The sequence below is a fragment of the Bifidobacterium mongoliense DSM 21395 genome (assembly GCF_000741285.1).
GTDB classification, from domain to species: Bacteria; Actinomycetota; Actinomycetes; order Actinomycetales; family Bifidobacteriaceae; genus Bifidobacterium; species Bifidobacterium mongoliense.
The window spans coordinates 1-44,276 of the sequence record NZ_JGZE01000028.1; the positions used below are offsets into that span (position 1 = coordinate 1).

The 44,276-nt window shown below is 64.5% G+C and carries 35 protein-coding genes, 1 tRNA gene and 1 pseudogene; 4 read left to right on the forward strand and 33 right to left on the reverse strand.

The genetic code is table 11. From position 1 onward, the window contains the following. The 5 genes from BMON_RS08260 to BMON_RS10545 all read right to left on the reverse strand — a co-directional run. Positions 1–982, reverse strand: a 982-nt coding sequence (locus tag BMON_RS08260) for a coiled-coil domain-containing protein (RefSeq protein WP_420307897.1), incomplete at its 3' end; no start/stop codon positions are given. Between the two features lie 226 nt (positions 983–1,208). Beyond that, the gene (gene ftsX, locus BMON_RS08265; RefSeq protein WP_033511725.1) at positions 1,209–2,132 is read right to left on the reverse strand and encodes a permease-like cell division protein FtsX; all 924 of its coding nucleotides are present in this window, start codon (positions 2,130–2,132) and stop codon (positions 1,209–1,211) included. Beyond that, positions 2,132–3,568 (reverse strand): cell division ATP-binding protein FtsE, encoded by a 1,437-nt coding sequence (ftsE, locus tag BMON_RS08270; RefSeq protein ID WP_081883015.1) that lies wholly within the window; start codon positions 3,566–3,568, stop codon positions 2,132–2,134. Before ftsE ends, ftsX begins: the two co-directional genes overlap by 1 nt. 39 nt (positions 3,569–3,607) lie before the next feature. After that, positions 3,608–4,747: a peptide chain release factor 2 gene (prfB, locus tag BMON_RS08275; RefSeq protein ID WP_033511723.1), complete on the reverse strand. Its 1,140-nt coding sequence runs from the start codon at positions 4,745–4,747 to the stop codon at positions 3,608–3,610. A 124-nt stretch (positions 4,748–4,871) separates the two neighbouring features. Further along, positions 4,872–5,003, reverse strand: coding sequence for a hypothetical protein (locus BMON_RS10545; RefSeq protein WP_272944913.1), 132 nt, complete (start codon positions 5,001–5,003; stop codon positions 4,872–4,874). A 128-nt stretch (positions 5,004–5,131) separates the two neighbouring features. On the opposite strand from BMON_RS10545, the gene dapD reads away from it, so the two are divergent. Further along, a complete protein-coding gene (gene dapD, locus BMON_RS08285; protein ID WP_033511719.1) occupies positions 5,132–6,118 on the forward strand; it encodes a 2,3,4,5-tetrahydropyridine-2,6-dicarboxylate N-succinyltransferase in 987 nt (328 codons plus the stop codon). Between the two features lie 114 nt (positions 6,119–6,232). On the opposite strand, the gene BMON_RS08290 is transcribed toward dapD, so the two are convergent. Together BMON_RS08290 and map are read right to left on the reverse strand one after the other, a co-directional pair. Next, the gene (locus tag BMON_RS08290; RefSeq protein WP_033511717.1) at positions 6,233–7,528 is read right to left on the reverse strand and encodes a citrate synthase; all 1,296 of its coding nucleotides are present in this window, start codon (positions 7,526–7,528) and stop codon (positions 6,233–6,235) included. 280 nt (positions 7,529–7,808) lie between these two features. Further along, positions 7,809–8,585, reverse strand: coding sequence for a type I methionyl aminopeptidase (gene map / locus BMON_RS08295; RefSeq protein WP_033511715.1), 777 nt, complete (start codon positions 8,583–8,585; stop codon positions 7,809–7,811). Positions 8,586–8,679: 94 nt separating this feature from the next. Here map and BMON_RS08300 point away from each other — a divergent pair, with 94 nt between their 5' ends. Then, on the forward strand, positions 8,680–10,767 hold the full coding sequence (locus BMON_RS08300) for a M13 family metallopeptidase (RefSeq protein WP_033511713.1): 2,088 nt from the start codon (positions 8,680–8,682) through the stop codon (positions 10,765–10,767). Between the two features lie 16 nt (positions 10,768–10,783). Here BMON_RS08300 and BMON_RS09345 read toward each other — a convergent pair whose 3' ends face one another. From BMON_RS09345 to BMON_RS08410, 22 genes and pseudogenes are all read right to left on the reverse strand, one after another. Next, positions 10,784–11,356: a single-stranded DNA-binding protein gene (locus BMON_RS09345; protein ID WP_051918034.1), complete on the reverse strand. Its 573-nt coding sequence runs from the start codon at positions 11,354–11,356 to the stop codon at positions 10,784–10,786. 284 nt (positions 11,357–11,640) lie between these two features. Further along, a complete protein-coding gene (locus BMON_RS08310) occupies positions 11,641–12,492 on the reverse strand; it encodes a 3-hydroxyacyl-CoA dehydrogenase (protein ID WP_033511711.1) in 852 nt (283 codons plus the stop codon). 142 nt (positions 12,493–12,634) lie between these two features. Further along, positions 12,635–14,488: a proline--tRNA ligase gene (locus tag BMON_RS08315; protein WP_033511898.1), complete on the reverse strand. Its 1,854-nt coding sequence runs from the start codon at positions 14,486–14,488 to the stop codon at positions 12,635–12,637. 111 nt (positions 14,489–14,599) lie between these two features. After that, the gene (locus BMON_RS08320; RefSeq protein WP_033511709.1) at positions 14,600–16,006 is read right to left on the reverse strand and encodes an ATP-dependent DNA helicase; all 1,407 of its coding nucleotides are present in this window, start codon (positions 16,004–16,006) and stop codon (positions 14,600–14,602) included. 63 nt (positions 16,007–16,069) lie between these two features. Beyond that, positions 16,070–16,777, reverse strand: coding sequence for an oligoribonuclease (orn, locus tag BMON_RS08325; protein WP_033511707.1), 708 nt, complete (start codon positions 16,775–16,777; stop codon positions 16,070–16,072). 339 nt (positions 16,778–17,116) lie between these two features. Further along, the gene (gene guaB, locus BMON_RS08330) at positions 17,117–18,664 is read right to left on the reverse strand and encodes an IMP dehydrogenase (RefSeq protein WP_033511897.1); all 1,548 of its coding nucleotides are present in this window, start codon (positions 18,662–18,664) and stop codon (positions 17,117–17,119) included. A 41-nt stretch (positions 18,665–18,705) separates the two neighbouring features. Continuing rightward, positions 18,706–19,998 carry an MraY family glycosyltransferase gene (locus BMON_RS08335; RefSeq protein ID WP_081883016.1) on the reverse strand — a complete coding sequence of 431 codons (1,293 nt, stop codon included), beginning with the start codon at positions 19,996–19,998 and terminating at the stop codon, positions 18,706–18,708. Further along, a complete protein-coding gene (locus BMON_RS08340) occupies positions 19,995–20,654 on the reverse strand; it encodes an L-threonylcarbamoyladenylate synthase (RefSeq protein WP_033511705.1) in 660 nt (219 codons plus the stop codon). Before BMON_RS08340 ends, BMON_RS08335 begins: the two co-directional genes overlap by 4 nt. A gap of 143 nt (positions 20,655–20,797) precedes the next feature. Beyond that, positions 20,798–21,502, reverse strand: a complete 705-nt coding sequence (locus BMON_RS08345) for an ABC transporter ATP-binding protein (RefSeq protein WP_033511704.1) — start codon at positions 21,500–21,502, stop codon at positions 20,798–20,800. Then, entirely contained in the window at positions 21,502–22,374 is an 873-nt protein-coding gene (locus tag BMON_RS08350) for an ABC transporter ATP-binding protein (RefSeq protein ID WP_033511702.1), read from the reverse strand. The genes BMON_RS08345 and BMON_RS08350 overlap by 1 nt, the downstream gene beginning before the upstream one ends. Positions 22,375–22,645: 271 nt before the next feature. Further along, positions 22,646–23,621: pseudogene (locus BMON_RS08355) on the reverse strand (branched-chain amino acid ABC transporter permease); the annotation flags it as partial. 4 nt (positions 23,622–23,625) lie between these two features. After that, positions 23,626–24,552 (reverse strand): branched-chain amino acid ABC transporter permease, encoded by a 927-nt coding sequence (locus BMON_RS08360; RefSeq protein WP_033511700.1) that lies wholly within the window; start codon positions 24,550–24,552, stop codon positions 23,626–23,628. A 147-nt stretch (positions 24,553–24,699) separates the two neighbouring features. Beyond that, complete coding sequence (locus tag BMON_RS08365) at positions 24,700–25,887, reverse strand: ABC transporter substrate-binding protein (RefSeq protein WP_033511698.1); 1,188 nt, start codon at positions 25,885–25,887, stop codon at positions 24,700–24,702. Between the two features lie 372 nt (positions 25,888–26,259). Further along, positions 26,260–27,159 carry a peptide chain release factor N(5)-glutamine methyltransferase gene (gene prmC / locus BMON_RS08370; RefSeq protein WP_033511696.1) on the reverse strand — a complete coding sequence of 300 codons (900 nt, stop codon included), beginning with the start codon at positions 27,157–27,159 and terminating at the stop codon, positions 26,260–26,262. Between the two features lie 13 nt (positions 27,160–27,172). Continuing rightward, positions 27,173–28,261, reverse strand: a complete 1,089-nt coding sequence (prfA, locus tag BMON_RS08375) for a peptide chain release factor 1 (RefSeq protein ID WP_033511694.1) — start codon at positions 28,259–28,261, stop codon at positions 27,173–27,175. A 106-nt stretch (positions 28,262–28,367) separates the two neighbouring features. Beyond that, positions 28,368–28,580, reverse strand: coding sequence for a 50S ribosomal protein L31 (gene rpmE, locus BMON_RS08380; RefSeq protein ID WP_033511693.1), 213 nt, complete (start codon positions 28,578–28,580; stop codon positions 28,368–28,370). A 126-nt stretch (positions 28,581–28,706) separates the two neighbouring features. After that, positions 28,707–28,781 (reverse strand) — tRNA-Ile (locus tag BMON_RS08385). A gap of 71 nt (positions 28,782–28,852) precedes the next feature. After that, positions 28,853–29,578: an ECF transporter S component gene (locus BMON_RS08390; protein WP_081883019.1), complete on the reverse strand. Its 726-nt coding sequence runs from the start codon at positions 29,576–29,578 to the stop codon at positions 28,853–28,855. A gap of 225 nt (positions 29,579–29,803) precedes the next feature. After that, positions 29,804–30,220 (reverse strand): hypothetical protein, encoded by a 417-nt coding sequence (locus tag BMON_RS08395; protein ID WP_152595713.1) that lies wholly within the window; start codon positions 30,218–30,220, stop codon positions 29,804–29,806. Positions 30,221–30,498: 278 nt separating this feature from the next. After that, positions 30,499–31,911 (reverse strand): NAD-dependent succinate-semialdehyde dehydrogenase, encoded by a 1,413-nt coding sequence (locus BMON_RS08400; protein ID WP_033511689.1) that lies wholly within the window; start codon positions 31,909–31,911, stop codon positions 30,499–30,501. Positions 31,912–32,036: 125 nt separating this feature from the next. Continuing rightward, positions 32,037–32,708 carry a CE1759 family FMN reductase gene (locus BMON_RS08405; protein WP_081883018.1) on the reverse strand — a complete coding sequence of 224 codons (672 nt, stop codon included), beginning with the start codon at positions 32,706–32,708 and terminating at the stop codon, positions 32,037–32,039. A gap of 161 nt (positions 32,709–32,869) precedes the next feature. Beyond that, positions 32,870–33,415, reverse strand: a complete 546-nt coding sequence (locus tag BMON_RS08410) for an NADPH-dependent FMN reductase (RefSeq protein ID WP_033511887.1) — start codon at positions 33,413–33,415, stop codon at positions 32,870–32,872. 245 nt (positions 33,416–33,660) lie between these two features. Here BMON_RS08410 and BMON_RS08415 point away from each other — a divergent pair, with 245 nt between their 5' ends. Continuing rightward, positions 33,661–34,890: a hypothetical protein gene (locus tag BMON_RS08415; RefSeq protein ID WP_152595712.1), complete on the forward strand. Its 1,230-nt coding sequence runs from the start codon at positions 33,661–33,663 to the stop codon at positions 34,888–34,890. Positions 34,891–34,935: 45 nt separating this feature from the next. Here the strand turns inward: BMON_RS08415 and BMON_RS08420 are convergent, their stop codons facing one another. The 3 genes from BMON_RS08420 to BMON_RS08430 all read right to left on the reverse strand — a co-directional run bounded on the left by BMON_RS08420 (position 34,936) and on the right by BMON_RS08430 (position 40,263). Beyond that, the gene (locus BMON_RS08420) at positions 34,936–35,574 is read right to left on the reverse strand and encodes an NAD(P)H-dependent oxidoreductase (RefSeq protein ID WP_033511687.1); all 639 of its coding nucleotides are present in this window, start codon (positions 35,572–35,574) and stop codon (positions 34,936–34,938) included. 29 nt (positions 35,575–35,603) lie between these two features. Further along, a complete protein-coding gene (locus BMON_RS08425; protein ID WP_237745392.1) occupies positions 35,604–39,491 on the reverse strand; it encodes a DEAD/DEAH box helicase in 3,888 nt (1,295 codons plus the stop codon). 121 nt (positions 39,492–39,612) lie between these two features. After that, positions 39,613–40,263, reverse strand: coding sequence for an alpha/beta hydrolase (locus BMON_RS08430; RefSeq protein ID WP_033511685.1), 651 nt, complete (start codon positions 40,261–40,263; stop codon positions 39,613–39,615). 274 nt (positions 40,264–40,537) lie between these two features. Between BMON_RS08430 and msrB the strand changes: the two genes are divergently transcribed. Then, complete coding sequence (gene msrB, locus BMON_RS08435; protein WP_033511683.1) at positions 40,538–41,518, forward strand: peptide-methionine (R)-S-oxide reductase MsrB; 981 nt, start codon at positions 40,538–40,540, stop codon at positions 41,516–41,518. Here msrB and BMON_RS08440 read toward each other — a convergent pair. Then, a complete protein-coding gene (locus tag BMON_RS08440) occupies positions 41,515–44,139 on the reverse strand; it encodes an excinuclease ABC subunit UvrA (RefSeq protein WP_051918036.1) in 2,625 nt (874 codons plus the stop codon). The two genes, msrB and BMON_RS08440, sit on opposite strands and share 4 nt — an antisense overlap. Positions 44,140–44,276: the final 137 nt, after the last annotated feature.

Here is a 44,276-nt window from a genome sequence, read left to right on the forward strand (position 1 = left end):
ACGACTGGACCGACGATCGGAACGCATCTGCATGGCCGTGCTGCTGCAGGAAGGCCGTGAACCACGGCTGGACGWWSGACGKMGGACGCAGCTGCTGCTGCACGCCGGCCTGGGCACTCGCCGCAGCCGCCGCGGCGGCCACCTGCTGGTTGTAGGAATCGATCTGCGACTTCATCTCGACGATCTGCGCCGCCTCACGCGCCGACTGGCTCGTCAAATCGCCCTGCTGTTTGGACAGGCTCTCACGCTGAGCCGTGCCCTGATCGCGCAGATCATTGAGTTGGGCCTGCTTCGCCTGGGCATCCTGCGCGGCCTGCTGGGCCTGCGCGGCCTGCTCGTCGGACTGCTGCTTGAGATGCGTGATCTGCTGCTCGATCGCGGACAGACGATCCTTGCGGCTCTTCGATGTGCTCAGGGTGTTCGCGGCATCATCGGCGGCATTGTTCTCACTGCGCGTCACGGCGGCGTCCGACTGCATCTTGCCGACGAACTCGTCGGTGGTCTTCGCATTGGTCACCACATCCATGACCTCGGATGCATTCGACCCGTGGAAACTATCGCGGGCCAACTGCGCCACGGCCTGTTTCGCGTCATCGTAGTCGGCACCGGTCTGCTTGATCTTCGTTTCGAGATCGACCCGGTCCTTCTTCGCGGCGTCAAGCCGTTCACCCGTCGCCTGGGCCAGATCGGAGGCCTGCTGCGCCTGCTGTTGGGAATCCTGCGCGGCCTTCTGCGCCGCGGGAATCTGGTTTTCGGTCAAATCATTGAGTTTGAGGATCTGATCGGCAAGCTGGGCGTTCACGCCCGACAGCTGGCCCTTGAGGTCCTCGTGGTCCTGCACCTTCTGTTGATAGCTCCCCCAGCTGGGGACGGCCTGCGCCTGCTGCGCGCCATAGGTGACCCCGAGAACACCGGCCGATAGGGTCGTGGCTGCGGCCAGCATCATCCCGGCAACGGCGCTGATTCGTTTCGTATGCGTCATATGTACAGCTTCCTGCCTTTCGTATGCCCGATTTCACATTGTAGCGAACAACTCACGAATCGGCCACGCCGCGCGTATGGGCCAATCGCGAAACGAGCCCGCTCCCATCGAACGTGTGCTACCCCACGCTTGCCGGCCAACGCCGAACGACCGCGGTCCGATACGTCTTCCCGCCATCGTCCGGGCCATGCGGGAGCGCATGGCGGTCGACCATCGGTGAGGCCGGTCAGGCTTTGAGGTATCGCCGGAGCGAGACGCCCGAGGCGAGGCCCGAGAGCAGCATCGCACCCAGAATGAGGGCGGGTGCGGTGAGCCACACCGTCCCCTGATTGATGAAGGGCATCCACTGCACCGTCCGCGCCAGACCATCGGTGATGAACATGGACACGATGGCGCTGAGCGTACCCACGGCGAACAGCGAACCGAAGAACGCGGCGAGCACGCCTTCGAGGATGAAGGGCAGTCGTATGGTCCAGTTCGAGGCGCCCACATAGCGCATGATCTCGGTCTCGTTCTTGCGCGAGGCGGCGCTCATGCGGATGGTGGTGCCGGTCAGGAGGATCGCGACCACGACCATGACGGCGGCGAGCACCACGGTCACCAGCGTCGCCTTGTTGAGCACGTTGAAGACCGGGTCGAAGATCTGCCGCTGATCGATCACGTCCTCGATGCCGGTGCGCCCTTTAAGCACCTCGGACACCACCTGGTATTTCGTGGGGTCGGTGAGCTTGAGCCGCAGCGAGTCCTGCATGTTGGCCGCGGTGAGCGTGCGCCCCTGGTAGACGCCGTCGGGGTACTGCTTGAGGAAGGTGTTCTTGAAGAACTCGGCGCGGCTCACATAGGTCGTCTTGGCGACCACGCCGCCGAGTTCCTGGTGGATGACGTTCTGCAGCTGCACGATCTCGCTTTGCGTCGGCGCCTTCCCCGAAGCGCAGGACGCCGCCTGGCTCGTGCCGTCGGGGCACAGCCACGCCACGACCTCGACCTTGTCGTACCAATCGCCCTTCGCACGGGTCACCTGGGCCTGCATGAGCACGGAGGCGCCGATGAACAGAAACGAGATGAAGGTGACGAGCATCACGGAGAAGATCATCGACAGGTTCTGGCGAAGACTCATCCACGTTTCGGACAGAATAAACCGTGTTCTCATCAGTTGTTCTCCTCAGTGGATCGCGCGGCGGGCGCATCCATCGTGTCATGCGCATCGTCCGTGGTCGGGCGTGCATTCCCCTGGTCGTGCTCCGGCCCGGGCCCGGCATGGTACCGGTTGTCGGTCCGCTCCGCAGCACTCGGCGGAGCGGGAGGCGCCGGAATCGTCGCCTTCTCGGCCGGCTCCGCACCCGACTCCTGCGGCGGTGCCGGCGGCTCATCATCGGTGCCGCCATCAGTGGCACCATCGGTGGCACCATCGGTGCCGCCATCGCTCCGAGCATCGTCGAGGCCCTCGATGCCCTTGCCCCAGGTCATCGTGGTCTCCGCGGACTGGAAGACGTCGCCATAGCGTCCGGTCCTGCCGGAATGCACCGAATTGGCCAGACGCGCGATGCCATCGTCCCCTTCGGCATCGGAACGGATGACCTGCACCACGGCGTCGAGGGCGTGGGTGGTCGATGCATCGGAATGCTCCGAGGCCGGCACCGGCGCATCGGCCACCACCGTGGCGTCCGCGTCATGTCCCGTCACATCGCCCGACGGATCGGCCGCACCGGTCGAATGCGCCGCCGAGACCTCGGGTGCCGCGGCCCGCGTCGGCGAACCATCACTGCCGCCGGCCATCGGGGAACCGACGACGAGAGATGCCGCCTCAGACGGTGCGCGACCTGCAGCGGTGCCGGTATCCGCACCCCCGATGACGCGCTGGGCGTTCGACTCGACCTGGGCGTCGGGGAAGAACAACGCTGAATCGTAGGAGCCGTGCGGCTCATCCCGCACGATCCTGCCGTTGTGCAGCTCGATGACGCGCTTGCGCATCGAGTTGACGATCTCCTCGTTGTGCGTCGCCATCACCACGGTGGTGCCGGTGCGGTTGATCGCGTCGAGCACCTCCATGATCCCCAATGACGTCGTCGGATCGAGGTTGCCGGTGGGTTCGTCGGCGAGCAGGATCTGGGGATGGTTCACATAGGCGCGGGCAATGGCCACGCGCTGCGCCTCACCGCCGGAAAGCTCGTGCGGGAAGTTGCGTTCCTTGCCGACCAGGCCGACCGTCTCGAGGACCTTGGGCACCAGCGATTTGATGGTCGAACGGCTCGTGCCGATGACCTCGAGCGCGAACGCCACGTTCTGCCACACCGTCTTGTTGTTGAGCAGTTTGTAATCCTGGAAGACGAAGCCCATCGAACGCCGGTACTGCGGCACCTGGCGCTGGGTCATGCGCCGCAAATCGTTGCCCGCCACGCGCAGCTCACCCTGCGTCGCCTCCTCCTCACGCAGCAGGAGACTCAGGAGCGTGGTCTTGCCCGAGCCCGAAGCCCCGACCAGAAAGACGAAATCACCCCGATCGATGGAGACGCTGACGCGATCCAACGCCGGGCGCGTGCCCTTCGCGTAGATCTTGGAGACCTGCTCCAATGAGATAAGTGCCATGTTTGCCGTCCTTCGGATGATGGACCCGGATGCACCGGGTCAGTTCCGCGAATCCTCCGACTCCTCGTCGTCGTGGATCCGCTGCTCGTGACGCCAGCGGATGCCCGCATCGATGAAGCCGTCGATGTCGCCGTCGAATACCGCCTGGGTCTGGGAGGTCTCGTACCCGGTGCGCAGATCCTTGACCATCTGGTACGGATGCAGGACATAGGAGCGCATCTGGTCGCCCCAGCTGGCCTTGATGTCGCCCGCCAGCTCCTTCTTCTTCTTGGCCTCCTGCTCGTGGCGCAGCACCAGCAGACGGGACTGCAGCACGGCCATCGCCGCGGCGCGGTTCTGGATCTGACTGCGTTCATCCTGCATGGTCACCACGATGTTGGTGGGCAGGTGGGTGATACGCACGGCGGAATACGTCGTGTTCACGCCCTGGCCTCCGGGACCGGACGAGCAGTAGGTGTCCACGCGGATATCGGTGTCAGGGATATCGATGTGATCGGTCTCCTCGACCAGGGGGACGACCTCGACGGCAGCGAAGCTCGTCTGCCGTCGACCCTGGTTATCGAACGGCGAGATGCGTACGAGACGATGGGTGCCTCCCTCGACCGACAGCCGGCCATACGCGTACGGCGCGTTGACCTGGAACGTCGCCGACTTGATGCCCGCCTCCTCGGCGTAGGACGTGTCCATCACCTTGGCCTTGTAACCGTTGCGCTCGGCCCAGCGCAGATACATGCGCATGAGCATTTCGGCGAAGTCCGCGGCGTCGACGCCGCCGGCGCCGGAGCGGATCGTGACGACGGCGGCGCGCTCGTCATACTCGCCGTCCATGAGCGTCTCGATCTCCATGGCGTCGAGGTCGGTCTGGATGGCGCCGACCTCGGTACGCGCATCGGCGATCGTACCGGCGTCCTGCTCCTCCTGCCCCAATTCGAAGAGCACCTCGACATCGTCGAGCCGAGACTGAAGCGCCTGCAGCTTCTTGACCTGACTCTGCGCAGCCGACAGGTTGCTGGTCACCTGCTGTGCATGCTCGACGTCGTCCCACAGATTCGGCTGCGAAGCCTGCACTTCGAGATCCTTGATCCGGGCTTCGAGCCGCTCGACATTGAGCGCCTTGGCTATGGACTCGTATTTGGTGCGAGCCTCACCCAGCGCCTGGGAAAAATCAAAATCTGCCATTGTTACCACCATACCGTGTGTCGTCTATCATCGAATGCCTGCTGGCCCACCACCGGATCACGCGCCCTGCCGCTCCCCGGACCCGGCCATGCCACGGTTCGAACGGATACGGCGCACGCGCACGTCAAAGACCCGCGTAGATCGCGGGGATGACCAAGGCCAGCAACATGGCCGCGGCGATGACCAGGCATACCACCCTGGCGGTCATGCGCCGGTACCGTCTGCGTCGCTGCGACGCGTTGCCATCATCCTTCACATCGCACGATTGTACGCAATGCGCCCTACCGCGACCCTGAGAGGGCCCGCCGCGTTGTATCGTGTTGACGAGGCGCACCGCGCCCACCTTGATATTGGTGACCATAACGGTGGTGAAGGAGACTGGATATGAACGATGCAAGGACAGCGTGGGGCTGGGGCCTCGCAAGCGTCGACGAACAGGACGTGACGCTGGACGTGACGTACCCCGAGCCGCAACTCGGACCGGTGCCGGACGAGCATGACAGGCCGGCGCATCATTTCGCCGCACTCGCCACGGACACCGCCGACGCCCGGGGCGTGCGGCGCGTGCCGGTATTCGTGGTCTCGCAACTCGATGAACCCATTCGCGACGCCACCGACGCCTATCTGCGCCTGCATCTGCTGAGCATGCGCCTGGCGAAGCCCAACAGCCTCAACCTCGAGGGTATGTTCGACAAGCTCGCCAATGTGGTCTGGACCAACTACGGGCCGTTCGCGGTACCCGGTTTCGCCGAGCACCGACTCGCACTCGAAGCGCAGATCATGCGCGCGAGCGCCATGCCCTGCCCCGGCGTGCACGTGATGTCGATCGACAAGATCCCTCGCATGGTCGATTACGTGGTGCCCACCGGCGTGCGCATCGGCGACGCCAACCGTGTGCGGCTGGGCGCCTACCTGTCCCCCGGCACGACCGTCATGCACGCGGGATTCGTGAACTTCAACGCCGGCACGCTCGGCACCTCCATGGTCGAGGGCCGCATCTCGCAGGGCGTGGTCGTGGGCGACGGCTCGGACATCGGCGGAGGCGCCTCGACGATGGGCACGTTGTCCGGCGGCGGCAAGCTGCGCAACTCCATCGGCGAGCACAGCCTGGTCGGCGCCAACGCGGGCATCGGCATCTCACTGGGCGACCACTGCGTCGTCGAGGCGGGACTGTACGTCACGGCGGGAACCAAGATCACGGTCATCGACAAGGCGAAGCGCGCTGCGGGCATCCCGTTGGACGTCGTCAAGGGCGCGGATCTGTCGGGCAAGGACAACATCCTGTTCATCCGCAACTCCGTGACCGGCGCCATTGAGGCCCGTGGCCGCTCCAAGGGCATCGAGCTCAACGCGCAGCTGCATCGCAACTGACGACGAATGTGGTCGGGGCCTGCATGACGACGCGGTCATCGCAGCCCCCTGCCGCATCGGTCGTCGGCCCGGTTCCGGAAGCCTTGCGCGCCGGGGTGGTCAGGGTTTCATAAGCTAGGAACGTTGCTCGATCGGGACGTAATCGCGAGCGCCCTCACCGGTGTACACCTGGCGGGGCCGGCCGATCTTGGTCTCGGGATCCGTGCGCATCTCCCGGTATTGCGCGATCCATCCGGGGATGCGCCCGAGCGCGAACAACGGCGTGAACATGCCCGGATCGAAGCCGATGGCGCGGTAGATGAGCCCGGTGTAGAAATCGACGTTCGGGTAGAGGTGCCGCGAAACGAAGTAGTCGTCGTGCAAGGCGATGTCCTCCAGTCGGCGCGCGATGTCGAAGAGCACGCGCTCCCCCGTTGTCAGTTGCAACGTGCTCTCGCGCTCGAGGATCTTCTCAAGATACTGCTTGGCGACCACCGCCCGGGGGTCGTAGGACTTGTAGACTCGATGCCCCAGACCGAATATCCTCTCGTGCCGGTCCTTGGCGTCGCGCACGAACTCCTCGACGCTTTTGCCGCTGTCCCTGATGGTCTCCAATTGACGCAGCACGGATTCGTTCGCCCCGCCGTGCAGGGGGCCGGATAGGGCGTTGATGCCCGCCGCCACCGCGGAGTAGAGGTTGGCCTGTGCGCTGCCGGCGATCCTGACGACCGACGTGGAGCAGTTCTGCTCGTGGTCGGCGTGGATGATGAGCAGTCGGCCGAGCGCATGGACGTACAGGGGGTCCGATTCGAACGGCTCGTATGGCACGGCGAAGCACATGCGCAGGAAATCGTCCACATAGCCGCGCGAATAATCGGGATACAGCATCGGCTCATCGCGACGCCGGCGGAATATATAGCTCACGATGGTGCGCACCTTGGCCATGATGATGTCCGCGGCCCGATCGAGGGCGACCGGATCGGTGGGATCCGTGGTGTCGGGGTAGAACGCGGCTAGGGCGTTCACTGCTGAGGCGAGCACGCTCATGGGGTGGGCGTTGCGCGGGAAGGATCCGAGCATGACGCGGAAATCCTCACCGACCATCGTCTGACGATTGATGTTGGCGCAATACGTCGCGTACTGCTCCTGCGTGGGCAGTTCGCCGAAGCGCAGCAACCAGGCGACCTCGAGGAAATCGGATTGCTCGCACAGCTGCTCGATGGGGTATCCGCGGTACCGCAGGATCGAGCGGCCGCCGTCGATATAGGTGATCCCGGACTCGCACTGTGCGGTGGTCAGGAACCCCGGATCGAGCGTCACCCAGCCGTCGTTGCGCAAATCGGCCACCTTGATGCCGTTGGGACCCGAGGTCGCCTCGACGACGGGCAGCATGAACTTCTGCTCATCCACTTCCAGTTTCGCAAGACCCATGAGGCGACCCTTCTGTTGACACACCATCACTCACCCGGGGCGTGGAACGGCAACTCCGTGCACAGACACGGATCCGACGGTTCACCGGCAGGCGATGATGCCCTGCCCGGCGACCGATACGACCCTGCGACCCCGTGGTTACCGACAGCGTAACAGACCGATGTGTACACGAAAGCCGCCGTCTCACACCGCATACGGCATGAGATGACGGCTTTCGTGAACGAAGGTCGGCACTACGACGATGGAGGGTCGGGCCCCGGCCCGTTCATCGACGCGGCGTCTATTCGCGCACGGTGAGGATATGCGGACCGTCCTCGGTGATGGCGAGGGTGTGCTCGGAATGGGCGCCCCGTGAGCCGTCGGAGGACTTCAGGGTCCAACCGTCCTTCGGATCCTGGTAGATCTCATCGGTGGTCTTGAGGAACCAGGGTTCGATGGCGATGACCAGGCCCGGACGGAGGTGATAGCCGTGATGGGCCTTGCCGTCGTTGGCGATATGGGGGTCGGCGTGCATGATGCGCCCGACGCCGTGACCGCCGAAGTCGAGATTGATCGGATAGCCATATTCGCGGGCGACGTCGCCGATGGCATGGGAGATGTCACCGAGACGATTGCCTGGCTGCGCTTGGGCGATACCCGCCTCGAGGGCCTCCTGCGTGCACTTGATGAGCCGCAGATCCTCCGGGTCCTGATGCTTGCCGACCACGAAGCTGATGGCTGAATCGCCGACCCAACCGTCGACGTTGATGGCCAGATCGAGGCTGACCAGATCGCCGTCCTTGAGGTCGTAGTCGAAGGGGATGCCGTGAAGCACGGCGTCGTTGACGGAGGTACAGATGTAATGGGCGAACGGACCGGTGCCGAAGTCCGGCGCATAGTCCACGTAGCAGGATTCGGCGCCCTTGCGGTCGGCGATCTTCTTGGCCACGAACTCGTCGATCTCGAGCAGATTGGTGCCCACCTTGGTCATAGCCCTGAGTTCTTTGAGGATGCTGCCGACGAAGCGGCCGGCGGGTTTCATCGCTTCTATTTCACTGGGTGTTTTTAATTCGATCATGATTCTCACTTTACGTCGCCCGCCCAACAACAAGCCGTGCCCGCCATGCGCGTATGGACATATGGTTGTCATCGAACGCGGATAGGGTGTGCACATGGATAACGCAATGATTTCGGGGCTTGACCCGAGTTCCTTCTCTTCGGTGATCACCCCGGCCAACGACCTCTTCCGGTACGTGAACGGGCCATGGATCGACACCTATCGGCTTCCGGACGACCGTTCGCGATTCGGTTCCTTCGATATGCTGGCGCAGAACGCCGAGGAGCAGATCCGCGACATACTCGAGGACGAGAACTGCACCGCATCTCGTTCCCAGGCCCTCTACCGCTCGTTCTGCGATACCGAGGCCATCGACCAGGCGGGTATGTCCCCCATCGCGCAGGCCTTGGGCCGCATCGACTCAGCGAAGGACAAGGGCGAACTCATCCATGTGCTCGGCGGGCTCAACCCCTCGGGCGGCCCCGATCTCATGGACATCGGCATCTACGGCGATCCCGATGATCCGGATACGAACATCGTGCACATCGAACAAAGCGGACTCGGACTGCCGGACGAGGCCTACTACCGGGAGGACCGGTACGCACCCATCCGTGAACAGTACCGACGGATGCTCGCCAGGCTCCTGCTGCTCGCGCAGTACGGCGACGCCGAGACCTGCGAAGCCATGGCCGACCGTGTGATCGGGTTCGAAACGCGTCTGGCCTCCCATCACTGGGATAATGTGGCCACCCGCAACTCGCAGAAGACACACAACCCCACCGACTTCGCCGCGCTGAAATCGACACTCTTCCACGTGGACATCGAAGCCTGGGCCGCCGCCTGGCAGCAGGCCTATGACGCGGCGCCCTCCACGGAAGCGCAGCCGGTCGACGTGCTCGATGCCCTGCAGCACACGATGGTGCACGAACCGAGCTTCCTGAGCGGGCTGGACGAGGTATGGGACGAATCCGGGCTCGACGACCTGATCCTATGGGCACGCGCCCACATGCTGATCCACTGGTCCAGCATGCTCAGCCACGACTTCGACGAAACGAACTTCGAGTTCTACGGCAAGGCCCTCTCGGGCGCGCTCACCCAACGCGATCGCTGGAAGCGTGGCGTCTCGCTGGTCAATGGGGTCTGCGGCGAGGACGTCGGACGTGTCTACGTGTCCCGTCACTTCCCCGCCAGCTCGAAGCAACGCGTCGAGCATCTGGTCGCGAACCTCATCGAGGCCTACCACGTTTCGATCGCCGGCAGCTCGTGGTTGGGCGAACAGACCAAGGCCAAGGCCCTGGAGAAGCTCTCCAAATTCACACCGAAGATCGGATACACCAATCACTGGCGCGATTACAGTGCGCTAGCCGTACGCGCCGACGCCTCCCTGGTGGAGAACATGCGGGCCTCATCGATCTACGAATCCGGCTACCAACTCGCCAAGGCGGGCAAGCCCGTCGACAAGGACGAGTGGCTCATGAACCCGCAGACGGTGAACGCATATTACGAGCCGTCCATGAACGTGATTGTGTTCCCCGCCGCCATCCTGCAACCGCCCTTCTTCGACCCCCGTGCCGAGGACGCCGCGAACTACGGCGGGATCGGCGCCGTGATCGGCCATGAGATCGGCCATGGATTCGACGACCAAGGCAGTCAATACGACGGCGATGGCCGCCTGTCCGACTGGTGGACCGCCGAGGACAAGGAGAACTTCACCCGTCTCACCTCCGCGCTCATCGAGCAGTACAACGCCTTCGTCCCCTCCCAGCTGTTGGAGAAGTACGGTGACGACAAGGAGAAGGCCCCGCATGTCAACGGCGCTTTGACCATCGGCGAGAACATCGGCGATCTCAGCGGCGTCAACATCGCGCTCAAGGCCTACGCCTTCGCGTTGCGGGCCAAGGGCATCGACACCGCGAACGAGGGCGACGACTCCGAATCGGGCCTGGAGGCCACACTGGAACAGGCTCCGCATATCGACGGCTTCACCGGCCTGCAGCGCTTCTTCCTGAGCTATGCCTCGGTCTGGCGCACCAAGCAGCGCGATGAGCTGGCGGAGCAGTACCTGCAGATCGACCCCCATTCGCCGGCCGAGGCCCGAACCAACGGCATCATGCGCAACGTCGACCTGTTCTACAAGGCCTTCGACGTCAAGCCGGGGGACGCCATGTGGCTGGCCCCGGAACACCGAGTGCATATCTGGTAGGCGCGTCACGCCGGGCCTAGAATCCGGCGTCGGCGAACCCCTCCTCCTTCCCTTCGAGGGAGGAGACCGCATCCCGGGCCCCATCCGCCGTCGCTGCGGACGATGGTGGTGCGGAAGGCTGCTCCCTGTCGTTCTGCACTGCGCCGTCCCGTGCGATGCCGTCCTGCGCCATGCCGCCCTGGTGGGCATCGGCACGTCGCCACCCCGCACCGGAGGCTTCGGCGGGGACACGGCTCCTGTTGAGCACACTCGTGCCGAAACTCATGTCATGCCCCACCGCGCCGGCCTCCAGAACCATGCGGCTGCGTGGATTGCCGTCCTGCTGCCACGATTCCGTGCCCAGCCGACCAGTGACGATGACCGGATCGCCTTTGTGCAACGATCCCAGCACGTGCTCGGCAAGTGATCTGAACGCCTTGATCGTGACCCATGTGGTCGGATGATCCTTCCACTCGTTCGACGCGGCATGGAAGTAGCTCCGTGTCGAACCGACGCGGAAGGAACACGCCGGGGGCGCCCCCTCACGACCGAATCGAACCGGATCGGCTCCCACGAACCCGGTGATGGTGACGGTTGTTTGCTGTGGCATCTCGGCCTCCTCGCACTCTGATTCCCTGCACTCTGGTATGGACCGCGGGACGGCAAGGTCGGCGAGCGCCGTCGCATTGTCGAATCACGTCGTTGCCGGCCGACCCTCCCGCGGTACCCCCAGTGTGCCGGACATCATCCCATCGACGAAGGCTTCATCGTCCAATGTGGTCGAAGGCCTGGGTCCGCCACGCCGCATGGGACACCATGACCCCGACACACCGTCTCATCGGGGCCACAGCAACCCGCATGCGTCAGGAACAGGAACCCCCTCACAGGTCGACTTCAGCGATAGTCGTAGAATCCCCTGCCGCTATCGCGACCCATCCTGCCCTGATCGATGTAATCGTGCTTGAGACGCTCCGCGAACTTCTTACGGACGGGGTCGGTGCTGTCCTTGCTCAGATAGTACGGGGTCATCATGCCGACGATGTCGTAGATCTGGAACGGCCCGAGCGGAGCCCCGGTCGCGATGCGCCACGTGGCGTCGATATCCTCGATGGAGGCGACGCCGCGCACCCACAGATCGGCGGCCGCATTGAGCAACGGCACCAGCAGCGAATTGAGGACATACCCCGGCTGCTCCTTGTGCAACCGAATCGGCACCATGCCTATCTCCTCGGCGAAGGCGGCCACGCGCTCGAACACCTGGGGGTCGGTGCCGGGATGGCCCATGACCTCAGCGGTGTTGTTCTTCCAGATCGTGTTCGCGAAGTGCAGGGCGAGGAACCGGTCGGGCCGACCGGTGAACGGCGCGATGTCGCTCGGCAGGAACGTGGAGGAATTCGTGCAGAAGATGGCCTCCGGAGCGGCCAGGGCACCGACTTTGCCCCATACCTCCTGCTTCATGCTCAGCTGCTCGGGAATCGCCTCGATGATGACTTCAGCCTCACGGACAGCGTCGGCGAGATCGCTGGTCGCCCGGATATGCGCGACGGCCCTATCGAGACGCTCTTGCGTGGCATCGGGCAGATCCTCGCGGTAATGCGCTTCAAGGGTCTGCCACCGGTGAGGCAAGGCCGCGAGAATCTCGTCGCTGACGTCGTAGGCCACGACATCCTTGCCCATATATGCGCTTTGGAAGATGATCTGGGATCCCAGAATGCCCGTGCCTAATACGGTTACCTGCTGCATCATTGCCTTCTTTCGAGGTAACGCCTTCGTTACCCGTGCATCACATGATACGCGCGAAACCGGGGTCTGTGGGCCATAACAGCCGACGAACCCACCTGCAGCATGTGCCTACAGGTGGGTTCGATGAAACACGACACAGAGCACTCTACCGCAGTGCGTCCAACCGCTCCTGCAGGCGTTGCGCGGCCTGATCGACCGGCACGGCCTCCGCCTCGCTCCCGTCGCGCAAGCGGATCTCGATCGTACCGTCATTCACCGTATCGCGGCCGACCACGGCGACCAGCGGCACGCCGATCAGCTCGGCGTCCTTGAACTTGACGCCGGGCGACACCTTGCGGCGGTCATCGTAGAGCACCTCGACACCGCGTTCCTCCAGTTGGGCGACGAGTGTGTCCGCGGCATCGAACGCCTCGGCCTTCTTGCCGGTGGCCAGCACGTGGACCTGGGCGGGGGCGACGGCGGCGGGCCAGGCGAGGCCCTTGTCGTCATGGTGGAACTCGGCGATGCATGCGAGGGCACGCGAGACGCCGATGCCGTAGCAGCCCATCCACACGGGTACGGCCTTGCCGTTATGGTCAAGCACCTTGAGGCCCAACGCCTGTGAATACTTCAAGCCGAGTTGGAAGACCTGGCCGATCTCCACGCCGCGCTGGAAACTCAACGGACCGGAGCCGTCGGGACTCATATCGCCCTGCCGCACCTCGACCGCCTCGACGGTGCCGTCGGCCTCGAAATCACGACCGTAGACGGCATAGAAGAGGTGGCGATCACTCTCGTCGGCCCCGGTGATCCAGGCGCTGCCTTTGGCCACGTGCGCATCGATGAGATAGCGGATGGAACCATCGTCACCGGAACCCGCTTCGGTCTCGTCGGCGTCCGCCCCGAGTCCATGGCCGCGCGCCTGCGGTCCCAAGGCCATCGGGCCGATGAATCCGGGCACGAGTTCGGGGTGAGCCTTCAGGTCCTGCTCATTGGCCTCTTCGATCTCGGCTGGCGCGAACTGCGCCTCCAACCGCTTCATATCGACCGTACGGTCACCGGGCACGCCGACGACGACGACCTCGCGCCACGGGGTGTCATGGAGCTCGTCCTCGGGATGTTTGACCGTGATGACGACGTTCTTCAAGGTGTCCTGCGCCGTCCATGCGCGGCCATCGGAACGCGGATAGTTCGTGTTGGCGCACTCGACCAGCGCCTCGATGGTGTGCGTCCCCTCGGTGGTCCGCGTCTCGACCTGCGGCTCGCCGGAGTAGTCGACGGGCGCGGCCTGCGGGGTGCTCAGCGCCTCGACGTTCCACGCCTTGCCGGAAGGCGACTGGGCGAAGGTGTCCTCGCCGATCGGCAGCGGCGCCAGGAACTCCTCGGACTGCGAACCGCCCATGGGCCCGGAAACGGCATGGACGATGACATAGTCGACGCCGAGACGATGGAAGATGCGCTCGTAGGCACCGCGCTCCTTGAGGTACTCCTGTCCCAACCCCTCCTCGTCGATGGTGAACGAGTAGGCGTCCTTCATGATGAACTCACGGCCGCGAATGAGCCCGGCCCGGGGGCGGAACTCATCACGGTACTTCGTCTGAATCTGATAGAGCGTAACCGGCAGGTCCTTATATGAGGAATACAGGTCCTTCACCAGAAGCGTGAAGACCTCCTCATGCGTGGGGGCCAGCAGGTAATCGGCCTCATGCCGGTCCTTGAGACGGAAGATGTTGTCGCCGTACTCCTCCCAGCGATGCGTCGCCTCGTAGGGTTCGCGTGGCAGCAAGGCCGGGAAGTGCACCTCCTGGGCGCCGATGCCGGCCATCTCCTCGCGCATGATGGCTTCGATCTTGTTCAGTACGCGCAAACCCAGCGGCAGCCAGGTCCAGATACCGGGCGCGGCCTTGCGGATATACCCTGCGCGCTGCAGGAGACGCGCGGAATCGACATCCGCGTCGGCGGGATCCTCGCGCAGGGTGCGCAGGAACAATGTGGACATACGAAGTGCTGTGGAACTCATGCGTCCAAAACTATGCTCGCAAGGGGACAACGAGGCCATGCCGCCCTGAGGCCGGACTCGTGGCGCTCTCCGGGCACTCCGCGGGCGGTCCACCGGGCGCCCACCCGACCGTCAGAACAACTCGTCCTGCGTGAATTCCCCGTCGTCGTCCTGTTGCACTGCAGGGACGAAGGACCCCGGTCCCTCGTCGTGCAACCGGGCCACGGCCATACGGGCGTGGGAGCGCAGCACACCGTCTAAGAGCACGGCCTGCGGGGAGACGTCGAAGGCGTGTTCGTTGATGCCTTCCAGGTAGAGGCCATCGAGACTCTCGACCCGGGAGAGGGCCACATACCCCATGCCGGGGGCGAAGGTCCGGCGCAGGTCCATGACGGCCCTGTCCAGCGTCATGCCCTGCGACTTGTGGATGGTGATGGCCCATGCGCATCGCAGCGGCACCTGGGTGATGGCGGCGAGGACGGTCTCGCCATCCATCATCTCCCAGGAGGCCTGGCGCATGGTGACGGTGTTGCCGTTCTCAAAAGCGACGATCGGCCAGCCGCCTTTGGACTCCGGCGCGAACCCGCGCACCGTGCCGATCGACCCGTTGACGAACTGATGATCGGGGTCGTTGCGCAGGGCCATGACCGCCGCCCCTGTCTTGAGATGCAGCTCCTCGGGCGCCAGCATGCTGCGGCTCAACCGGGTGATCAAATCGACGGGTCCGGTGGCCTGCGCGTGGTAGTCGTGCGGGCTCTCGGCGATCCTGGCCAGCTGGGTGTCGTTGAGGGCGTCCGCCTGGCGGTTGACGGGGAAGAGATGGACCGCGACCTGATCCGCGGCCGGTGCCGTTCCCAGACGACCCGCGAGCACGTCGTGGTCCTCCTGGCTGACCGACCCTTCGCGGATATCGGTCAGGACGGTGAGCAACTGACCGTCATCCTGTCGATGCTGCTCGGTGATGTAGGCGATCACCGGATCAAGCTGTTCCCAGACGAGGGATTCGGTGATGAAACCGTTGGGATCCTTGCCCACCCGGGCGTACCGTTCGCGCATCGCCTCGTATTCGGGTCCGGACGGGGCCATGGGAGCTCCACGACCGGAACGGCTCACGGGCGGCAACTGGAAGAAGTCGCCGGAGAGCACCACCTGCAGGCCCCCGAAGGGTTCGGGCCGGTGTCGCAGCGCCCGGCAGACCTCGTCGACCATATCGAACAACGAGGCGTGCAACATCGAGACCTCGTCGATGACGAGGATGTCGGCGGCCTGGATCTTGCGGCGACGGCGGGAGCGGATCTGACGGAGCAGCGGCTCGGTCAGTACGGTCGAGACGCCGATGCCGCTCCATGAGTGGATCGTGCGGCCGTTGATATGCGTCGAGGCGATGCCGGTCGACGCGGTGACGGCGACCGAAGCCCCGTCGGCCCGCGCCTGTCGGATGAATTCGTTGAGCACATAGGTCTTGCCGGCACCGGGGGCTCCGGTGATGAACACGGAAGCCCCGGCCTTGAGCAATGCCAGCGCCTCGGACTGTTGCAAGGGTCTGCCGCCTTTCCTGTCGGTCCGTGGGCGAGCGACGTCACCAACGGCGGGTATCGGGACTCAGTAATCGATCTTTTCGGCGTGGTTCGGATCCTCGACGGGGTTGCCGTCGGACTCGTAGGAGCGCAGAAGACTGGTCGCCTCGATCCGGGCGGAGCCTGCCTTCGCCTCGGCGTCGTCGGGACCGGGGGCCGGGACGAAGAACATGTCGCGGTAGTAGCGCAGCTCGTCGATCGACTCGATGATGTCGGCGAGGGCGCGATGGCCGCCGTGCTTGGCGGGCTTGTTGGCATAGACCGCGGGATACCAACGGCGCGAGAGCTCCTTCAAGGTGCTCACGTCGATGACGCGGTAGTGCAGCTTGGCCATGAGATCGGGCATGAACCGGTCGAGGAACTTCTTGTCGGACCCCACGGAATTGCCGGCCAGATGGGCCTTGCCGCGTGCGGGCAGGAAACGGCTCACGTACTCGACGACCTGCCGTTGGGCGTCTTCAAGAGTTAGACCCTCCTTGTTCCACTCGTCGACCAGACCCGAGGAGGTGTGCATGTGCCGCACGAAATCGTTCATATGCGCGACCGCGCCGTCGGAAGGACGGATCACCAGGTCGATGCCCTGATCGAGCACCTTGAAGTTGAAATCAGTCGGCACGACCGACACCTCGCACAGTTCGTCGTGGAAGATGTCGAGTCCCGTCATCTCGCAATCGATCCAGATGAGGCGCGACTCCTCCGGGGTGAATATGAGATCGTCCTTGCCTTCGGCCATGACGGCCACCTTTCCTTCGTCCAACACAGAACAGACGATGCTACCTCGCCCGCCCGACCGTCATCGGCCAGGCCTGTCGGACCAAGCCGGCCGGGGACCCGATATTCGCGCCCGGATACGGGGAACCACATAGGAATCGCTGCGTAAAGACCCCTGCACAGAGAAGCATGAGAAGCACTGCGTAGAGCCCCACATACGACGAGACGCCGCGCGGACGATGCCGCTGCGGCGTCTGGTCATGCTCGGGCCCCTCCCCCGCCGGGCGTCGGCGCTATGTCACGCCGCAACCGCACGGTATTACCGCACGCGCGGCACGGATCAGGGCGGGAGCCGGACCGGTCAGTTGTGGAAACCGGTGTAGTTCGGGGCTTCCGTGGTCATGACGATGTCGTGGGGATGCGATTCGCGCAGACCCGCGTCCGTGATGCGGATGAAACGGCCTTTGCGCTGCATCTCGGGGATGTTGTGCGCGCCGACGTAGAACATCGACTGGTGCAGCCCGCCGATCATCTGGTACAGCACGGCGTTCAGCGGCCCGCGGTAGGGCACCTCGCCTTCGACACCTTCCGGCACGACCTTGTCGTTGCTGGTGACGTCGGCCTGGAAGTAGCGGTCCTTCGAATAGGACTTCTTGCCGCGGGGCGCCATGGCACCGAGCGAACCCATGCCGCGGTACAGCTTGTACTGCTTGCCGTGCAGGAGCACCTTCTCGCCCGGGGTCTCCTCGCAGCCCGCCAGGGCACCGCCGAGCATGACGCAGTCGGCGCCGGCGACCAGGGCCTTGGCGATGTCGCCGGAGTAGTGGATGCCACCGTCGGCGATGCAGGGGATGCCGGCGGCCTTGCAGGCCTGTGCGGCGTCATAGACGGCCGTGAGTTGGGGCACGCCGACGCCCGCGACGACGCGGGTGGTGCAGATCGAGCCGGGGCCGACACCGATCTTGACCGCGTCGACGCCCGCATCGATCATGGCCTGGGCACCCTGACGGGTCGCGATGTTGCCGCCGACGATCTGCACGTCCTTGAAGGCGGGATCGGCCTTGAGCCGACGGATCATGTCGAGGGCCAGACGGGCCTCGCCGTTGGCGGTGTCGACGATCAGCGCGTCGACGCCGGCCTCCATCAACGCGGAGGAGCGCTGCCAGGCATCGCCGAGGAACCCGACGCCGGCGGCCACGCGCAGACGCCCTTGGGCGTCCTTCGTCGCATCCGGATACTGCTCGGTCTTCACGAAGTCCTTGACGGTGATCAGCCCAGAGAGCTCGCCCTTCTCGTTGACCAGGGGAAGCTTCTCCACCTTGTGCTGCGCGAGCAGGCGGTGGGCGTCCTCCTTGGTGATGTCGGCGGGCCCCGTGATGAGATGGTCCTTGGTCATCACGTCCTTGACCTTGAGACGATCGTAGTCCTCGGAGGCGATGAACCGCATGTCGCGGTTGGTGATGATGCCGACGAGACGGTTGTCCTTATCCACCACGGGCAGACCGGAGATGTGGAACCGCGCGCACAGCTTGTCGAGATCGGCGAGCGTGGCTTCGGGATTGACGGTGAGGGGGTCGGTGATCATACCGGATTCGCTGCGCTTGACGACGTCGACCTGCGAGGCCTGATCGTCGATGGAGAGGTTGCGGTGCAGCACACCGATGCCGCCGTTCCGGGCCATGGCGATGGCCATTTCGGATTCGGTGACCGTGTCCATGGCGGCCGAAATGGCCGGCACCTTCAAGGTGATGTCACGGGTGAAGTGGGTGGAGGTGTCCACCTCTGAGGGGATGACGTCAGTTTCGTTGGGCAGCAGCAGCACATCGTCGTAGGCTAGACCGAGTTTGGCGAAAATCGGCGGAACCGGGGCATACGAAGACTCTGCGTTCATATCATGATTTGAAGCCATGCCCATACTATATGGGTTCGGGCTGACGAACGCACGGGCCCTCACGCCTGGGGCGAATCCACGTCCCCGCCGCCGTCAGCGCCACCGTCGCCACCCTGCGACGACGCCCGTTCGTGACGTGCATCGTCGGAGCTTGCGGTGGACGCCTCGCGGATCGAGACGGATCCGTCGGGCGCACGCCTGGGCGCATGTTGGGCGTTCGTCTCACGCATCTGGGCGTGCTCGGCGTCACGTTCGGCACGCAGCAGCGGACGCATGCGGTTGAGATACGGCAGCATGGTGAGGATCGTGAGCAGCACGGCGATGACGGCCATGCCGATACCCACGGTCCATGCGGGCAACAGCAGCAGCAGAATGGATCCGAAGGAGATGAGCGCCGCCCAGCCCCACAGAATCAGCACGGCGCCACGGACCGAATGCCCGATGCGCAGCATCCGATGGTGCAGATGCATGCGGTCGGGGTGCATGGGCGACTGGCCTCGGCTCAGGCGCCGTACGATCGCCAGGCACATGTCCAGCACAGGCAGGAACAGCACGAGCACCGGCAGCAATACGGGCATGAAGGCGGGCAGATACACGATGGTGTTCACCGAGGCGGGATCGAGGTGACCGGTGACCATGATCGACGCGCACGTGATGACATAGCCCAGCAGCATCGACCCCGAATCCCCCATGAACAGTTTGGCGGGATGCCAGTTGTGCAGGAGGAACCCCACGCAGATGCCCACGAGGGCCACGTCGATCAGCGTGGCGGTCGAGGCGTAACTGGGCGAGGACCGCGCAAGCATATAGGAGTAGGCGGCGAAGGCGATACCTCCGATGGCGACGATCCCCGAGGCCAGACCGTCAAGACCGTCGACGAAGTTCACCGCATTGATCGAGGCGACGATAAGGAAGGCGGTGATCGCGATCGAAATGGTGGGTGAGGCCGTGATGAGCGAACCCAGCGGCAGCGTGATGATCTGCAAACCGCCCCACGCGACGAACACGGAGATGAGCAGCTGCCCGGCGAGTTTGAGCATCCAGTCCAGGTCCCACAGGTCGTCCGCGACGCCGAGCAGGCAGATCATGGCGGCGCCGGCGAGGATGACCCACGGTTGGTGGGCGTTGACGAACAGCCCGCTGATGAACCGAATCCTGCTGGCGAACACCAATGCCGCAGCAAAGCCAATGAGCATCCCCAGACCACCCATACGAGGCGTGGGGACGGTGTGCACGTCACGCGCGCGCACTTCGCCGACGGCACCCGCGCGTATGGCCAGGTGCCTCACCAACGGGGTGACCAGCCAGGTCACGCCGCCGGCGACGGCCGCAATGAACAGGTAGACTCTCACGCGCCGAGGCTCCCGCCGTTGATGAGTAGCGACTTGCGAATCACCGCCGCAGGAATCACCCCTTCGCGCTCGACGCAGATGCCGTCGGTGTCATGCTGATCGGCGCTGACGACGGTACTGGCGATATGGCCTTGCGTCACGCCGCCATCGAGATACAGGTCGATGTCATCGCCGAGCTGCTCATACGCCTCCTGCGCCGTCTGCGGGCTTTCCCCGCCCGAACGGTTGGCGCTCGACGCCGCCACCGGACCCGTCGCACGCAGGATGCGCAGCGCCACCGCCGAATTCGGCACGCGCAGTGCTTGGGAATAGGAGCCGTCGGCCTCCGGCCGCAACGTCTTGAGTGTGCAGCCGTCACGGGCGACGGCGATTGGCGAAAACGCTCCGGGCAGGAACGTGGCGGCCAGCCGATTGAGTGGAACGGGAAGATCGAGGCCCAGGTCGTCGATGTCGTCCACGGACGCCAGGATCACTTGCAACGCCTTGTATCGCGGACGCCGTTTCGCGGCGTATATCTTCGCAATGGCATCGGCGTTGAACGGGTCGCAGGCGACGCCGTAGACGGTATCCGTGGGCAGGACGACCAGCCCTCCCCCATGAATGACGGCGGCGGCGCGACGCAGCGACTGATCCGTGATGGCTACGATTTCACTCATAAGACCTCTGTGACCTTCCGAAGATATGCTACCAACCTAGCATGCGGCGTTCTCGCGACAAGGCCGGGCAGACACGTAGGGCCGGTGCACCGAATCGCTCCGATGCACCGGCCTACGGGCAACAGGCACTACTCCGAGGTGCCCTACGCACCCAGATAGGCGCGACGGACCTTCTCGTCGTGCAACAGATCGTTCGCGTCGCCCTCCATGGTGATGCGCCCGGTTTCGAGCACATAGGCGCGGTCCGCGATCGACAGCGCCATCTTGGCGTTCTGCTCGACGAGCAGGATGGTGATGCCTTTGGCGTGCAACATCGTGATGATGGAGAAGATGTCCTTGACCAGCAGCGGGGAAAGCCCCATCGACGGTTCATCCATGAGAATCGTGGTGGGGTTGCTCATCAGCGCACGTCCCATGGCGACCATCTGCTGTTCGCCGCCCGAGAGCGTCCCGGCCAACTGGTTGCGCCGCTCCTTGAGTCTGGGGAAGTACTCGAAGGCCCTCTCCAGCCCCTTGCCCACACCGGATTGATCCTTGAGACTGAAGGCACCCATTTCGAGGTTCTCCTGCACGGTCATGCGGGTGAACACGTGCCGCCCTTCGGGGATATGCGCCATGCCGAGGGTGACGATCTTCCCGCTTTTCGTGGCGAGCAGATCGTGGCCGTTGAAGGTGATCGATCCGGATTGGGCCGGCACCAGGCCGGTGATGGTGTGCAGGGTCGTGGTCTTACCCGCGCCGTTGGCGCCGATCAGCGACACGATCTCGCCGTCATCCACGTGCAGGCTAATGCCCTTGAGCGCCTCGACGGCACCGTATGAGACCTTGAGATCCTTGATGTCCAGCATCAGCGTGCACCTTCCTTCTTGTCGGCCGCGTCGGACTCGGCCGTATCAGCGCCGCCGTCAACGGACGACTTGCCCGTGGCCACGTCGTCCGCGACTCCATCGTCGGCATCCGTACCCAGATATGCGGTGATGACCTGCGGATTGTTCGCGACCTCGTTGGGCAGACCGGAAGCGATGGTACGCCCGTAGTCAAGCACCTGGATGCGCTGGCAGACCTTCATCACCAGGCTCATATCGTGCTCAATGAGGAGGATCGCGATGCCGAAGCGTTCCCGGATCGTGCTGATGCAGGAGAGCAGATCCTCGGTCTCCGTGGGGTTCATGCCCGCGGCCGGTTCGTCGAGCAGCAGCAGCTTCATGCCTGTGGCCAAGGCCCGGGCGATCTCCAGCTTGCGCTGCTGGCCGTAGGCCAGATTCGCCGCCTGTACGCCCGCATAGCCCTCAAGGCCGAAGATGCGCAGCAGGTCGATGGCCTGAGCGTGCTTCTTCTTCTCCTGCTTCCAGAACCCTGGGGTGCGGAAGATCGCCGCGCCCATGTGGTAGCTGAAGGAGTCATCGAACGCCACGAGGACATTCTCCTCGACCGTCATCTGCCGGAACAGCCGGATGTTCTGGAAGGTGCGGGCAATACCGGCGCGCACGACCTGATAAGTCTTCTTGCCGCTCATCTTCGTGCCGTCGAGCCAGAACTCCCCCTCCGTCGGCTTGTAGACGCCAGTGAGGAGGTTGAACACAGTCGTCTTGCCTGCGCCGTTGGGCCCGATGAGCCCGACGAGTTCGCCCTTGCCGATGACCATGTTGAAGTCCGAGACGGCCTTAAGCCCCCCGAAAGTGATGCCCAGATGCTCCGCTTTCAAAATGGGTTCGCTCATCGCCGATCATCTCCTTCCTGCATTGCGCCGCCATCCCGTGGCGCGTTGGGATCCGGACCGACTCCGGCCGAACCCTCGCCCGTACCCGCGATGCCGGCAGAGGCAATGACACCGTCCTGCAGGCGCGACACATCATCGGCGCCCGCCGCAGTGTCCGGTGTGGCGTTGTCTTCGGTGCTTGCAACACCATCAGTACTCGCGGTTCCCTCGACGGCCACGGCAGCACGTCCACGCTTGGGTCCATTCCCGCGGTAGAAGAGGTGATTGATGAACTTGGACAGTGAGAACTCCCAGGAACCGAAGATCCCCTGCGGTCTGAATATCATGACCAGCACGAGCGCCACGGAGTAGACCAGCATGCGGTAATCCGAGAAGGCTCGCAGCAGCTCGGGCAGGATCGTCAGGCCGATCGCCGAGACGATGGAGCCCGTGATGGAGCCCATACCGCCGAAGACGACCATGATGACGTAGTTGATCGAGTTGAGCCAACCCGCCATGGCCGGGTTGAGCGAGCCGATGTACTGGGCGAAGATGCCGCCGGCGACGCCGGCGAAGAAGGCCGAGATCGCGAAGACGAGCACCTTGAGGTACGTGGTGTTCAGACCCGAGGCGCTGGCGGCGATCTCGTCGTCACGTATGGCCTTGACCGCGCGACCGTAGCGCGAACGGCCGAACATGAACAGGAACGCGACGGTGAGCACGGTGATCCAGAAGACGACGTAGAGGTTCGCCAACCGGTCGATGCCGATGAGCGCCTGTCCCTGCTGTCCCTTGGACAAACCAATGCCGCCCGCGAACTTGAGGTTCTGGATGATGACGCGGATGATCTCACCGAAGCCCAGGGTGATGATGGCGAGATAGTCGCCGTGCAGACGCAGGGCGGGCACACCGACGATCACGCCGAAGATGCAGGCCATCGCGCCGCCGGCGACGATGGTGATCAGGAAGCGGGACATATCGCTCATCGCGATGCCCTGAGCCACGATCAGCTTGCTGAGCAACGCGGCGGTGTAGGCGCCGATCGCCTGGAACCCGCAGCAGCCCAACGTGAGCTGCCCGAGCACGCCGATGGTGAGGTTGAGCGAAGTGGTCATGATCACGGCGATGCAGGCCGTCATCATGATGCCCTTGATGTACGGCGAGGCCAACCCGGTCTCGCACACCGCCATCACCAATAGGAACAGGGCGAGCACGCCGAGCGCACACACCAGATAGGACTGTTTGGTCGACAATATGGATTTCTTCATCGCCTCACACCTTCTCCCCTTCGTTCTTACCCATGATTCCCGACGGCTTGACCAGCAAGACCACGATGAGGATGCCGAACACAATGGCGTCGGAGAACGCCGAGGTGATGATGCCGGCGGTGATCGTGCCGATGTAAGCCTTCGTCAGGCTTTCAATCAGGCCGATGGTCAAACCACCGATCATCGCACCGGGAATCGAACCGATGCCTCCCAGTACAGCGGCGACGAAGGCCTTGAGACCCAACATCGCACCCATGGTCGGCGAGACCTGCGGATAGGCGGCCACGTACATGAGTGACGCGACGGCCGCCAAACCGGAGCCGATTGCGAAGGTGAGGGTGATCGTCGAATTGATGTTGACGCCCATCAGAATCGATGCCTCCTTGTCCTCCGACACCGCGCGCATGGCCTTGCCCCGCTTGGTGTAGGACACGTAGAGCTGCAGACCGACCATGATCACCAGACCCAGCACGATGGTGAGAATGGTGTCACCGCTGATATGTAGTGCACCGAAGTTGACCGACGGGATGCTGAACACCGTCGGGATGGTCTTGTAGTCGGCGCCGAAGACGGCCTGTGCGCCGTTCTCGAGTAGCAGGCTCATGGCGATGGCCGTGATCAGCGCGGTCATGCTGTTGCCGCGTTCGCGCACGGGCTTGTATGCCGCCTTTTCGACGATGACACCGACGGCCACGCAGATGAGGATGGCCGGTATGACCGCCACCCAAGCCGGCATGCCCATGGCGATGATCGCCGGAGCGGTGAGCATGAGCACATAGGCGCCCACCATGATGAAATCACCGTGGGCGAAGTTGATCAGGCGGATGATGCCATAGACCATGGTGTACCCCAGGGCGACCAACGAGTACACACTGCCTATCTTCAGCCCGTTGAAAATCTGGCTGATGAACATCACGAGCTGGCTGTTCATCGCGCCCCCTTCCCGAATGTGCCGAGGGCCGTCGTCAAGGACGGCCTACTGGACAACGTTTGTTTCATATATGACAGTATCCTCGCGACCCAGCGCCTATGCCAAGGCGTTGGGTCGCGAGGATATCCGAAGCGCTTGACGCGAGGATCAAGCAGGCTTGACCGTGGAGTTGAAGACCGGCTTGCCGTCCTTCATCTCGAGGACGATCACGGACTTCTTGGGCGAGCCCGTCTTGTCCAGGGTGAACGAACCGGTCACGCCGTCGAACTTGCTCCCGGCGAGGGCTTTGCGCACCTGTTCACGGGTGGGGTTCTTGCCGGCCTTCTCGATGGCCTGCTTGGCCATGTAGACGGTGTCGTAGGACAGTGCCGAGAAGGTGTTGGGATCGGACTTGTTCTCGGAACGGAAGGACTTGATGAAGTCGGCGACCTTGCTGTTCTCCTTGTCATCGGGAGAATAGTGGGTGGTGTAGTAGACTTTGTTGTACAGCGAGACGTTGTCGGTGAGCTTGAGACCGTCATAACCGTCGGGACCCATCACGACGCCGTTGAAGCCGACTGAGCGGGCCTGCGGGATGATATACGGACCGGCGATGCTGTAGTAGTACGGCGCATACAGGAACTCAGCGCCCGAGGCCTGGATCTTCTGCAACTGCGAGGAGTACTCGGTGTCGTCGGCGCTCGAGGAGCTTTCCTGATCGACCACGTCGAGACCGAGTTGCTTGGCCTCCTTCATGAAGGATTCCGCGGTTCCCGAAGAATAGGGGTCTCCGGTGCCGTACAGCACCGCGACCTTCTTCACCTTGAGGGTCTTTGCGGCGAAGCGCGCCGCGATCTCGCCCTGGTAGGAATCCTTGAAGCATGCGCGGAAGAGGTAATTGCCTGATTCGATGGAATCGGCTGTGGCGGCAGGCGCGATGGCGACGAGCTTGCTCTGGTCGGCCAGCGGGGCGACCGCGGCGGTCGTAGCGGAGATGGTGGGTCCAAGCACGGCAAGCACCGAGTCATCACCTGACAGCTTGTTGAACGCGTTGGACGATTCCGTGGGATCGCCCTTATCGTCCATGCTCTCGAGCTTGACCTTCTTGCCGTTGATGCCACCGGCCTTGTTGATCTCGGAGATCGCCAGCTTGAAGCCCGCGACTTCGGCCTCGCCGTAAGCGGCGGCGGTGCCGGAATTGGTGGTAATCGAACCCAGCGTGATGGTGTTGCCCTGCGCTGCGGAATCCGATCCGGAATTCTCCGACAGGCTACCGCCGGAGCACCCGGCGAGCGAAACGGCCAACCCTGTGGCTGCACATATGGTTACGAACTTAGCGGTGAATCTGGTATTCATCCGTTCTCTCCTTATTGCTTCTCTCCCACGTGGTAGATCCCATGATGACGGTGACGGAAATGGAGCCATGACTCCTTGACTTGTGGTCGTGTCGTCATCGGTTCACGGGGACCCGTGTTGGTTCCTCTTTATACCGATACGGCGGGACCCGGCGCAATACCGGATGCCGTACATCCGGCCTACGGTCTGACGGGGCAGGCGCCACGACCCTCCCCTGACGCTAATGGGCAGAGCGGCTGACGCCACACGCCGGATTGTCGTGGACACGGCGGCACCGCGCGTCCACATTGTGGACTGTGGTTATGGACGTGTGTGGTCAACGACCGGTCATGTCGGACACCATGCCCGTCGACCGGAAGTCCGTTCCCACGATCACACCTCGTCCGGCCCCTTCACCGCCCGGAGCATGCGAGGGCGGCCGGTGAGGTCCTCGAGCGTACGGGCATCCGAGAAGCCGCGGGCCCGCGCGGCATCCACCAAAGGCTGTGCTTGCCCGCTGTCATGCTCCATCACCAGCAACCCTCCGGACTTCAACAACGTCGCGGACCGGTCCACGATGGCCTCAGGGATGCGCAGACCGTCGGGGGAACCGCCGTACAGGGCCATCTCGGGGTCATGGTCACGTACCTCGGGCTGGACCGGGGGCTGGGATTGCGGGACATAGGGCGGATTCGTGATGACGGCGTCGACGGTGCCGTCCAACTCACCCAAGGTATCGGCGCTCGTGGCATCACCCTGAATGAGGTGGTAGCGGTCGGCGATATCGGGAAGCGACTGGGCGACCTCGTCGCGATTGCGTCGGGTCCACAGGAGGGCATCCTCCGAAGCCTCCACCGCCCACACCCGGGAACCGGTGATCTCGGTGACCACGGCCAGGCCGATGGCGCCGCTGCCGGCGCACAGATCGACGACGATCGGCGGATGGGGCAGGGCGCGCAGCCAGTCGATGCCCACCTGGACCACGGTCTCGGTTTCCGGCCGCGGTATGAACACCCCGGGCCCGACCCTCAGGTCGAGGAAACGGAAGGGTGCACGACCGAGTATGTATTGGAGCGGCTCACGCTCACACCGGCGCCGCAGCAACTCCCGTAGCATCGACTCCGCCCCGGGATGGCTCGCCGGTTCCTCACGTAGGATCAACAGGCGATCAAGCCCGGACAACGACAACCCGTAGGCAGCAGCGACCAACGCCCGTGCGTCGTGATCGGGGGTGTCGACGCCGGCCCGGGACAGCTCCTGCGCAGCCGTGCGTATCGTCTCGCGCAGCGTCATGACGGCCGGATTCCTAGTCCCGGGACAGCCGCTCGGCCTCGTCGGCCTGAACATCGCTGTCGATGACCGCCTGCAGATCACCGTCAAGCACCTGGTCGAGGTTGTACGCCTTGTAGTTCGTGCGATGGTCCACGATACGGTTTTCGGGGAAGTTGTATGTGCGAATGCGCTCGGAACGATCGAGCGAGCGCACCTGGGAATGGCGCATATCGGCGGCCTCGGCGGCCTCCTGCTCGTGCTTCATGGCGAGCAACCGGGATTTGAGGACCCTGAGCGCGGCGGCTCGGTTCTGGATCTGCGACTTCTCGTCCTGCATGCTCACGACGACGCCGGTGGGGATATGGGTCATGCGGACCGCGGAATACGTGGTGTTCACGGACTGGCCACCGGGACCCGAACTCATGAAGATATCAATCTTGAGATCCTTGGGATCGATGTCGATCTCATCGTCGTCCTCATCGGCTTCGGGGAACACGATGACGCCGGCCGCCGAGGTCTGGATACGCCCCTGCGATTCGGTGACGGGGATGCGCTGGACCCGGTGCACGCCGCCCTCGTACTTCAGACTCGCCCAGACGCCATCTTCGGGAGCGGGATTGCCCTTGGCCCTGATGGCGATCTGGATGTCCTTGATGCCGCCAAGCTCGGTGCCGTTCTCGCTCTGCACCGCCACGGTCCAGCCGCGCTTCTCGGCGTATCGGGTGTACATGCGCAGCAAATCACCGGCGAACAGCGCGGCCTCGTCGCCGCCCGTGCCCGCCTTGATCTCCATGATGGTGTCGCGGGCGTCATCGGGATCACGCGGGATCAGCGCGGTGCGCAGCGCCTCCTCGGCTGCTGACAGTTGGGACTCGAGGCGTTTCGCCTCCGCCGCGAACTCCTCGTCATCGTCGGCCATCTCCTGCGCGGCCTCGAGATCCTCGGCTATCTGGCGATAGCGGTGATAGGCAGCGACAATCACCGATAACTCCGCATGGCGCCGACCGAGCTTGCGCATGGCATTGGGATCGGACGCAACCTCCTGGCGACTCATCTGCCGCTCGAGATCCGCATACTCGTCACACGCGCTCTGCGCTGCGGGGAACTGTTCCTCTTGTGCCATGCCGGCCCTTCATTGGATTGATATTCAAAGACGAAACGAAAAACGCCAGCCTCGCGTCCATCCGTGGCGTTGGCCCGGACAGGACGGTGAGACTGGCGAAATACGGCTACTTGGTCCGCTTGCCGTAGCGACGCTCGAAGCGGGCGACACGGCCGCCGGTATCGAGAATCTTCTGCTTGCCGGTGTAGAACGGGTGGCACTTCGCGCACACGTCAACGGTCATATGATCGCCCTCGGCGGTGGAACGGGTGACGAAGGTGTTGCCGCATGAGCACGTGACCTGCACGGCATGATAATCGGGATGGATTCCCTGCTTCATGATGTCTCCTATGGAATTCGGGGGACCCGGGTCGCCACACCCCAATGGTGGACGTGAACCGGAACCTTCCCGAGTATAGGCACGGTCCGGGACGGATGGCGCGCCTTCGCTCCGGGCGAGCACGCAAGTGGGCCCCAGGGGCTTGAACCCTGGACCGAACGATTATGAGTCGTTTGCTCTAACCGACTGAGCTAGGGCCCCACGTTGGTCGGTCGACGACGGCGCAAAGGCCACCGAACAACCAGTCAACGAAGAGACAGTGTACCAAAGGCTCAGGATTCCTCCACGACGCGCCTGACGGCACGCCCCGATGCGAACCGGTCAAGCGCCCCGGTGCGTGCGATCGCGAGGAACAGGAACCAACTCATGACCCCGGCGAACAGGATGCCGCCGACCAGCTCGCTGACCATGTGGATCACGCCTCGGGGACTGAGGATGGCGACACCCTGGTAAACGAAGAACATGAGATAGACGCCGTATTCCAACGCGGTGAGGGCGCCGGAAGCCACCGTCAACGGCAGCGAGTAGCGGCGGTATCGAGTGATGGCGAAGGGAATCTCGGCGAACACGCCCTGCAACAGTGCCGAGACGATGACGAACCCGAAGGAGAACTGGTTGCCCAGGAGCATCTCGGCGAACGTGCCGACGAGATTGACGAAGAGCGCGGCACCAGGCTTGCGGATGATGAGCAACGCCAAAGGGCCCGAAAAGTACCAGAACGCATGCAGCACGCTGGCAATACCGGGCAGTATCGCGCCCAGGATCGGGGATATCGCCTGATAGGCGAAGTTGAACCCCCAGAAGACCATGCCGCACGCGACGCCGAGGGCGGCAGCCACGGCGATGTCGGCCGGAGTCCAACGGAACCGGCGCGCTCCATCACGCACAAGCAAGGAACGGCGAGGAGAGGAAGGAGACGGTGCGGATGACGACGACCCGGATGGCGTTGAAGAAGACGTCGGAGACGATGATATCGGAGAAGGTATGGATGGATTCATGGTGCAGTGCTCCCTGCCCTTGGGCCGCACACAGTGAATGCTCCTCGGGGCTGGACTCACCCGGTTCGGACGCCCCTTGACCTGCGCGGCTCGGGCGGGGACGCCGAACGCCACTGTAGCATCGGCGAGCGCTCCCCGATATGTCCTAATTGGATTGCGCGGAGGGCGCGAGAAAGTCGAGGGGACAATGGACCAACCACCCCCGCAACGGACCACGCCCGGAGTTCAGCGCTCCGGGACGACCGTCCAGTCGTGGATTGTCCGGCCATCGCCGTCGCGCAGCACCAGCCAGCCGTTGGTGCGGCCGTAATACAGGAACAAGCCGACTTCGTTCACGCTTCTGAGCACGACATCGGCGGTCGTGGTGAAGTCATCGATCGCGTCCTCATGCTCGGCGCGTATCTGGGTGCCGAACCGCCCGTCGAAACCAATGGAACCGTTCTTATTGAGCGGTATGTCGCGGCGCAGCACGGCACCGCTCCTGATCACCATCTCGTTGCGCTTGCGCCACACGACGGTCGCTTTGGCGCCGAAGTCATCAACGTGGAACTCGATGTCCGCGACCTCACGGCTCCACCGGTGCCGGGCCTTGCCTCCGGCGGCCGTCACCCGCGCGGAACCCCTGGTCTCATGATTGGCCATGACCCACCGCCCTTCCGTTCGATCCTCGTGCATGCACCACCGTGCATCAATCATCTCCATGGTCGCATACCACCCGCATCGCGACACCAGCATCTCACCGCAGTGACATGTCCACAATGACATACTCGCCACGGTGACCGCGCTCTCCCGGTATTCATGCGGCCATGCCGGCCCATCCCGCGAAGGAACACCGAACGACCTGGCTCCGTAATGACTTGTGGGGCCGGACGCGATTGGCGTCCGGCCCCACAAGTCATCGGGTTGCTATCGGCCAACGATCAGATCGCGACCAGACCGCCGGCCGGGTTCGTCAGATCCGGATGCGCGGCCTTGACGATGAGCTGCTCGTTGACGAACGCCATCTGGCCGATGTGGCTCATCTCACGTCCATAGCCCGAGAGCTTGACGCCACCGAAGGGCAGCTCGGGCAGCGAGGCCATGAAGTTGTTGACGAATACCATGCCGGTCTCGATGCGTGAAGCCACCTCGGCGCCGTGGTCGGGATCTCCCGAGAAGAGGATGCCGCCCAGTCCGTACGGATTGTCGTTGGCCAGGGCCACCGCCTCATCCTCGGAATGGACCCGGTACACCGTGGCGATCGGCCCGAACATCTCCTTGCTGTAGGCCGGGTTATCCTTGGCGATGTCGGTGAGGATCGCGGGACGGAAGAACTGTCCTTCGGAATCGATCTCGGGGAACTGGTAGGCCAGCGTCGCGCCATTCGCGAGCGCATCGTCGAGCTGCCCTTGCAGCTTCTCCTTGGCACGCTTGGTGTTCATCGGCGCCAGCGTCGTCTTGGGATCGAGCGGGTCGCCCGGTACCACCTTGGCGAAGTTCTCCTTGAGCTTCTCCAGGAACTCGTCATAGACGTTGTCCATGACGATGAAGCGCTTGGAGGACGTGCAGACCTGGCCGCAGTTGTACAGACGCACACGCCATGCGAGGTCGGTCACATCGTCCATGTTCGCGTCCCCGAGAACGACGAACGGATCCATGCCGCCGAGCTCCATGGTGGTCTTCTTGAGATACTTGCCGGCCGCCTCGGCGACGGCTTGGCCGCCACGCTCCGAACCCGTCAGGGCCACGCCCTGCACGCGCGGATCCGCGATGGCCTTGGTGACATGATCATAGTCGAGGAAGAGATTGGTCAGCGCCGCCTGCGGCACACCGGCCTCCGCGACGATCTCACAGAACCGCTTGGCCGCCGTGGGTGTGTTGGCGGCGTGCTTGAGGATCATGGGGTTGCCCACCATGAAGTTCGGCGCGAACACGCGCATGATCTGGTAGTACGGGAAGTTCCACGGTTCAACCATGAGCACGACCCCCAACGCGTGGTGCCGTACCTCGGCCTCACCGGTGGCGATCGTCTCGATGGCCTCGGGCTTGAGCAGGTCCTCGCCGTGATCGGCGAACCAGTCGGCGATGATGGCGCACAGCTCGACCTCTCCCGCGGACTCCCCCACCAACTTGCCCATATCGACCGTGCAGATGCGCGCCAGTTCGTCGGCTTGCTCACGCAGCTTCGCGGCGACATTGTGCAGCAGCTCGCCACGCTCGGCGATGGGTTGGGTCTTGAAACGCTCATATAGTTCGTGACCCTGCGCGATCGCGGACTCCAGCTCGGCGTCGGTCGCGAACGGATAGGTGACCACGGTCTCGTTGGTATAGGGATTCACTGTTTGATATGTCATTGCTACCTCCTCGTAGGCAATTCATATTATATGTTCATATTCGGTGGGATATGCCGCTATTTCTGTTGTGTTGCTTACATTTTTTTGTTCGCTTTCATCACAGCATGGAACAACGGCACACCGTCTCAGTCACCGGAGGCGTGGGCCATGCCGACGCCGTGGCGATACCCGGCGCCCGCGGCCTCCAACATGGCCCGTCGTGCGCCCAGAAGAATAAGCGCGCCCAATTCCTCCCCGGCACGCTCCTCGTGGGCAATCAACCCCTCGGAATCCCAATCCTTGCCGGCGGCGACGAGGCTGGTCGGCACCGGTACGGCACGCAGGAAGGCGAAGAGGGAGCGCATATCCGTATCGGGCATGAGCGCATGGCGCTCGGAACCGCCGGTGGCGGTAAGCGCGACGGGCATGTCGAGCACGACGTCGATGTCGGTCACATCCCAGAACGATTTGAACAGACCTGAATAGGAGGCCTTGAAGATAGGGCTCGCGGCGACGAGGCCGTCACTGGCGGCGACCTCGTCGATGGCCCGCTGCAGGCCGGCCGATATACCGTCACCGACCGAAGCACGGGCGATGTCGCCGGCGAGTCCCCTGAGTTCCACCTGGCCGATCTCGACCCGGTGACCGTGGCCATGCAGGTACCGCTGGGCCTGACGGGCGACGGCCTCACCCAGACGAGTGGTCGATGAGGGGTCAGACACACCGGCGCTCACCACGGTGATGCGATACGGCTTGGCCGCTTCGTTCGCCGTTTCGTTCATCATCGCGCCCTGTACATGGTCACGTTCCGCACTCATACACCATCCTCTTTCCCTCTATCAGACCCGTCTACCGGACCCGTTGCGGTTGGCCGTCGCGTTCGGCCGCGGCGACCAACCACGATCCCAGACCGACGCCGCCGATCGCACGAACCGCACGTGGGGCGCGGCGACCGACCGAGCCGCGATCTCCTGTTGACTTACCGGGCCGACGCCGCGGACCGCACGTGCGCGACGAACGCCTCGGCGAAGCTCTTGATGAATTCGCGGGATTCCCCGACCACGTGGCCCTGCTCGTCCAAGCCGGTGATGGCGTTGAAGTACACCTCGGGTTGCCCCATGACCTTCATGTCGAGATACAGCAGCACGTTACGCAGCTGCGACTGAGCCTGGGTCGTACCAAGCGGACCCATGGATGCCCCGACGATGGCCGCGGGCTTGCCTGCGAACGAGCTCTGGCCCCACGGACGGGACGCCCAGTCGATGGCGTTCTTCATCACGCCGGAGAAGCTGCGGTCGTACTCGGGGGTCACGAACAGCACGCCGTCGGCCTGTTCGACAACCTGCTTGATCGCCACCGCCTTGGCCGGGAAATCAGCCTCGAGATCCTGGTTGAAGAGGGGGAGATCCATGTCGGCGTAAACGAAGTTGACGCCTTCGGGAGCGAGGCTTTCGATGCCCTTGGCGAGGGCGAGGTTGAAGGATTCCTTGCGCAGGGATCCGACGAGAACCGCAATGGTGGTCATGATGATGCTCTTTTCTGCATAGATGTCGTAGTACGTCCGGGCCCGCACCGTGAAATACCCCGGGGATCTCGCAAGAAGATAGTAAGGGATGGCGAGGTACGAACACCGGCTTTTCGGCTGTGGGATAATCGGGAATAATCGAGAGCGCGTCGTGTCGCAGGCCGTGACGGGCGACGAACGCCGTGGGGCGCGACGTCGGGGCGGCGAACGCGGGAAGGCAGTGGAAACGCATGGGACAGGCCGCTATGACACGAACCTTGCACGTCATCAGTCCCTTGGCATGGGTGGCGGAGGTTTTCGAGGAGGAGCTGGAGACAATGTCCGGCGGGGGCGCCATCGACGGCGGCGGTGTGACCAACGCCACAGGGGCAACCATCAGCGCCTCCCGCCATGATGTTCCGGTGATACCCGCGTCGGCCGAAGGCCGAGTCCGCGCAACAGAAGGCCAAAGCCATGTGACCAGCGCGGAGGGGTCTTGGCGGGTGGTCGGACACCACCCTTGGGATCGTGACGGCGTCACGGGCCTCACCTGCGGGAACGGCAAAGGCAGAGGCAACGGCAGAGGCAACGGCAGAGGCGATACCGGCGGGTCGGGCACGGGGCCCATCGATGACCGGGACGCCCTGTGGATTGCCCCCGATCTGCTCGTGCGGTGCAACGCCGGGCGGAGGCGCGCCGGCCTGGCACCGTGGCGCTTCACCGCGCCGACGCCGCGATGGATGGCCGATCTGCCGCACGAACTGGCCGGCCGGACCGTCCTCGTAGTACAAGTCGAGGAACTGCGACAATGGGGCCGGTTCCCCGACGGCCTCGGCGAACGCCCATGGTCGCAACTTTGCGACGGCAGGGTGTCGGGCTTCAACGCCGCCCGGCGGGACATCACCGAGCTGCACCATGCGCTGTCGGCGGCACCCGGCGATTCGACAATCATGGTCTCGGGCCATCTCGCCGGCATCAGCGAGGAGTGGACCGTCACCATACGCCACGGGCGGGTCGTGGCCTCCTGCGGATCCTGCCGGCACCTTCCGCCGGACAGCCATCACATCGTCACGATCTTCGACGACACCGCTGTAGCAGGCACCACCTTCCATACAGGGTACCGAGCCAAGGCCGAACGTCTCGCCGAACTCGCCGCGGCGGCCGCCGGCCCCATCAGCGCCAGCTTGCTCGTCGCCTTCCGCACGCCCGACGACCCCGGTGTGGTCCTCGAGGCCGAACCGGTATGGTGTTCCGCCCCGTATCCGGTCGGAGCCCGCATGATGACGGCGGTCATCGACACCATCGCAGAGGCGAGGATCATCGACGACGATGCATCAACCGGCACCACGCCTGTCATCGACGGCATACCCGTAGCCACCGGCGGTATGGACGCAGCCGGGGAGCATGACAACGAGCACGAATTCAAGCCCGACCCCTGGATGGTGAGGCGGTTGATGGAGCGGCTGACGACACGGCGACGGATGACGCCCCACTGATCACTGGAGATGCGTGCCGCGTCATGGCACCCCGGCTCAATCCGGTCAGTCGGCGTTTGACTCGACCCTCCCGCGAATGAGCTCCGCACCCATGGTCCTGATGGCGTCGAGCTGCCGTGAGGCGGCCTGACGGCGTTCCGGATCGCCGTTGCCCATGGACAGCCCACCCACGTAGGTCAGATCGGCGTCCTGCACACCGCAGTACTTGCCCAGAGACTGGGCGCAGATCTGGTTGCGCAACGCCGCGTCGAGCCCGCTGGAGACATACCAGTCCTGCGAGCCTCCGGCCAGGGCGATGACCCTGACCGTCTTGCCCGCGAGTGCCAGCGGATGGCTGTCGGCCGCGTCATAGGCGAATCCGCGGCAGATGACGCGGTCGAAGAACCCCTTCATCATGGCCGGCATGGTGTACCAGTAGATCGGGAAGACGAGGGCGATCACATCGGCGTGTTCCAGCCGTCGTTGCACGGGCACCAGATCCGCCGGCATCGGCGCCTCGCCGAGGTAATGACGGCGATCCGCCTGGCCGTAGACCGGATTGAAACCGATCTCGTACAGGTCGAGCAGATCGAGGACGTCGTTCGCGGCGCCGGCCGCCCGGGCCCCGTCGAGGAAGGCCCTGGCGACCGCATTGGTCATGGAATCGGATTCGGGATTGCTGGTGATGGCGAGCACATTGGTCATGCCTGCATTGTTCGCCGCCTTGCGGACACCTACCCGAGCAGGGCGAGCAGATCGTCCCTGGTGAGCCTCGAAATGGAGGCGCCGTTCGTCGAGGCCGAGGAGTCGACGAACCGCGAGGCGAGGTCGCTCTTTTCGTGCTGCAGGCTCACGATGCGTTCCTCGATCGTGTCCTTGGCGACGACCTGGTAGACGTTGACGTCCTGGGTCTGGCCGATGCGGTGGGCGCGATCCGTGGCCTGCTCCTGCGCGGCCGCGTTCCACCACGGGTCGGCGTGAACGACCACGCAGGCGCCGGTGAGGTTGAGCCCGGTGTTGCCGGCTTTGAGCGAGATGAGGAAGACCGGGGTGTCGTCGCGGTTGAACTGGTCGACCAGTTCGACGCGCCGGCGCTTGGGCGTGGCGCCGGTGATGACGTCGTACTGGACCTCGTCGCGGCGCAGCCGCTGCGCGATGAGGTCGAGGTAGCTGGTGAACTGCGAGAAGATGAGCATCTTGCGCCCGGCGTCCTGACAGGTGGAGACGAGCTCCTCGATCGCGTCGAGTTTGGCCGAGGGCATCCGGCCCCGTGCGGCCGCACCTCCCGGGACGTCCGTTCCGGTCGTGGCGCCGTCGGCGTTCGCATAGAGCAGTCTCGGGTCGCAGCAGACCTGGCGCAGCCTCGTGAGCTGGGCCAGCACCTGGATCTTGCCGGTCGTGAAGTCCATGTCGTGCTGCTTGAGCAGCGAGGCGCGCAGGCGTTGCTCGAGCGCCGCGTACAGGCGCCGTTGTTCGCCTTCGAGCTGGACGGTGATGACGTTCTCGATCTTGTCGGGCAGATCCTTGACCACGTCGGCCTTGAGCCTGCGCAGGATGAAGGGACTGACGAACGCCTGCAGTTTGCGCTGCGCATCGGCGTCGCCCGACAGGATCGGCAGTTCGAACCGCTTGCGGAAATGCGTGTAGGAGCCGAGCATCCCGGGCATGAGGAAGTCGAAGATGCTCCAGAGTTCGGACAGCCGGTTCTCGATCGGTGTGCCGGTCAGGGCGAAGCGATGCAGGGCCGAGACCGAGCGGGCCGCACGGGAGGACTGCGTCGCATGGTTCTTGATGTACTGCGCCTCGTCGAGCACCATGCAGAAGCAATCCAGTCCGCGGTAGTCCTCGATGTCACGACGCAGCAGGTCGTAGGAGGTCACGAGCACGTCGGGCGCATCCCGGGCGCACACGGCGTCGGCGCGACCGTCCTGTGCCCGGCATGGGGCGTAGGCGTCCTTGGCCCGGCGCAGCGCATCGCGCCGTGAGGCCTTGCCACCGGCGACCGGGACGACGTTGAGGTCGGGGCAGAACTTCGAGCATTCGGCGGTCCAGTTGTATACGAGGGACGCCGGGCAGACGATGAGATCGGGGCCGTAGCGACGCGAACGGTCGCGGCGGTCGACGAGCAGCGACAGCATCTGGACCGTTTTGCCCAGCCCCATCTCGTCAGCCAGAATGCCTCCGAAGCCCTGGTCGCTCACGGTGCTCAGCCACCGGAATCCGTCGGCCTGATACGGGCGCAGCACCCCGGCAAGCTCGTCGGGCACCCGGTAGGAGCCCGGGTCGATCCGACGCAGGCCGTTGAGGTAAGCGTCGAATTCGGGCGAGGTGTCGCCCTCCTTGGCCTGATGGACCAGGTAGAAGGCCTCGTAGGCAGGCACCTGCACGGGGCCGTCCTCGAGTGTGGCGACTTTGATGCCCAGATCGGCGCCCACCTCATCCAGGGCACTCACGTCGATATCGCGGGTGTCGACGAACGTGCCATCGTGCAGACGGTGGAACCGCCGACGCTTGCGATAGCTGGCCAGCAGCTCCGGAACCTCCGACGGATCGATCTCATCGGCGATGGGCGAGATCTCGACGAGCCCGGAACGCATCGTCAGCCCGATCCTCACCGTCGTGTGGCTCGCAACGCTCAAACCATCGAAAGCCGGGGTCGCGTAGACCTCACCGAGAGTGCGCAAGACCTTGAGCCCTTCGGTCAGCAGACGGTAGATCGCCTTATCGTCGCTTTCAGGGATGACGGCGACCTCGCCCGTGGGCATCGGGAAGTATTCGCGGATGGCCTCGACCGCCAGGCGTTCGGCGTCCTTGTCGCGCACCACGCCGTCCATAACACCGTCTGGGGCGATGCCGTCGAAGACGTGGAAGCTCCGGTCGCCGTATCGGGCCTGAGGATCACAGGTGATGCCGTCATCGGCGCGGTCGCGATCGAGATAGATGGCGATCCGGCACGGTTCCTTCGTCCGGGCCAGGAGCGCCGCGGGGATCTTCACGGGCAGGCGTCGGGAGGACGCCTGCGGATGGCCGTCCGGAGCCGACGCGGCATCCGGCCCCGTGGCCCGCCCGGCGGCGTGCGTCATGACTTGGGCGGCCGCCGCATCGGGGGTCGTGGCGTCGTCGTGCACCGACCCATCCGCAGACCCACGAGGGGTGAGCGAAGGCAAAATCGTGGAACAGAACGATTCGACGTCATCCTGGGCGAGCACCAACTCGCCTTCCTCGGCCCCGCCGCACAGCATCTGCGCGAGACGGCGGTGGCGGTAGAACCCGGCGGAACACCGGTGGATCGCCATGCCCTCATCGGCCTCATGGTGTTCGCGACCGGAACCATGCCCCGCCTCGTGCCCGTCATCCTCAGGTTCGGCGGTGCGCACGATCACGAAACTACCGGCGCGCCCCGAAACGAAATCGACGATGCCGGCCCGATGGCGAATGACGTAGCCGCCACCTTCGGCGTCGGAGCGCGGCTCGATGGCGATGGCGAGATCGGGGTCGCCGTCGACGACCGGCACCTGCGCCACGTCGATCGACCACGGCCCACGGGGCCGGTACTCGACGGTGCGGTCGGATTCGGTGTAGACCGTGAGCAGCTCGGCGGTCTCCTCCTCGGAGAGCGTCATGGAGTCACGGGCGTATTCGCGGCGCAACCCGATGCGCTGCCCCACGAGCACGCTGTCGCGTATGGACACGGCCCGTTCGAGCACATCCAGGACCCGCCGGCTCAACGGATCGAAGGCGTCACGCGTATGGACGAAGGCCAGGTGCTTGCCGTACCCGACGAATTCCTGCAACCGCACGGCATGCGCGAAGGCGGCGATGTCCTTGATCGCATACGACACCGACTGCCGGGGTACCGCGATGCGCAGGAAGACGTTCCACCCCTCCGCCTCGTGGCCGAGCCCCAGATGCAGCGAGACCGAGCCGGCAGGCATACGGCGGTTCGACGCCGTGCCGGCGGCTCCTGTCTGCGGGGCGTCATCCGTGTCCTGGGAGCGGCGATCGATGTCCTTGAGCAGGTCGAGGCGACGCTGCTTGGCCTCGATGCGCTGCTGGGTATCGCGCTGCCGCATGTATTCACGCAGCATGCGGGTGGTGGTCGCGCCCTGGGCGCGCCGCGGGCCGACGCCGGACACCGTGAAGTCCTCGGGCTTCTGGTTGTAGGCCATCACGAGCGCGATCACATGCTTGCACACGCGGCCGTAGCGGCCGAAGGCCGGGCAGGTGCAATGGGAGTCCGAAAGCTCGTCGGCCTGGGGGTTGACGTTCACCCCGACCTCATAATCCTCGGCGAAGCGATCCGCGGCCTGGACTCGGGCGGACAGCACGAGGTCGTCGGCATGGTCGCCCTCGCCGGCGGTGCACGCAAAATCATGCATCCGGCCTCCACTGAGGACCTGGCGGGCACGGATGTAGGACGATCCGGCAAGCCGCCGCAACGTGTAATCCGAAATAACGGCTTGCCGTCCGTACAAGACGTCGCCGTCATCCTTGGCGAACCCGTCATGCCGGGCGCCGAAACCGGCTCCATACCGACTCTCTCCGCCCGTGCGTGAGCCATAGACCGATGCGTGCCAGTCCACCAGCGCGTTGCCACCTTCCGCCAATAGGGAAACATTCATCAACGCCGTCGCACCGGGGCCTCAACGGCCACCGATATACGCCGATCGCATGTGCCGAGCACACCAAGCCCGACCCCCGACCCACTGCGGGCCGAATCAACTGCAGTGCTTCAGTTCTGCTTCAGTTCTGCAGGAACCGCCGGATATCGGCGAACTCCTTGTCGCACACGTCATGGCGCATGCCCTCGTAGACCTTGTCGGACAAATCGGCGAACGTGGACAATGCGTGACGCATGCGCTGCCGACGCTCGGGCGTGACCTCGGTGTCGAGATCGCCGTACCCGAGGAAGACCTTCGGCTTGGAATCCGTGACGTCCTCCAAGACCATGGACTCCTCGACCGACGGGGCGTCGGGATCGTCCGCGTCGCTGGGATCATGGAAGGCGGGCGACAGCAGCACCGCGGTGTCGAAGACCTCGGGATGCTCGGCGAACAGCCGGTAGGCGAGATACCCGCCCTGCGAGAATCCGATCGGGATGACGCGTTTGTTGTGCAACGCCGTGGAATCGAGCATGTCGACGACCTCATCGCCGATGGCGGAGCACTGACGCTGTATCTCCTCGTCCGTGTCGTCCTTGCCATACCAGGCGTCCCCACCCAGATACGGGCGTTCGACCACCCCGCGGAACGAGATGTAGTCGGCTTCCGGGTCGATGGCCGCCATGATGCGGATCATCTCATACTCGTCGTTGCCGTAGCCGTGGAACATCACGAACAACCGGTCCTCCGCGTCATGCGCGGAGTCGATGCTGGTTACCTTGGTGAATCTCAATACGTCCTCCTGCGACGGGCTACGCCCATCTCAACCTGCTTGCCGCTCGCATGCGGCGGCGCCCTGAACACGATCCGTGGCGTCTCGATGACCTCTCCAAGCTTTCGAGTCTATCACCCACCCCTCACCCACCGATCCGCCGGTCGTCCGTCCGGGGTCCCGATACGGCCGTGAACAGCCCGGCGACCCGGCCGTACCGTCGCGGACAGAGCGCACCGCTCCCCCCTGAGCGAAGCGACTTGGCCCACATGCACGGCGATGGGATACTCGCAGTATGACCGATACCAGCACCAACGCACCACACGACCCCTCACCGAGCGACGACCGGAGCGAGGCCTATCTCGCGGGCGGCTGTTTCTGGGGGCTCGAACGCTATCTCCAAGGCGTCGACGGCGTCGAATCCACCCAAGTGGGCTATGCCCAATCCACCGTGCCGAACCCCTCCTACGAGCAGGTGTGCTCGGGGGCGACCGACGCCGCGGAAACCGTGAAGGTGTCGTTCGACCCGTCGCGGGTCAGCCTGCGCACGCTGACGCTCCTGTACCTTGACGTGATCGATCCCTACAGCGTGGACCAGCAGGGCAATGACGTCGGACGGCAGTACCGTTCGGCGCTTCTCACCGTCGGGCCCGACCAACGCGACGTGTACGAGACCGCATTGCGCGAACTTGCCGCACGCGACGGGCAACGCCCCGCGGTGAGCGTCGAGGAACTGCGCAACTTCTACCCCGCGGAGGCCTACCACCAGGATTATCTGGACCGCAATCCCGGTGGGTACTGCCACATCTCCATCGACAAGATCGCGCACGTCGCCGAACGCCAGCGTCTTATCGAACGCATATGGTCGCTGACCCCCGAGCAGTACGCGGTCACCCAGGAGGCGGCGACCGAGCGGCCCTTCGATAACGTCTACGACCGCACCTTCGACGAGGGGATCTACGTCGATATCGTCGACGGCACGCCGCTGTTCCTCTCGAAGGACAAATACGATGCGGGCTGCGGTTGGCCATCCTTCACCAAGCCGATCTCCGCCGAGCGGCTGACCAACCACCGCGACGCTTCGCTACCCGGCCGGCCGCGCATCGAAGTGCGCACCGCCGGCAGCGCCATCCATCTGGGGCACGTCTTCGATGATGGCCCGCGCGATCGGGGCGGTCTTCGGTACTGCATGAACTCCGCCTCGTTGCGCTTCGTGCCGCGGGCTCGCATGGCCCAGGAAGGCTACGGGGGATATCTGGGCCTGCTGGACAACTAGGCGCCGGCCATGGCACCGCCGTGCCGCGGCGTGGCGTCGCTCGAGGATCGCAGGTATTCAGCCAGATACCGTCCGGTGACGCTGCGTTCGTCGGCGGCGATGCGGTCGGGACTGCCGGCGGCGACGACCTCACCGCCCTCCTCGCCGCCGCCCGGGCCCATATCGATGACGTAATCGGCGTTGGCGACCATATCCAGGTCGTGTTCGATGAACACCACCGTCGCTCCGCGGTCCACCAACCGCTGCAGCACACCGATCAGCGTGCGCACGTCAAGGGGATGCAGCCCGGTGGTGGGTTCGTCGAGCACGAACAGACTGGCGCTCTGGTCCCGGCCGAGCTCGTTGGAGAGCTTGAGCCGCTGGGCTTCCCCTCCCGACAACGAAGGGGTGTCCTCCCCCAACGTGAGGTAGCCGAGACCCAGATCATGCAGGGACCGCAACGCCTTACGAATCCGACGCCCGGTGGCGGCGGGCATCTCGGTGCCGGCGTGCCCCGCGGGGCCACGATCGGCCTGGGCCTGCCGGTCGAGCAGACCGAGCACCTCGTCGAGATCCAAGGCCAGCAGATCCGGCAGGCTCAGCCCTGCCGGGTGGCCGGGAAATGCGATCCGGCAACGCTGTGCCTCCGGACGATAGCGTCGGCCCGAACACGCCGGGCAGGTGATGGTCACGTCGGGAAGGAACTGCACATCCAGATCGATCTGCCCCGTGCCCTCGCATTGGCGGCACCGTAACGATCCGGTGTTGTATGAAAAGGCCGATAGCGTCAACCCGCGGGCACGGGCCTCCTCGGTGCGCTCGAAGGCGCGACGCAGCAGATCCATCACCCCGGAATAGGTCGCCACCGTGGATCTCACGTTGATGCCGATCGGCGTGGAATCCACGAGACGCACCCGCTCCACCCCGTGCGACGTGAGCGAGCGCACATGCCCGGGCAACGGATGCCCGTCGGCCATCGCCTGGAGTCCCGGCACCAAGGATTCGAGCACCATGGTCGTCTTACCCGAACCCGACACCCCCGTCACGGCCGTCATGCGGCCCCGTGGGATGGAGATATCGAGTGCCCTGACGGTGTGGATGGGGCCGGTGGTCATGGCGATCCAGGATTCGGCGTCGTCCTGCGCCGGCAGAGCACGGCGCGGTCTGACGATCACCGGTTCGCGGCCGGCGAGGAATCCGGCGATCCGCGAATGGGGGTTCGCGAGGATCTCCCGCATCGTCCCCTGCGCGATCACCCGTCCCCCGGCGACTCCCGCCCCCGGCCCGAGCTCGATCATGTCGTCGGCCGCCCGCAGCACATGCACGTCATGATCGACGAACACCACGGAATTGCCCGAGTCGAGCAGGTCGCGCATCACCCCGATCAGCCCCTCGATATTCGCCGGATGCAAGCCGGTGGACGGCTCGTCGAGCACGTACAGCACGCCGGTCGTGTCGTTACGCACCGCGCGGGACAGCTGGGCTCGCTGTCGTTCCCCCGTGGACAACGAGGCGTTGGATCGATCGAGGGTCAGATACCCCAGCCCCAGTTGCATGAGCCGCCTGCCCATATCCTCCAGCGTGTCGACGAGGTCGCCGGCCATCGAGCGCATTGGCGCGGGAAGATTGCCGATGACGCCCGGAGCCCACTCGAGCACGCGGGACAACGGCCATGCCGTGACCTGTGCGAGGCCGACGTCACCGATGCGAGGCGCCCGGGCCTGCGGCGACAGCCGACTGCCGCCGCAATCGCCACACACATGTTCGACGAGGAACTTGTCGACCCTCGACAGCCGTCGCTCGTCGTTGGCCCGTTCGAGCTCCTTGAGCACCGTGAGCCTGGCGTTGCGGAAGGTGAAATCCAGATGATGCACACCCTTGCTGGAGGCGACGGTAATGTGCCTCTTCTCCTCCGGCCCGTTGAACACGATGTCGCGTTCATGGTCGCTCAGCGCGGACCACGGCACGTCCGTGCGCACCCCGAATTCGCGCACGATGTCGGGCTGGACGTTGAAACCGAACGTACGCCACGGCACGACGGCCCCCTGATCGATGCTCAGACTCTCGTCGGGCACCAGGCTCGCGTCATCGACCGTGCGCACGATGCCGGTGCCGTGGCATGTGGGGCATGCCCCGCCGGCGTTGAAGGAGAGCATCTCGGCCCCCGGCGCCTCGATCGGCTCACCGCAGACATCGCAACGTATCGGCATCTCCGCCGCCACCGCCATGGTCGGCGCGTGATAGTGCCCGTTGGGGCAGCGGTGCGAAGCCAGTCTGGAGAACATGAGGCGCAGGACGTTGAGCAATTCGGTCGCAGTGCCGAACGTGGAACGCACGCCGCCCGCACCGGGCCGCTGCCGCAGGGCGAGCGCCGGGGGCAGGAACCTGACCGAATCGACCTGGGTGCGCGCCGCCTGGGTCATTCTGCGCCGGGTATAGGTCGACAAGGCGCTCAGATAGCGTCGCGACCCCTCCGCATAGAGCACGCCGAGCGCGAGGGAGGACTTGCCCGAACCCGACACCCCCGCGATGGCCACCAGCCGATGCAGGGGTATGTCGACGTCGACGTCGCGCAGGGTGTGCACCCTCGCCCCGCGCACTTCGATGGCGACGGGCTCGGTATGGTTGTTGTCTGTATTCATGATGCGATCCGCTCCTTCACCGTCAGCCTAACGCGAAGGGGCGGATGCGCGCATCAGCGTCCTGTGCGGAACGGCGCGGCGTTCCTGCCTCCGCGCCCGCGGCGGAATCCCGACGCGGTGCGCGACGACTGCGAACG

Excerpts from the sequence above, each read along its gene's own strand:
- BMON_RS08390 (WP_081883019.1), bottom strand. The coding sequence starts at position 29,578 with ATGAATCCATCCATACCTTCTCCGATATCATCGTCTCCGACGTCTTCT.
- BMON_RS08425 (WP_237745392.1), bottom strand. The coding sequence starts at position 39,491 with ATGAATGTTTCCCTATTGGCGGAAGGTGGCAACGCGCTGGTGGACTGG.
- prfB (WP_033511723.1), bottom strand. The coding sequence starts at position 4,747 with ATGGCAGATTTTGATTTTTCCCAGGCGCTGGGTGAGGCTCGCACCAAA.
- BMON_RS08300 (WP_033511713.1), top strand. The coding sequence starts at position 8,680 with ATGGATAACGCAATGATTTCGGGGCTTGACCCGAGTTCCTTCTCTTCG.
- rpmE (WP_033511693.1), bottom strand. The coding sequence starts at position 28,580 with ATGAAGCAGGGAATCCATCCCGATTATCATGCCGTGCAGGTCACGTGC.
- BMON_RS08345 (WP_033511704.1), bottom strand. The coding sequence starts at position 21,502 with ATGCTGGACATCAAGGATCTCAAGGTCTCATACGGTGCCGTCGAGGCG.
- BMON_RS08290 (WP_033511717.1), bottom strand. The coding sequence starts at position 7,528 with ATGGGTCTTGCGAAACTGGAAGTGGATGAGCAGAAGTTCATGCTGCCC.
- orn (WP_033511707.1), bottom strand. The coding sequence starts at position 16,777 with ATGGCCGAAGGCAAGGACGATCTCATATTCACCCCGGAGGAGTCGCGC.
- prfA (WP_033511694.1), bottom strand. The coding sequence starts at position 28,261 with ATGGCACAAGAGGAACAGTTCCCCGCAGCGCAGAGCGCGTGTGACGAG.
- dapD (WP_033511719.1), top strand. The coding sequence starts at position 5,132 with ATGAACGATGCAAGGACAGCGTGGGGCTGGGGCCTCGCAAGCGTCGAC.
- BMON_RS08365 (WP_033511698.1), bottom strand. The coding sequence starts at position 25,887 with ATGAATACCAGATTCACCGCTAAGTTCGTAACCATATGTGCAGCCACA.
- ftsE (WP_081883015.1), bottom strand. The coding sequence starts at position 3,568 with ATGGCACTTATCTCATTGGAGCAGGTCTCCAAGATCTACGCGAAGGGC.
- BMON_RS09345 (WP_051918034.1), bottom strand. The coding sequence starts at position 11,356 with ATGCCACAGCAAACAACCGTCACCATCACCGGGTTCGTGGGAGCCGAT.
- prmC (WP_033511696.1), bottom strand. The coding sequence starts at position 27,159 with ATGACGCTGCGCGAGACGATACGCACGGCTGCGCAGGAGCTGTCCCGG.
- BMON_RS08410 (WP_033511887.1), bottom strand. The coding sequence starts at position 33,415 with ATGACCACCATTGCGGTTCTCGTCGGATCCCTGCGCAAGGAATCCTTC.
- guaB (WP_033511897.1), bottom strand. The coding sequence starts at position 18,664 with ATGGCTTCAAATCATGATATGAACGCAGAGTCTTCGTATGCCCCGGTT.
- BMON_RS08315 (WP_033511898.1), bottom strand. The coding sequence starts at position 14,488 with ATGAGTTCCACAGCACTTCGTATGTCCACATTGTTCCTGCGCACCCTG.
- BMON_RS08420 (WP_033511687.1), bottom strand. The coding sequence starts at position 35,574 with ATGACCAATGTGCTCGCCATCACCAGCAATCCCGAATCCGATTCCATG.
- BMON_RS08395 (WP_152595713.1), bottom strand. The coding sequence starts at position 30,220 with ATGGCCAATCATGAGACCAGGGGTTCCGCGCGGGTGACGGCCGCCGGA.
- msrB (WP_033511683.1), top strand. The coding sequence starts at position 40,538 with ATGACCGATACCAGCACCAACGCACCACACGACCCCTCACCGAGCGAC.
- ftsX (WP_033511725.1), bottom strand. The coding sequence starts at position 2,132 with ATGAGAACACGGTTTATTCTGTCCGAAACGTGGATGAGTCTTCGCCAG.
- BMON_RS08350 (WP_033511702.1), bottom strand. The coding sequence starts at position 22,374 with ATGAGCGAACCCATTTTGAAAGCGGAGCATCTGGGCATCACTTTCGGG.
- map (WP_033511715.1), bottom strand. The coding sequence starts at position 8,585 with ATGATCGAATTAAAAACACCCAGTGAAATAGAAGCGATGAAACCCGCC.
- BMON_RS08405 (WP_081883018.1), bottom strand. The coding sequence starts at position 32,708 with ATGAGTGCGGAACGTGACCATGTACAGGGCGCGATGATGAACGAAACG.
- BMON_RS08440 (WP_051918036.1), bottom strand. The coding sequence starts at position 44,139 with ATGAATACAGACAACAACCATACCGAGCCCGTCGCCATCGAAGTGCGC.
- BMON_RS08415 (WP_152595712.1), top strand. The coding sequence starts at position 33,661 with ATGACACGAACCTTGCACGTCATCAGTCCCTTGGCATGGGTGGCGGAG.
- BMON_RS08340 (WP_033511705.1), bottom strand. The coding sequence starts at position 20,654 with ATGAGTGAAATCGTAGCCATCACGGATCAGTCGCTGCGTCGCGCCGCC.
- BMON_RS08360 (WP_033511700.1), bottom strand. The coding sequence starts at position 24,552 with ATGAACAGCCAGCTCGTGATGTTCATCAGCCAGATTTTCAACGGGCTG.
- BMON_RS08310 (WP_033511711.1), bottom strand. The coding sequence starts at position 12,492 with ATGATGCAGCAGGTAACCGTATTAGGCACGGGCATTCTGGGATCCCAG.
- BMON_RS08400 (WP_033511689.1), bottom strand. The coding sequence starts at position 31,911 with ATGACATATCAAACAGTGAATCCCTATACCAACGAGACCGTGGTCACC.